Below are 57,671 nucleotides of genomic sequence, written 5' to 3'. Positions count from 1 at the left end.
ACCTTATGTAAATTATTGGATGCATACAGGTATGGTGCAGGTCAATCAGGAAAAGATGTCTAAGTCGTTAAACAACTTCTTCACCATACGCGAAGTTTTGCAAGCCTACCCTGCCGAAACTGTGCGTTATTTTTTACTGTCAGGCCACTACCGAAGCCAGTTAAATTATTCGCAAGAAAACCTACAACAAGCACAAGCTTCATTAGAACGTTTATACACAGCTATCCGAGGTGTCAAAGCAGAGCGAACAACCTTAGATAAAGCTAATCCTTTTGTGAATAAATTCTGTGCGGCAATGGATGATGATTTTAATACCCCAGTCGCACTGTCTGTGTTATTTGATTTGGCACGAGAAATTAATGCAGCCAAACAATCTGACACCGCACAGGCTAGCCAACTAACCAGTATATTATTAGGTTTAGCTGATTTATTGGGCATTTTGCAATCACCAGCAGATGAATTTTTACAGGGCGGTCAGAACTCAGATGAAGTCGCACAAATTGAAGCTTTGATTAAACAAAGAAACGATGCACGCGCAGCCAAAGACTGGGCCACCGCCGACGCCGCCCGGGATGCATTAACTGCAATGGGCATTGTATTAGAAGACGGCGCTGGCGGCACTCAGTGGCGTAAAAAGTAAGCAATCAAATCAACTTTGTTGATTTTTTAAGCGGTGTCATATCCGGATCAGATAAATACTCTGGTCTGGGTTTAATACCGCCAAACGGCTCTTGTACTTTGTTTTTTACACTATTATAAACAAACATGGCAATTGAACGTGGCCAAGGTGATAAATTATCCGGTGAACCATGTAAAATATTGCATTCATGCAAAACTAGCGTGCCCGGCGGGCCATAGATCCCTTGAATGCCTTTATCGTCTAACATAGCTTCCAGGCTCTCTGGCTTAGGTACTCCAGCTTTTTGTTGCCGTAATGAAGTTTTATGATTATCCTGCGCGGTTGTGCCTTCGCAAGAGACGAATTTTTTGTGTGAGCCAGGCACAACATACAAGGGACCATTGTAGGGGGTATTTTCAGTTAACATGATCCAAGCCGTAACGGCCCGCATTCTCGGCATCCCGTCTTCAACATGCCAAGTCTCAAAATCTGAATGCCAAGCAAAGGATTTACCTTTAAAAGCCGGTTTAATGTTTAGCCGTGATTGCATGACATAAGCCTGCGAAGCCAATATTTGTTCAACAGGGGTTAAAATACGCGCATCTCGACTAACGTCAGCTAAAAATTCACTGTGTCTGTGCAACGCAAACAAACTGCGTAATTCACCACTATCGGGCTCTAAAACACGCTCATCACGACCAGCCAATTTCTTTTTTAAAACTTGAGCTTCATTTTTGATAGAGTCGACCAAAGACGGTAAATAATTTGGTAAAACCAGAAATCCGTCTTCATCAAATTGTTTTAGCTGGGATGGACTTAGGGACCAAGGGCTTTCTGATTGCTGATCGCCATATACTACGGGATCTTTGCGATTAATAATTTTTTCTTGCTGCCCAACTCTGGATGGATATAGATCCTGAGCCGTGTGCATATAAACCTCCTATCAGTTTGTCTGTTTCGTACTAATTTCCACCTTGATTAATCTTTGTTTAGCACATCTAAAATGATCTGCTCTCTTTGTATGTGACGTGAGCATTTTTAGTTCACTTTTGTGACGGAGAAATTTTATCGATTTGCTCACTAATTTCAACTCGCTCAATAGATTTGAAGCGTTCACTGATTTTTCCTGCTGATGTATGGATTTTTTGCACATCGGTCGCGGCTTGATTAATGTGTTTAGCCAACTGGTCAAATCGCCCTTGAAAACGAACAAAATCTTCACCAAGCGCTAATAAATGCTTTTGAATCAGATGCATCTGACCTCGGGTTGCTTCATCTTTTAAGACTGCACGGGCTGTGGTCAATACCGCCATTAACGTACTTGGGCTCGTGATCCAGACTTTTTGCTGCCAAGCATATTCGACTAAATCACTATGATAGGCATGTATTTCGGCAAAAATAGCTTCGGCTGGTAAAAACATAATGGCACTGTCCGCAGTTTCAGGTGGCTGTATATACCGCTGTGCAATATCATTTATGTGTTTTTTAATATCTATTTTGAACTGGCGTTGATAGACACGTTTGTATTGCTCATTGTTTTCATTCTGAGTCATTTTGCGAAAACTTTCTAACGGAAACTTAGCATCGATCGCTATGTGCCCAGTCGGTTTTGGTAAATATAAAATACAGTCTGCGATGCGACCATTTTTAAGTGTTTTTTGTAGTGCATATTGATCGGGCGCCAATACGTTATCAATTAATGCATTCAGTTGCACTTCGCCAAAAGCGCCTCGACTACGCTTGTCGGTCAGCACATTTTGCAAACTTACAACATTACCAGACAATTCGCTGATTTTTTTCTGCGCCTCGTCGATCAACGCCAGACGCTGTAAAATATCTGAAAAAGTTTTTACTGTATTTTCAAACCCTTCACTCAGTTTTTCATTCATTCGCTGCGACATTTTATCAAGCCGTTGTTCGGTTATATTTGCCAGCCTTTGTAGCTGTTCATTCATCTGTTGGCTTTGTTTATCAACCGCTTTAACCAATTCATTTCGATGCTCTGAATGTTGTCGGTTAAGAGTTTCTACTAAATGTAAGCGGGCTTCAGATGCGTTATGTTCATTCTGCTGAAGCTGATTAATCAACTGGTTGGCCATTTGGTTTTGCCTATGTTCAAGCGCCGCAAAAGACTCATGCTGCTGATTCATAATCGAAATCCGCAAATCATTCAGCGCCTCGTTTACATCAAGATTACGTTCATTGTGAACTATTAGGTGTTTATTTATCTGTGCTATCTGACGCACTAAAAATAACAGGGATGCGAATACAATCAACAAACCACTGCATACTATCATTTGAAACTCTGTCATAGTATTTTGTAGAACACTGTAAAAATTTACAGGTAAGCTAACATAGAAGCGGGGGCTGAGGCAATGCGCCGCCGGCTGGCAGCGCAAAAAAGTGTTTAATCGGTAAGCTTTTGATCAAGCTCTTCTATCTTGGCTCGCCAAATGGCAGGACCTGTTTTGTGCACATTGTTCCCGCTTGAGTCAACCGCTACAGTGACTGGCATGTCTTCCACTTCAAATTCGTAAATAGCTTCCATACCGAGATCTTCAAAAGCCACCACTTTTGATTTTTTAATTGCTTTTGCAACCAAATAAGCTGCACCGCCCACTGCCATTAAATAAACCGCCTTATGCTGTTTAATAGATTCAACGGCTGCTGGCCCCCGTTCGGCTTTACCTATCATACCCATCAAACCACATTCAGATAACATCATATCGGTAAATTTATCCATCCTTGTCGCTGTCGTCGGACCGGCCGGCCCCACCACTTCATCACCAACCGCATCAACTGGGCCGACGTAATAAATAAAACGATTTTTAAAATCAACACCATTAGGCAATGCTTCACCACGAGCTAGATAATCTTGAATACGTTTATGTGCCGCATCACGGCCGGTCAATATTTTACCGGACAATAAAACAGTATCACCGGCTTGCCAGCTTTCAACGTCTTTTTGAGTCACTTGGTTCACATTGACTCGACGTACATTGTCACCAAGTTCCCAGGTCACTTGGGGCCATTCTTCTAATTTGGGTGGATTAAATTCGGCCGGCCCGCTACCGTCTAAATAAAAATGTGCATGGCGAGTTGCAGCGCAATTTGGGATCATTGCAATTGGTTTTGAAGCTGCGTGAGTGGGTACGGATTTTATTTTTATATCAACAACGGTTGTTAAACCGCCTAATCCCTGCGCCCCTATACCTAACTGGTTAACTTTTTCATACAGCTCAATACGTAGTTTTTCTTCGGTAGTTTCTGGTCCACGTTCGATTAATTCCTGAATATCAACTGGATCCATCAGACTTTCTTTTGCCAACACAGCGGCTTTTTCGGCTGTGCCTCCTATCCCTATACCTAACATGCCAGGCGGGCACCAACCTGCGCCCATAGTCGGCAGAGTTTTTAGTACCCAATCAACAATAGAGTCACTGGGGTTGAGCATAACCACTTTAGATTTATTCTCAGATCCACCCCCTTTTGCCGCTATCATGACTTCAACTTTGTCACCGGCGACCATATCAATGTGGACCACTGATGGAGTGTTGTCTTTGGTATTTTTTCGACTGCCAGCCGGATCAGCGACTATCGAGGCACGTAGTGGATTGTCTGGGTTTAAATAGGCTCTACGGGTCCCTTCATCAACCATTTGTTGAACGGTTAAATCATGTTTATCCCATTGTACTTGCATGCCGATTTTAACAAAGCAGGTGACTATACCTGTGTCTTGACAAACAGGGCGATGACCTTCAGCTGCCATACGAGAGTTAATCAAAATCTGCGCCATAGCGTCTTTTGCAGCTGGATTAATCTCTTTGTGGTAAGCTTGCTCAACAGCTTTAATATAATCAAGTGGATGATAATAGGATATAAACTGTAACGCATCAGCGATACTGTCGATAAAATCTTGTTGGCGGATGGTGCTCATATTTTTTCCTCTGTGGTGTCACTTGTCTTTTTATTTTCAATCTAGGTTATGATACTCTTCATTCCCACTTCAGGCCAATTGTGCGACCTAATTTACGAATGTCATACGATACAAAAGCAAACCCATTTATAACAGAACTTAATCTGGCTGCCGAGCTCGATGCCGCGGCGGTATTTGAACCCGTTGCAAATGATAAAGGTGCCATTTTTTTAGATTCCGCGAATGCTGATCACGAAAACAGCCGTTACGATATTCTTTTGTGCGAACCTTTAGCACAAATTAAATACCATCAAGGAACGACTCAAACCCGTTTATTAAACGGCGCTTACATTAGTGAGTCGCAAGACGATCCTTTTAAAATTGCACGCCGTTTACATCGTGATCTCATGCCTGAAACGCTCATCGATAGTGAGTTGCCATTTATTGGCGGCACCGTCGGTTATTTTGCTTATGATTTAGGCCGCAGTATAGAGTCAATTGAATCTATTGCACAATGCGACTTAACCGCAGATGATCTTCATTTAGGCATCTACGATTGGGCTATCATCAAAGATAATAAACAACACCGTTGGTACGCGCTTGATTATCAACCCGAGTTAGAACGTATTGATAAATGGTTAACTAAGTATCGCCAAAACACATCAAACAACTCAAATTCATTTGCTTTATTGAGCGAATGGCGATCCAATATGACTGAAACGGAATACCAGCAAAAATTTAACCAGGTATTCGAGTATTTAAAAGCAGGTGATTGTTATCAAGTTAACCTAGCCCAGCGTTTTTGTGCACAGTACAGCGGCGACCCTTGGGTGGCTTATAAGAAGTTACGCAAAGCAAACAAAGCGCCCTTTTCTGCCTATTTAAAAACTCAGACGAACAGTATTTTATCTATCTCACCAGAGCGTTTTTTACAACTGGATTCAGGTCGGGTAGAAAGCAAACCCATCAAAGGTACGTTGCCGCGTGGCCAATCACTTAAACTTGATAGTGTGCAAAAACAAAAGCTACAAAAATCGCCAAAAGACAGAGCCGAAAACCTAATGATAGTTGACTTACTGCGAAATGATATCAGCCGCGTTTGTCAGCCAGGCACAGTGCGAGTGCCGAAACTATTCGAAGTTGAGAGCTTTCCGTCGGTTCACCATTTAGTGAGCACTATAACAGGCGAAATTAACGAAGATAAAAATGCTTTTGATCTGTTAAAAGCCTGTTTTCCTGGCGGCAGCATCACAGGCGCACCTAAAGTTCGCGCCATGCAGATCATCGAAGAGCTAGAACCGCACCGACGTCATATTTATTGCGGCGCTATCGGTTATATCGACTGGCGCGACAAAATGGATATGAATATCGCCATTCGCACGCTCATCACAGAAAACGACAACATATACTGTTGGGCCGGCGGTGGTTTAGTCTACGACTCTAAATGTGCCAGCGAATATCGCGAAACCTATGATAAACTCAATCACATATTGCCCATTTTAAGCCGAGGTTAATCAGTTGTCTGATTGTTTGGGCGCTAAAATCTCTCGCTTGGTATTGCAAAATTGCTCACATGAGCGTTTACAACCGCCTTATGCTGCCAACATGGCCGCTGTAATGCTTGTTTTATTTAAACAGTCAGAGCACATTCTCTTATGTAAACGCCAACCTTGGTTGCGTCGCCATCCAGGGCAAATATGTTTGCCCGGTGGCATGCATGAACCCAAAGACAGCGACCTGCTCTCAACCGCCATTCGCGAAACACAAGAAGAAACTTGTTTAGCGCTGGATCGCAAACAAATCATCGCAGATCTGCCGGTATCAGCTACACTAAAACAAACATACATTCAGCCGTTTATCGCAGTGGTGGATAAACCAAAGGGGTTAATCGCAATGGAAGATGAAGTCGCTGAACTGGTTTATTTACCTTTGTCTGTGTGCTTAGATGAACAGCGTTGGCAGTTCAGCTTGATTAATGTGTCAGGAAGATCAGTAAAACTGCCTTTTTTGATCTGGCAACGGCACTGCATCTGGGGGGCAACAGCAAGAATTCTTTTTCAGCTGTGTGAACGACTGAATAAAACCTAAAAAATAATTCTCTCTCAATAACCCAAAAGGCTAACCTGTATGTGCCATTCGACACCACAGATCCCCAAAAAATCAGATTCGATAACCTAATTCGCTATTTAACGGGTAAAGTTAAACTTTTAAACATTTGATCAACTTCGTCAGCGCTTTTTAGTGAAATTGCTTTATCCACCACGTCTCGAGTTAGATGAGGTGCAAACCTTTCTATAAAATCATACATATAATGACGCAAAAAACTGCCTTTTCGAAAACCTATCTTAGTGGTACTTGGGCGAAATAGATGAGAAGCATCAATCGCAACTAAATCTGTATCATTTTGTTTATCCACCGCCATAGTCGCCATTACTCCGACCCCAACGCCCATACGGACGTAGGTTTTAATTACATCTGCGTCGGTTGCGGTAAAAACAATTTTGGGTTCCAGCCCAGCTTTGCTAAAAGCATGATCTAATTCAGAACGTCCGGTAAAACCAAACACATAAGTCACAATCGGGTGTTCTGCTACATCCTCTAAGGTTATATGCTTTTTTGCTGCGAGCGGGTGATCACGCCCAACCACAACGCTGCGGTTCCAATGGTAACAAGGTAACATAACCAGATCGTTATATAGATGTAGTGCTTCGGTCGCGATGGCAAAATCCGCGTCACCTTTAGCGGCTGCGTCACTAATTTGCGACGGTGTCCCTTGATGCATGTGCAAAGACACTTTTGGGTATCTTTGCATGAACCCCTTAATAACGTCTGGCAGCGCATAACGCGCTTGCGTGTGTGTGGTCGCAATATTCAGTTTGCCTTGATCAGGCTGAGTGTGTTCACGCGAGACAGATTTAATACTTTCAACTTTAGATAAAATTTCGCGCGAAATATGCACAATTTCACGCCCAGCAGAGGTCACATGGGTTAGGTGTTTACCACTACGGCCAAAAATCTGCACACCCAGCTCATCTTCCAACATTCGAACCTGTTTGCTAATACCGGGTTGAGAGGTATATAAACTTTCAGCGGTTGCTGAAACATTCAAATCATGGTTAACAACCTCAACGATATAGCGTAACTGCTGGAGCTTCATACCTTATTGTTCCGTTTTGATATTCAATTAAAGAATATACTATCAAATTTTTATTCTATCGCTTAAATTTATTGCAGAAAAGTTTTCGATTGAGGACTGAGTTAAAAAATGGAGTCATTAATGTTTGACGAACCGCTTAAAATTGCCAATGAATTAAACTTTGCAGATGTGCTGGCACTTTCTATTCATGATATAAAAAATTCTCTAAGCTTTATGCAAGAGTCAATTATGCAGCTTGAAAGCATCAAAACCAAGCTCCCCACCGAACAACAAACTGCGTTAAATCAACTGCACTATGAAAGCAACAGAGTTAATACAAACTTATTGCAACTTCTTACCGTGTATAAAGCACAAAAGGCACAATTGGCCGTGAATTTTAATGTCCACTTTTTAGCTGACCTGTTTGCCGATTTAGTGGCTAGTCAGCAAGCATATTTTCAGCAAAAAAACCTAACAGTACAAGTCAAGGTTGAAGAAACGCTCAATTGGGCGTTTGATGAACAGCTGATCGCCAGCTTATTAAACGATATATTGGCCAATGCAAGCCGCTATGCCAACTCCTGCATAAGCTTATCTGCATGGCAAGAAAGAGATTATTTGTATATACAAATTGCTGATGATGGTGATGGTTACCCGAATAGTTTGTTAGCTGATATTGATAACCAAAAGACTTTTGATTTGAGCACGGGCCGTACTGGGCTCGGCCTTTATTTTGCTCGCTTAATTGCAAGCGTGCACAATAAGGAGCACCGATCAGCCGAGATAAAGTTACAAAACTGTAAAAACGGGCAAGGTGGTTTGTTTTTACTGAAACTGCCGTAAAATTTACAGTCGACTCGCTTATAATTATTCGGTAGTATCTCTAGAGGGCAGAAAAAATAATAAACAAAGTCGATAGACTTAACTGGATTGATGCATGATTTTTACCATTGTAATTGCGCTAGTTGTCACTTTAATCATTGTGGCTGTTGTCATGAACGCAATACAACAGCATAAAGAAAAAGTAGAATCCGAGCGGCGTAACGAAATAGCCAAACAAAAAACCATCATTGAAGAAACTGAAAATTTATTATTAAATTTGGGCACTATTCCTGCGAGCCCAAATTTAGTACTGGTATTGCAGCAGCGCATTTTATCTGCCGTGCAAACATTACACTCTTTAGTGCCTGATTCGTTAGAGTACAAACAAAGAGTTGCTGACGCGCAAGCGCGCATTCAAACTTTAGATGCTCAACCAGAAACCTTAAACAATGATGACTTTACGCTTCCTGATGATGAAAGAGCTATCATAACGTTGCTGCAAAACATTAAAAAATTACGTGCAGCCATTCGTGCTGAACACAGTAAAGGCAAAGTAGATACGCACTTATTTGTTAGCGAAGATAAACGGCTAGATCAGTTACAACTTAAAATTAATATTGAAAGCATGATGCGCCGCGGCCAGACTGCCCGTCACAGCAAAATGTTAGGGTCAGCGAGACAGTTGTATGAAAAAGCATTAAGCACTTTGCAAAATCAATTAGTGAATAGTGACTACGTCAGCAGGAAGCGACAAGAAATTGAATCTATTTTAGAACAAATTAATCAAGAACTGAAAAACTCTAACGATCAAGACAGGCTTAAACGCGCTGAAAAAGAAAAAGACGACTTAGATGTATTATTTCAACCCAAAAAGAAATGGTAAGTTTACCCAAACGACTCGCCCGAGCGGGCGAGGTTTTAAATTAATACATTAATCGCTTTTATTCAATTTCGTTCAAAGGCCACTTAACGATATAATCTTCAAAAAAATCAAGATCGACTTGATCATCGGGCAATACTTTGCCACGCACTGACATACCTGCCGCGTGCATTGCTGATTTTTTACCCTTGTTTAGCAGTGGATGCCATGACGGCAAAGGTTTACCTTCATATAAACGTCGGTAACTGCATGACGGCGGCATATAGAATATTTGCGCGAGGTTTTCTGGTCGCAACTCAACACAATCAGGGACAAGTTGCCTGCGTTTAGCATACACAGTGCACTCGCACTTTTTATCATTTAAGTATCGGCAAACCACATTAGTAAATTCCAACGACTCACCATCGTTTATCACTTCAGTGCTTTGCATCTCGTCGACCTCATCATCTGCAATAAATTTATGCAAACAGCATTTACCACAGCCGTCACAAATTTGCTCCCATTCGCTGCGCGTCATTTCTTGTAGACTTTTGCGCTGCCAAAAAGGGTTTTGAACTTCTTTCATGGATACCTCAAGCGCAGCACACTTAGCACTGCGATCATCTTATTATTTATCGAATGGGCGGATAGCTAATACGGTCAGCTAAATAGCCGACGGTCGTGACAAAATAATACGAGCGGTTCCAGTGCATCAGCACTTTATAGTTATCATATGCTAGGTAAACTCGGCCCTTAGGTCCGTCAGGTATCAACATTGCGGCCTTGATATCAACAGACGGTAAATCACGACCATCCATACGACGCACACCCAAAGCTTGCCAATCAGCTAAACTACGTTCAGTTTCGCGCCATTTTTTTAACCAGGCTGAACGACCATTGGTTTTTTGCGGCACCGCATTCGAAAAGTCAAAATCAGCAGGCACTTTAACTTGACGCCCCCAAGTTAAATTGTCATTCCAGCCTTCTTGTTTTAGATAATTGGCTGCACTGGCAAATACATCGGCCTGATTTTGCCAAATGTCTTTGATGCCATCGCCATCGTAATCTACCGCATATGCGTTAAAAGAGCTTGGAATAAATTGCGCCTGCCCCATAGCACCAGCCCAGCTTCCTTTCAGCTTTTCTAACGGTGCTTCACCGTTTTTAACAATATCTAATGCATACCAGAGCTGCTTTTTAAAAAACGCACCTCGACGTCCGTCATAACTTAAGGTGACGAGCGAAGGCACTAACGGTAAATTCCCCTGGATACGACCAAAATTACTTTCTAAGCCCCATAAAGCAACAATGAACCTTGCCTGTACACCGTATTCAGCGGCAATCTTTTCTAATAACTCTTTATGTTCTTTATATTTGGCTCGTGCTTGTTGAACTTTCCATTCTGGCACCCTTTTGGGCAAATAGGTTTCTAATGTTTCCACAAATTCAGGTTGATTGCGGTCGGCTTCAACCACTTTTTCTTTAAATTCTATCCCAGTAAAAGCTTGTTCGATTAATGCCTGATCATAACCACGGTCAAGTGCTTCTTGTTTTAAATCTTGAACATAGGATTCAAATTTTTGTTTTTCGGTTTGCGCCCAACTGACAATGGGCAAAGCCAGAACGACCCCAACCAACAAACTTTTTTTAACGATAGAAATCATTTTTTCCCCTTTTGCGTTGTCAATTCATTTAACATGCTTTCGGTTGGCGGCGGTAACTGCAAATAATATCCTTGCGCCAGTAAATCAGCACGCACTTTTTCAATATCAGCAATGCCTAACGAAGACCTTTTGTCTAGATTAAACATTAAAACAAAAATAGGTTGACCAAAACTGTTCATTAAAGGTTCAGGGACTTGACTAAAATCATCTCTTTTTAACACATAAAGATAGGTATCTTCTTTTTTTGGACTTTTATAAACGGCGGCTAACACAGTACTCTCATCCTATAATTTATTAATCTTGTGATCTTGCCCTAAAACTGGCTTAGGTTAAAGTGATAAATACTTGCGTTCAACATAGCCAGACTATACCATGAAGCGAATTTTATCAGCTTACATTTAGCCTGCCAGAAGACTGGCAGATATTTATATAAAAAATATGTCTGACTCACCGATCGAATTTAAAGGTAGCGCATTCACGCTCTCCGTACTTTATATGAAGTCCTCTGATCTAGAGGCCGTTAAGCAACAGCTTGCGATTAAAATAAAACAGGCGCCACAGTTTTTTAATATGGCGCCATTAGTTATCAATGTCGCCAGACTGAACGACCCTGCATTTGATTTTGCCGCCTTAAAAGCAATGTTAACCTCCCTACAGCTAATTCCTGTTGGTATTAGTGGGGCCAGTGACGAGCAGAAAGGTCCGGCAAAAGCTGCTGGTTTTGCTTGTTTAAGTGAATCTAAAACGGCAAATACAGTGCCCGAGCAGGAACATACTCAAATAAGATACGAACGAGTTGAAGTGCCAGTCGAAGTTGAAGTACCAGTGCAAAAGCCAAGTCAGGTCTTACGACAAAACCTGCGTTCTGGGCAACAGTTTTATGCCCGTGATTCAGATTTAGTCATCATTGGTACTGTCAGTAACGGCGCTGAAGTCATTGCCGATGGCAGTATTCATATTTATGGCAGTTTACGTGGCCGCGCTATTGCTGGCGCAAAAGGTGACGATAGTGCAAAAATATTTGCGCAAAAAATCGAAGCTGAATTAGTCAGTATTAACGGCCACTATTGGACCAGTGAGCAAATTGATAAATCATTTTACAAAAGTCCCGGCTGTATAGCGCTTGACGGGGATAAATTAACGCTTACAAAATTGGAAGTTTAAACGGGAGTCTTTTAAATGGCACGAATTATAGTGGTAACCTCAGGTAAAGGTGGCGTAGGAAAAACAACCAGTAGTGCTGCTATTGGTACTGGCTTAGCATTAAAAGGTCATAAAACCGTGATCGTAGACTTTGATGTAGGTTTACGAAACTTAGATCTCATTATGGGTGTTGAGCGCCGAGTGGTATATGATTTTGTCAATGTCATCAATGGTGAATCAAATCTAAACCAGACGCTGATAAAAGACAAACGTGTTGAAGGCTTATACATTTTACCTGCATCACAAACCCGAGATAAAGAAGCGCTGACAAAAGAAGGCGTTCAGAAGGTACTTGATGAGCTTTCTGAGACTTTTGATTATATTATTTGTGATTCGCCAGCAGGGATAGAACAAGGCGCTTTAATGGCGTTGTATTTCGCTGACGAAGCCATAGTTGTGACCAACCCAGAAGTCTCATCCGTACGAGACTCTGACCGTATTTTAGGCATTTTAGCTTCACGCTCTAAGCGTGCCGAAGAAGGTTTAGAGCCCGTTAAAGAGCATCTTTTATTAACCCGCTATAACCCTGAACGTGTTGAACGCGGTGACATGTTAAGTGTTGAAGATGTGTGCGAAATATTGGCAATCAAGATGATTGGTGTGATCCCTGAATCTCAGGCTGTATTAAGAGCGTCAAATGTTGGTGAACCCGTCATTCTGGATGAAAACAGTGATGCAGGCCAAGCCTATTTAGATACGATTGAGCGCTTAATGGGTAACGAAGTTGAATATAGGTTTTTGTCAGGAGAGAAAAAAGGCCTCTTTAAACGTTTATTTGGAGGATAGGCTATGTCTTTAATGGATTATTTTAAACCCAAAAAAACTAATGCAGCGTCGCAAGCCAAAGAACGCTTACAAATTATAGTTGCACAACGTAGACGTGCCGATAGCCAAAGTGAAAACCTAAGTGCGCTTGAAAAAGACATTTTAGAGGTTATCCGTAAGTATTATATGAATGTAGAAGAATCTGCGATTCAATTGCACTTAGAACAGAAAGAAGAAGATATCTCAGTGCTTGAGTTAAATGTGACTCTACCCGATGATAAAGAATCAAAATAACAGCCAATAAATGGCCGCAATCCTCTCTGCGGCCATTTTTCCAGGTTATTGCTTAATTTGGAGCCAAATCAAAGATGCTAAGCCCTGAAGCGCAAAAAGTTAAACAAGCTTTGCTCGCTGAAAAGCTAGAAACCCCGATGCTAGATAACTCGCTAGCCGCTACTGAAAAAAAAGACAAAATTGCCAAAGCGATGCAAGATATTATGCAAGTGTTGGGGTTAAATCTAAGCGACGATAGTTTAGCCGAAACACCCGCTCGTATCGCTAAGATGTATGTTGATGAAATTTTTTCTGGACTGGATTACCATAACTTTCCAAAAATCACCTGCATTCAAAATAGTATGGCGATGGATGAGATGATCACGGTAGATAAAATCTCTTTTACCAGCACCTGCGAACATCATTTTGTCACCATTGATGGGTTAGCTAAAATTGCCTATATTCCGGCTGATAAAGTCATAGGTTTATCAAAAATTAATCGCATTATGCGCTTTTTTGCCCGCCGTCCTCAAGTGCAAGAAAGGCTCACTCAGCAAGTACTGATTGCATTGCAAACCTTGTTAGAAACACAAGATGTTGCTGTGAGCATCAAAGCGACTCATTATTGTGTAAAAGCGCGTGGGGTTATGGACTTATCATCTGAAACCAAAACCACGGCGTTAGGCGGTGTTTTTAAGTCTAGTTTAAATACTCGGCAAGAGTTTTTAGCCACCTGACGACACTCGCCAACGTTAAAACTTATCGTGCAGCGGGCAATGCTGAATTAACACGGCTTCCTTTTTGGCATAACTGAGTTCCGCTCGACTATCCATAACAACAGGGTCATTTGGTGATAACTTAAGTGCTTGTATCAACATTTTTTCGGCCTGATCAAAACAATAAGCTTTAGCTAACGCATGGGCATAATTGTTTAAATACGCAACTTCTTGCTGTCCGGCACGAAACCCTTTTTCGTACCAGGTTAATGCTTTATCCGGCTCTGTTTTTAAATAATCATTGGCCAATAAAAAATAACCTAACCAAGCATCTGGCCAAGTTTGGGTTGCGCTTTGCAAAGCTTGTCGACCAGCCCCCTGCTGACCGGTGGCAATTAAATCTTGCGCGGCACTGACAAACTTGAAAGGATCGAGCATTTTATCGCTCTGCTCAGGCGGCAGAGCCACCAACATCCAATAATCTGCTCTCTGCCATGTTCTCTCGAATGTGGCGATGGATAAACGGTAATTTTGTTCTTCACCACTGTGTAAAATGATCTCCCCCGTTTTTAAGTCGTAACCTATCACCAGTGCATAATGCCAGTTTGGGAAGTTTTCCAAACCATTATTTTGCAGCACAATAACAGGTTTGTCTTGGTTCACCAGCTTGATTAAACGTTTTAACGTACCACGCTCATTGTATGCCAACATGCCTAACTGGCGCACAGTTGCATTCATCTCGGTTTGCAAACTGCCGGCTAGCTCGGGCACAAACGTATTTTGCGCTAATTGGCTCGGTGATACTGAATGACCATAAAAATTGGCAACCTCAGCTAAAGTAGTCGGGCCGCAATAATAAGCCTCTTGTTTGAAAAATGGTACGCCATCGATTTGATAACGAGTTGCCACTGATGGATTGTTTTGCTGCAATAATTGCTGAGTTTGCGGTGGTGTTTGACATGCCACCAGGCCAACTAGCGTAAACGCCAGCCAACCTGATCTGAACCATTTTAATATTTTCAAAGCTAAACTCTAATATTAATTACAGTGGTCGGATAAAAGGATATACATCGGTAATACCCATGACATCTAAAACAGCGACAACAACCATCACAGTAAATATGGTGCCAATAATACCGCTACCGGCGGGCATTTCGTGAATATGTTGGTTTAATTGATGAAGCTCAGCCTCCGTCATGGCACCAATACGTGCTTGGGCAACTTGCGGGTCAACGCCCAGCTCAATCAGTTTTTGTTTAACTTCAGCCTGACCAAGATAGGATAAAACCTGAGACTTTTGAACCTGCTGCGCATGATTTTGCAACACCACCGAAGATTCGTACACACCAGCCGTTGCTTGACTTGCTCCAAATACAAACAAACAACTGGCCACCCCTGCTTTAATGATATTTTTCATACAACCACCCTTTTTTTGAGTTATTAAAAAGTACCTGTTTTTATAGGCTATCTTGTTGCACTATAAAGATCCAGACAAATAATTTAACAATTTTTTATACTTGTTTAAGCTGAGCCACGATCACTGCCGGGACCCCTGTGCTGATTTACGTGTGTGCTTAATCATAAATTTTGATTAAAGCGTTGGATGCTACTTTGTTTAACTAGCGCATATAAAACTGGCAATAAAATCAAGGTTAATACCAGAGCGCTTACCATACCGCCAACCATAGGCGCTGCAATCCGGCTAATCACTTCTGAGCCAGTACCTGAGGTAAATAACAAAGGCAAGAGTCCAGCAATAATAGTAGCAACTGTCATCATCACTGGCCTTACCCTCAAAGAGGCGCCAGCCACGATGACGTGTAAATATTGTCTATCCGTTATCGGCTGTTTTTTTGCATATGCATTCAATTTTAGTTCATCCAGTGCTTGGTTAAGATACACAAGCACTAAAACGCCGATCTCTACGGCCACCCCTGCCAGAGCAATAAACCCCACGGCAACCGCCACCGAAAAGTTAAAATCAGCTATATAAACTAACCATAATCCACCGATAGTTGCCACCGGCAGAGTCATTAAAATCAATAGCACTTCGATAAACGTTTTAAAATTTAAATAGAGCAAAATTACAATAACAGCCAGGGTAAGCGGCAATACATACATGAGTTTATCCGCTGCCCTGGCCATGTATTCATATTGTCCGGCCCAAGTTAACGAATAGCCGGCAGGAAGCTTAAGGTGCTCAGCCAAATATTGCTGTGCGTCGGCGACGTAACTGCCAATGTCTACTTGCTTAATATCAATAAATACGACACCATTCAAACGTGCATTTTCGCTTTTAATACCAGCAGGCCCAGATGTCACCTGGAGCTCTGTGATATCACCCAAGCTAATATGGGCTCCGGTTGGCGTAATAATAGGCAGCCGAGCGAGGGTCTCAGGCGAGTTCCGGAAGTCTTGCAGATAGCGTATATTGACCGCATAACGCGCCTGCCCTTCAACCGTCTCGGTAATATTTTGCCCCCCTATAGCCGTGCGAACAAGCTGCTGAACATCGTCAACATTCATTCCATATCGGCTTGCTTTATCACGTAAAATGTCAATCGTAAGATAACGACCACCAGCCACCCGTTCAGCATACACACTGGTAGTGCCGGGTACATTCGATAAGAGTGTTTCTATCTTTAAACCTATTTTTTCAATTTCTGATAACTCGGGACCAGAAATTTTTATACCAATAGGGCTTTTAATGCCAGTTGCCAACATATCAATTCGGGTTTTAATCGGCATGACCCATGCGTTGCTCACGCCAGGAAACTGAACCAACTGCTCAAAGGTTTGTTGTAGGCGTTCACTCGTCATCCCCTCACGCCACAGCGATTTAGGTTTTAGCTGAATAAAGGTTTCTATCATGGTCAGCGGCGCAGGGTCCGTTGCTGATTCGGCACGTCCAACTTTACCAAACACGTTTTGAACTTCCGGTACAGTTCGAATCAATTTATCTGTTTGCTGTAGTAATTCTCGCGCTTTACCTATAGAAATACTCGGATAGGTCGTTGGCATATACATAAGATCGCCTTCATCCAATGGTGGCATAAACTCACTTCCTATTTTATCCAGCGGCCAAAATCCTAACAGGGAAACCAGTAAACAGGCAGATATGCTTGTTTTAGGAAACTCGAGTACCTTCTTTAAAACAGGTTTGTACAAGGCGATTAAAATTAGGTTTAACCGATTTTTGTCCGCGGCGGGGATTGGGCCACGAATACAATATCCCATTAATACCGGCACCAATGTAATGGCAAGTGCAGCAGTCGCTGCCATAGCATAAGTTTTGGTATAAGCAAGTGGGGTAAATAAGCGCCCTTCTTGCGCTTCTAAAATAAATACAGGTAAAAAAGAGACTGTCATAATCAACAAACTAAAAAAGAGTGCTGGACCCACTTCACTGGCGGCTTTTGCCACGATTTTCCAGCGTACATTAGGCGCGATTTTAAAATCTTCTGACGGGTTATTTTGAGCATACTTATGCAAATGTTTATGCACATTTTCTATCATGACAATCGCACCGTCTGTCATTGCCCCGATGGCAATCGCCAACCCACCTAAAGACATAATATTGGCATTTAGGTTTTGCCAATACATAATGATAAAAGCAATTAAAATACCCATTGGCAAACTGATCACTGCAACCAAAGAAGAGCGCAGGTGAAACAAAAAAACAAAACAGACTAAAGCGACAATGGCCAGCTCTGCGAACAATTTTTGCCAAAGGTTATCGAGCGATTCTTTAATGAGTTTAGATCTATCATAAACAGGAATGATCTCCACACCTGCAGGCAAAGATAAAGCCAATGAATTAATTTTTTGTTTAATGCGCTGAATTGTGGCTTGCGCGTTTTCGCCAAATCGCATGACCACTATGCCACCGACCGTTTCGCCTTGACCATTGAGCTCGGCAATCCCCCGACGCATTTGTGGCCCCAAAGTTACATGAGCAATATCTGCAATTGTCAGCGCACTACCCTGCTCATTTACACCGAGCGGAATATTATTAATATCTTGCAACGATTGAATATAGCCATTTGAAGTCACCATATATTCCGCTTCGGCCATCTCAATGACAGAAGCGCCCAAACTCTGGTTGCCCCGCTTGAGAGCTTCTGTCACATGGTTAAGTGGCATATTAAATGCTCGAAGTTTGTGTGGATCAACTTGAACTTGATATTGTTTTTTTAAGCCACCCACAGTGGCTATTTCTGAAACACCCGGCACAGTTTGCAGTTCGTATTTTAAAAACCAATCTTGGATACTGGTCAACTGGCTTAAATCATGTTGCCCGCTTTTATCTTGCAACGCATAGATAAATACCCAGCCAACCCCAGTCGCATCTGGCCCAAGCTGAGGTTTAGCTTGTGGGGGTAAACTGGCAGAGGCTTGGTTGAGATATTCGATAACCCGACTCCTAGCCCAATACAGGTCAGTATCATCATCAAATATGACATAAACATATGAATCACCAAAAAATGAATACCCTCGAACGGTTTGCGCGCCAGGTACAGACATCATGGCCGAAGTTAACGGAAAGGTCACCTGATCCTGTACCACCTGAGGGGCTTGACCTGGATAACTGGTTTTAATAATCACCTGTACATCCGATAAATCAGGAATTGCATCAACCGGTGTGTTTTTTACAGCATAAATCCCGACCAACAAACTGATTAACGTTAATAACAAAACCAAAATTCGATTGGCAACAGACCAGTGAATAATTTTGCCAATCATTTTGTTTCTCCTTGGCGTTGCATCTGAGTTATAACTAAGTCATCTTTCACGATAAAAGTAAAACGTACCTCATCGCCCACCTGAAACTCATCAATCGCGATTTGATCAGCGGCGATAAAATCCATTGTTGCCGCTGCCCTGTGCCATTTTTTTATCGCCTCTCGGCTAATATTAAAGACTCGCGTTTTTTTATCGACTTGATTAATGCGGCCCAAAACAGTCGCGCTTGGATAGTTTGATGTTTGTTCGGTCTGAAGCCGGCTGTCATGAACTGAATGAGCCAAATTAGAGTCTACTGATATACGTTGAAACGCTAAGTCTTTACTGGACTCAGAATCCAATAAAAATTGCGCTGAAGTGACCACAAGGTCATTCACCGCAAGACCAGATAAAATTTCAGTATACGTTGGATTAATCTGCCCTAGCGTAACAGCAACCGATTTAAACTGACCGTTTCCAAGCGCCAATACCACTCTATCCTGCATCCCAGTTCTGATCACTGCTTCAGTTGGCACTAATAATTTTTTTTCGTTCGCTTGTGTTTTAATGCGAACGCGTGCAAACATATTAGGTTTTAACTGCAGGTTTTTATTAGCAAACTTGGCTCTAATCCTAAGAGTGCGATTTTTTAAGTTTAAATCAGGGTATATGTAATCGATTTTTCCTAACCACTTTTGATTTGGAAAATAGTCTAACTTCATCTCAATAGGCAAACCTGTTTGAATGAGTGCAGCATCGCGGGCAAAAACTTCAGCCTCTAACCAAACCTGTTCAAGGTTGGCAATACTAAGCAAAGTATTACCGGGCTCTACGTAAAAACCTTCTCGAATATTTAATTGATTAACCACCCCGGCTTGCGGGGCATAAAAAGTGATCTCCTGTTTTATCTGTTTGCTCTTTTTTAAGTTTTGAATCACAGAGTCGGGTAATTTTAAAGCAGTCAATCTGTTTTCAGCCGCTTGGATTAACGCAGAATTTTCACGTTTTAGCGCTATCAAAAGCTCTTCTTGCGCGTTCACTAATTGCGGAGAATACAAGGTATAGACGGCTTGCCCTTTTTTAACCGGATCGCCAACAGCCTGTACATATAGCTTTTCGATCCAGCCACTGACTCTAGGATGCATATGAACTAAATTATCTTGATCACTTTGTAAAAAACCTATTGTATTTATCTCGCTATCCATAAGCGCCCATTTAACCGAGGCGGTTCGAACACCTAGGTTATTCACAACATGCGGCGCAATATTAATAATACCCTGCTCTGCTTTATTGTGTTCAGGCTCGTTTTTGTACACTGGGATCAAATCCATGCCCATAGGTGATTTGCCGGGTTTATCGCGACGGTAATTGTCATCCATAGGCGCCACCCAATATAATGGCTCTTGTGTTTTATGATTTTCTACGACTGATTTTTCGGACGACTTTTCAGTTACAAATGAACCAACTAAACCAGCGCCAATGAGACCACCTAAGGTGACCCACAAGAGTATCGCTATTTTATTTGGCATGGTTTAATCTCCTTGCTTGTGACCATTCCCGCTCAGCTTTAGCGCTGGCTTGAGTTGACAAATAATTAATGCGGGTGATTGTTTTTAGCTTTTCTACATTGATTTTAAGCGCGCTGATACGGGCGTCTAACAAGCTAATTCTGGCCTTTACGACTTGACTAAAATCACCATCATCATGGGTATATGACGCCAAAGATGCCTCAACTTGCTGCTTTGTTTGGGGCAATAATTGCTCTGAATATAAAAAACGCCTTGCCGTCAACTGTGCCAGCCGGCTTAATTCCACTTTCAGTTGGCTAAACATTTGTTTAAGTGTTAACAGTTTTTGGCTTTTTACCACTTCAGCTTCAGCGACTGCGGCTATCACTTGTTGATCTTGTTTGTGCTCAGTAAATAACGGAAGGTCAAAAGTGACCGCTACCGAAAACAAATCCGATCGGCGTCCACCTTCGGGTCTGTCTGCTCGATAACCATAACTGGCACTAACACCCCATTGAGGTTTATAACTTTGTCTGGCTAACTTGATACCTTGCCGCCGAGTTTGATAATGGATATCAATTGCCATCACCGCAGGATGTTTAAGCAGCATTGGCATTATTTGCTGAGCTGATACCGCCTGTTTTGAAATACCAGCGCTGGTTAAACTTATTTCCGGTAACTGCGCCAAGTTAAGCTCATACTGCTGACCACTTACCTTAGTATCGTTTATCGACTCGGAAGAAACATCCAACCATTGGTGTAATGCCGATATCCCTTCATTGAGGTTCTGCTTGTGGGTAAGCAAACGATCTTCCAGTTGCAAAATTTCAAGCTGAGCATGAATAACATCTTGCTGCTGAGTTTGCCCAAGCGCATGACTGTAACTAGCAGATGCAACTTCGGCCAACTGTTCAAATAACGTCCTGTCTTGCTCAATTAAATAAATGCTTTGTCGAGATAAATACGCATCCAACCAAAGCAGCGTCAGTGCTTTTTTGAGTTCTGCGATACGATCTTCTCGCAATAACTGATATTGTTTTGCCGCTGTTTTTAATTGAGCTTGTTTAATTGCCAAGCTATCACCGCGGGCAAATTGCTGCGAAACCGAAAGTTTGACCTGTGTCATATCTTGTTGATTTACATGCCAGCTATCTAGCGGCAAATTGGCATAACCGAGTGCCAACTTAGGATCTGCTTGGCTTCCGGACGCAATACTTTTTGCTCGCATCGCCCGTTCGGTGAACTGGTTGGCCGTTAACCATGGATCCTCTTGCTGCGCACGTTCGATCGCGTCAGCTAAAGATAAAAGCTCACTTGCCTTTGCGCTAAACGCAACGAATAGTAAAATTGTAAAAATATATAAATGGCCACGCACTAAACTAGCGCCAACCATTAAAGGTGTTTTTAATTGATATATCATTTTTGCCCCCAGCCATTGCTGGATATGAGCTTCAGAGCGCATTCACTGAAGCGGTTTATTAAAACACTAAAGTTAAGTGCACAAAATTTAAATACACTGATCCTAGGTTAGGCAAAAATGGGTGGGCGATAGAGACCGTCGGCGATCGTGTTTGGCTGCGCTGTCGTTGAGCGAACCTTTGCTAAAACATATCCTCGTTGATTAACTGGCGAGAACTGACTATCTATTATGAGTTTTACCGAGTTGGCATTTGCAGAGCAAAAACAATCCAGGTCACAGCAGTCTTGCGACATATGGTTGTCATGCGAGCGAACAGCTGACCGCTCATTAAGCGAACTACGGCTAAAAATAGATTGATGGGTATTTACTTTATTGGCCGCCGGCTCGTGATGCATTTTATGATCCATCATCGGCTGATGCATTGCCGTGTTTTGAGCGCTCGTCATCATTTCACAAGGCAATTGAGTATCTGCCCAAGTTTGCCCAACAAACGTCAGCAAAACCAAGCTTACAAAAATGTCTTTAAAAAATGATTTAACCATACAATCCGCTCAATTAAGTTCGGGAAAATAATAATATAATGTGGGGTGTAAGTAAAATGCGCTGACGGAATCAGATTACATTAAGCAAGCACGTCTTTGAGAAATATTAAAAACCACTATCCACTATATAATAGCAATAGACCCAGTGCTATTTACAAACAAGGGGACTAGAATCGGGATAAACTCAATATAACCCCTCAGAAAAAAGGCTAAAACTGTAAAAATGGACGCATCTCAATTTAATATTATTCATTTAGGACTCCCTAAAACAGGCTCAACGTCTTTACAAAATTATTGGTAACTTACCAAATTCAAATCAATCGGTTTCAGATAAAGAAGCTATTATTTTCTAAAATACTTACAAGCTTCGAAAACCATTCGCAAATTGGTACATTAACGATCAAAAATATTAAACACGACTTATTAAGAGTATTAAGATCTGAACTGCAGCACAAAGGAAAGGTTTCGAATTTCGTTAACCGATTAGAACTGCAACAAGATTTGCACTTATCTTTGGATAAAGATATGCAAATGGCCATTAAAAACAATTTTTACGATTTTTTAGCGAGCAAACAAATTTCGCTAGAAGAGTTATAAAAAACCTGCACATGATTTTAAGGCGCATTCGATAATAATCTTATTGAACTAAAAAGTCCGCAATTACGCGGACTTAGATATGATTTAGTGCCTGTTAATGCCAGACCTTTTTTTAAAGGAGGATTATTCCCACTCAATCGTCGCTGGTGGTTTGCCAGATATATCGTAAACCACGCGTGAGATGCCATCAATTTCGTTGATAATACGATTTGAGACATGACCCAAAAAGTCATAGGGTAAATGTGCCCAAATGGCGGTCATGAAATCAATGGTTTCAACGGCGCGCAGCGATACAACCCAATCGTATTTACGGGCATCCCCCATTACACCAACCGAGCGTACTGGTAAAAATACAGTAAAAGCTTGGCTTACTTTATTGTACAAGTCAGCATTGCGTAACTCTTCAATAAAAATAGCATCCGCGCGGCGTAATAAATCACAATATTCTTTTTTGATTTCACCGAGCACTCGCACTCCTAAACCAGGTCCTGGGAATGGGTGGCGATACAGCATATCGTATGGTAAACCTAACTCAAGGCCCACTTTGCGTACTTCATCTTTAAAGAGTTCACGCAGTGGCTCAACCAGTTGCAGCTCCATGTCATCTGGTAAACCACCCACATTGTGGTGCGATTTAATCACATGGGCTTTACCGGTTTTAGAACCGGCCGATTCAATCACATCTGGGTAAATAGTGCCTTGCGCAAGCCATTTTGCTGTGGTGAGTTTTTTTGATTCTTCATCAAAAATTTCAACAAAAACACGGCCAATGATTTTGCGTTTTTTTTCTGGATCGGCTTCATCCGCTAACGCATCTAAAAAGCGATCTTCAGCATCAATATGAATAATGTTCAAACCAAAATGGTCACCAAACATTTCTAAGACTTGCTGGCCTTCGTTTAAACGCAATAAACCATTATCGACAAAAACACAGGTCAGTTTGTCGCCAATCGCACGGTGTAAAAGCATCGCTGTCACTGATGAGTCAACCCCACCCGACAGACCTAAAATCACTTCGTCATCACCCACTTGCTGTTTAATACGAGCCACTGCATCTTCAATAATAGACGCAGGTGTCCATAATTTTTCACAACCACAAATATCAACTACAAAACGTTCTAATAAACGCTGACCTTGTTTGGTATGAGTTACTTCTGGGTGAAATTGAACACCATAAAATTGTTTTTCTGGGTTAGCCATGGCCGCGTGCGGACAACTTTTTGTGGTCGCAACCGTTTCAAAACCGCTTGGCAAAGCCACAACTTTATCGCCATGACTCATCCAAACGTCTAATTGTGCTAAACCGTTTTCAGCCACCTGGTCTTCAATATTGGCTAATAATTGACCCGGTTTAACCAGCTCAACTTGAGCATAACCAAATTCACGGTGATCAGACCCCTGTACCTGACCACCCAGCTGTTGAGCCATGGTTTGCATGCCGTAACAAATACCAAATACAGGCACCCCAGCATTAAAAACATATTCAGGTGCACGCGGTGTATCAGCCGCGGTGACTGTTTCTGGACCACCCGATAATATGATGCCAGTTGGGTTAAATTCACGAATTTGACTTTCGCTTACGTCCCATGCCCAAAGTTCACAATAAACACCAATTTCACGAACACGTCGTGCAATTAGCTGAGTGTACTGCGAGCCAAAGTCTAAAATTAAAATTCGGCTCTGATGAATATTTTTTGTCATGAATAAACTTTTCCTAACGCTTTTTAGCCTAAGCGGTAATTAGGCGCTTCTTTAGTAATTTGCACGTCATGGACGTGAGATTCACCCATACCGGCTGAGGTAATGCGAACAAATTCGGCTTTGGTATTTAATGTTTTAATATCACCACAGCCAGTTAATCCCATAGCTGAGCGTAAACCACCCATTTGCTGGTGAATAATAGTCGCTAATGGACCTTTATAAGCGATTCTGCCTTCAATACCTTCTGGTACTAATTTGTCTGCTTCGTTTGATTTTTGAAAATAACGGTCACTTGAACCTTCTTTTTGGCTCATCGCACCCAAAGAACCCATACCGCGGTATGATTTATAATAACGACCTTGGAATAACTCAACTTCGCCCGGAGATTCTTCGGTACCGGCGAACATTGAACCAACCATGACACAGGAAGCACCCGCGACTAAAGCTTTTGCGATGTCACCAGAAAAACGAATACCACCATCCGCGATGACAGGTATGCCTCGTTCCGCCATGGCTTCAGCAGCATCGGCAACGGCAGTAATTTGTGGTACACCACAACCTGTCACGATGCGAGTGGTACAAATAGAACCTGGACCTATGCCAACTTTAACCGCATCAACACCTGCGTCAGCCAGTGCAATAGCACCCGCCGCAGTAGCAACGTTACCAGCAATCAGTTGTACATCAGGAAAGTTATCACGTACCCATTTTACCCGATCGATAACACCTTGCGAGTGACCATGTGAGGTATCAACTAAGATAACGTCTGCACCCGCTTCAATTAATGCGGCGACACGCTCATCAGTCCCAGCACCTACACCAACCGCAGCGCCCACTCGTAAGCGACCTAGTTCATCTTTACAAGCATTGGGTTTATTTTCAGCTTTATAATAATCTTTAACCGTGATCATGCCTGCCAGTTTAAAGTTATCATCAACGACTAACACTTTTTCAATGCGGTGCTGATGCATTAGGTCACGAATAACTTCTGACTTTTCGCCTTCTTTAATAGTCACTAAGTTTTCTTTTGGGGTCATTACATCAGCAACTTTTAAGTTTAAATTGCTTTCGAACCGAATATCACGCGCAGTACAAATACCAATTAAGTTATTTTGCTCGTCGATGACTGGAAAACCAGAAAACTTCACCTGCTCTGACAAGTTAATCACATCTTGGATACTCATGTCAGCGGTGACCGTAATAGGATCAGAAACAATGCCAGATTCGTATTTTTTTACTTGACGAACTTGCGCTGCTTGCTCTTCAATGGTCATATTTTTATGGATAAAACCCATACCGCCTTCTTGCGCTAACGCAATCGCTAAACGGGCGTCAGTGACTGTATCCATAGCAGCCGAAACCATAGGAATATTTAAGGTAATTTTTTTTGTTAGTTGGGTCTTTAAATTTGCCGTGTGTGGCAAAACGTTTGAGTGTCCAGGAACTAAAAGGACATCATCATATGTTAGAGCTTCTTTTGCGATTCTTAGCATTGCAACTTCTCACCAAAGGTTAGTGGTTATCAACAGTTGCGGCAGAATTTTAACGGCTTTAAGGCGACAGGTAAACTGAATTTTTTATGAAAGCGTATTAAATTTGCTTTACGCCCTAAAATCCTCTTAATATAGGTGTTTTTCAGTGCCTAAATTTGCCGTTAAAATGCAATCAGAACAACAAATATACAGCGTCAGCCGTTTAAATGCCCAAATTAAACAGGTGTTAGAAAATCAATTTTCTTCAATTTGGTTAGAGGGTGAAGTTTCTAACCTGATGAAAGCGGCGTCAGGTCATTGGTATTTTTCGTTAAAAGACAAAAACGCACAAATAAAATGCGCCATGTTTAAAGGTGCCAATCGTCGAGTTGCGCTGGCAATAGATAATGGTATGCAGGTACTGGTTAGGGCCAACGCCAGTTTATATGCGCCACGTGGCGACTGCCAGTTAATTGTTGAAAGCATGCAAGCAGCTGGATTAGGCCAATTACAACAAGCATATGAAGCGTTAAAAGATAAACTACAGCAAGCGGGTTTATTTGCTCAGGAACGCAAAAAAGCATTGCCTGAAAATATTCAGCGAGTTGCCTTGGTTACGTCAAGCAAAGGTGCAGCAATACAAGATATTTTAAGTATTTTAAAAAGACGGGCACAACATATTCAAATTGATGTGTATCCCAGCTTGGTGCAAGGGTCTGAGGCAACAGCAGATTTGGTCAATAAATTACAGCTAGCAGACCAAAACCCCGCAGTTGACGTGATTATTTTAGGCCGCGGAGGCGGCTCATTAGAAGATCTTTGGTGTTTTAACGAAGAAGCTTTAGCCCTGCAAATAGCTCAGTGTCAACATCCGGTTATTAGCGCTGTCGGTCATGAAAGTGATATTACTATCAGCGATTTAGTCGCTGATATCAGGGCTGCCACGCCATCAGCTGGTGCCGAAATCGTCAGCCAAAATTCACTTAACTGGCGTGCGGTACTCCCTTATCTAGGTGATCGTTTAAACCAGGCCATTCAATTTAGACAACAACACTATGCCAGCCAGTTAAAAGAAATCAATTATCGTCTAACCAGCCAAAGCCCGCTGCAAAAAGTTCGTCAGCAAGCACAAAGGGTGGACGAGATACATTTTTTACTGCAGCAAAAAATGCAGCAAAAAATAACTCGCATAACAGCGAAGCAGCACGCTTTAAATAACCGTATTTTAAATCAAAATCCTCAAGTCAAAATTGAAAAAACACGTGCTCGCATTATGATGTTCGAAGATATTTTAACTCATAACATTCAAGAACGTATTGCTCAGCAACAGCATCAACTAAAACTGCACGCCAGTAACTTGCATGCGTATTCGCCACTTAATACGTTAAGCCGGGGTTATTCGTTAACTTTTGACGAGGCAGGCAAAGTCGTTCAGCAAGCCGATGAGTTAAAACCAGGTCAAGAGATCACCACTCGATTTGCCAATAGCCAAGTCGTTAGTGAAGTAAAAAATGTTAGCGTCAACTCAAGTCGCTCAAGTGACGCTTGAGCTTAACTGAACGAGCACATAAAATGCTGCCCGATTATCTATTTTTATAAGGTTTAGTTTTCTTTTGATTAAAGCCCCGCAATTTAGATTTGCCTTTTTTCACCCAAAGTACTGGTTTACTTGGCTTGGCATTATTATTTTATATCTGATTAGTTGGTTACCCTATCGATTGCAATTGGGGTTAGGACGCCTGATAGGAAGGCTCTTATACCTGATAGCAAAACGACGTCGGCAGATAGCTAAACGCAATCTAGAATTATGTTTTCCCAAGATGCCAGATGACGAGCAAAAACAACTGTTAATAAAAAACTTTGAATCTACTGGCATTGCTTTATTTGAATCTAGCATGGGTTGGTGGTGGCCAAGTTGGCGATTAAAGAAGTTTTGTCATTACGAAGGCTTAGAACACATAGAAGCGGCCAAAGCTAAAGGACAGGGGGTCTTAATGGTGACTATACATATGATGTGTTTGGAGGTTGGTTGCCGAGTATTTGCACAAAAATACCCAAGTGTGGCGTTTTATCGACCGCACAATAATGACTTGATGGAATATTTTCAGTATCATGGCCGAGCTAGGGACAATAAGTACCTGATTGGCGCCAAAAATGTAAAAGGTTTGTTTTCAGCGTTAGCTGATAATGAGCTTTGTTTTTATTTACCGGATCAGGATTATGGCCGTCGCCGCAGCGTGTTTGTGCCCTTTTTTGCACAACCCGAAGCCTGTACAACAACTGGAACTACGTTATTTGCAGGTCAGTCTAATTGCAGTGTTTTGTTAGTTGTACCGCAACGCTTGGCTAAAGGCCGCGGTTATAAAATTACAGTCTCCCCTATTTTAGAAGATTACCCAAGTGGAGATGATAAAGCAGATGCAGCGCGCTTAAACCGGCTGATAGAAGAAGCCGTAATACAAGCGCCAGAGCAATATTTATGGTTACACAGGCGCTTTAAAACTCGGCCTGATCGAAAAGCACCATCTTTATACGATTAGCCGAAAAAATTCGTTTATCCTTATCGCTTAACGAGGTTAATGCAATGTTGTTTTGGATAAAAAATCTGTCTGCGCTGGCTCTCGTGGTTGGCGCATCGGCTGCATTGTTGTATCACTATCATGGTGTGGTTGAATCCAGAGCAGATCAAGGCTTGCCTGTTTCTGATAAATTTTCGGGCCTAAGCCAGTATTATCAAAAATATCGTTTTAGCCATAACCAGTATGCAGATACAGATGCAAAAAAATACATCTTGGATAACCCTTTACCTGATGTCACATTGACCGATTATCTGCGTTCTCAGGATTTAGGTAAAAGAACTGTCAGTGGGGCTTGGGTAGGGCCAGTGCAAAATCATAGATTTGTTGAAGGCGATCACCTTAAAATAAGAATGCAGGAAATCGCCGCTAGTCACAATATGAAGTTAGTCTGGTGGTTAAAAAAAGATTATATCGTTAAGGAATCTTTTCGAATTAATAATACGTCGGTCGGTGCACTTTATGAAATCGCAACGGCAATCGACGGCGATTTTCAGCGCGAAGTAAAAACATTCTTTTGCCCAATGCACCGCAGCTTAGTGATCACAGATAAAGTTGAGCATTATTTGAGAGACCATTGCGCGCAAGGCCGTAATTATCAAAAAATATTAAACTAACCCGGGGTAAATGCGAAATGTTTTTTGTCTGTCACAGACAATGTACCACCAGCTAACTCTTCTTTCGTAGTATAGTTCAATTCACCAAGATAAAAATGCACGTTGTTATATAATGCTTTACGCACTTTTACATAACACCCCTCACCCGCATGATCTATTTTTTCTCTTAACGCTTCAGCTGCCCTGCGAGCTGTTTTTAAGTCTTTGTCATGTTTTTTATAACACGCTATGGTTTTTTTGATTAACGTTGAGCGTTCTTGAGATTCTGGCAGCGTTTTTAAATGTTTCCACGTGGCTTCAACTTCGCCCAAGATAGCCCTTTTTTGCTTTTTGAGCTCCACCAGTTTTTCTAAATCAGCTTGATAATTTTCAATTTGTTTTGCAAGCCGAATGTGAATCGACTTTGCCGCTGGTGCGCCTATAGTAGAACACGCAACAAACCCATCCACTTCAAATAGTCCACCAATAATTTTTCCAAGCGGCATTTTTGCGTCACCGCCTTGAATGGATCTGGCGTATACCCGAGCATGAGATAAGTGGGCTGCAAAGTTTACTTGGCCACCCGCTGTAATACTGGCATATTGCACATATTTTGCCGAAACGTTTCCCTGCACAACCAGATTACAATTAAATTTAGCATCACGGTTAATTTGTTCACTTTCAGTTTTACGACCGACAATGCCTTGCATCACAACCAGATCGCCCGCTACGTGCACGTCTGCATTGTCAATGAAACCAGTCACTGTAACATTCCCTTTGGCAATCAATCTCATGCCTTCGGTAACATCACCGTGCACGATAACACCACCATTAAATTCAACGTGGCCGGTAGACACGTCAACCGATCCTATTTCCATTACATCATCAACACGAGCGCCTTTTTTTAATAAAAAAGGCATTCCATCACGTGCTGCAATTAATAAATTCTGATCGGTTTCTGATAACACTGTGCCTTTGCCAGTTTCAAATTCAATTAACTTTCCTGGAACAGCCGCAACGGCTTCACCAATCACATTAAAACCCGCTCGGCCTTTTTTCGGTGGATGACGGCGAACTAAAGGATCTCCGCTAGAAACAGATATCTGTTTACCTAAATCCCGCATGTCAACTTTACCTTGTTCATTTTCTTGCGGTTGCAGAGCGCGTTCATCAGCCGTTGGAAATAAACATTCAAACCAAGCATCTCTGCCATTCATGGCTGCCTGCCCTTTAGCAACTTCAGCTTTGAACAATTCACCTGGTTCAGCATCTTTTGCATCCGCCAACAAATTTTCTATCGCCGCTTTATCAACCCCCATCATGATCTGTTTTGACTGCAAAAACTTTATCACAGCATTAACAGCTGGCAGGTTTCCACCATAAGGGGCGGTTAGTTCGAGCACTGCAGACATTTTACTGTCAGATAGATGTACAGATAAATTTGCATCTCGTCGCTCGGCAATAGGGTGCTCCACCGGTTTATCAAAAGTTCGCTGGGCAATTTTTTCATTCACCAGATCAGCAAACAAGCTCACCTGATCATCGAGCAAATAAAGGTTTGCATAATCTGAGTTTTGCACATGCGTTTTGATTTGACTGGCCTTAATCGGCAGACTCGTTGCGATCGGCTGATATTTAGCTATCAGCTTAGTTCCTTTTTCATAAAGGCTTATTTCCAATTGAGCCATGTTAGTTACCACTTTTCTACTATAACAGAGGCTTGATTGACATTAACTATAACTGATAGACGCTCATTCGCAATTTTTTTTAACATTTTTGTTCGCCTCAAACTGTATTTGTTTAAGTAGTTTAACAAATTCATCTGCCGGCCTGTCTAAACCTGAATCTGGCAGTAAAAAATGATAACCACTTACCTTACATAAAGCGTCCATCCGATGTGCAAACATAGCTCTAAGTCCTTTAATTTGTTTTCCTTGCTGCGTTGTATAGGGCGCTGTATTTAAGCTGATTTCACTAAGTGACTCACAGTCAGGGCATTCATCTCGTAGATATTTATGTAAAATCGCTCGTTGCTCTAACATTAAATGGGAAATTAGCCGTAAACTAATTTTAGTCAACAAAACCTCTTTGTCGACTAATCGAAACCCAATATATGAAAGCTCGGTATGATCAAACCCCTGACGGATTGTAGGAATACCAATACGCTGAACATTTTGCCAATCTATATATAAAAATCCCCGTAAATGCTGGTAATACAGGCCATCATTATTAAGCATAAAGCTATATTCGGGCTCTTGTAATTTAAACACCCCGAGTATTAACATAATAAAAGCACAAGCCATTAAAAAAATGAGTGGTAAACGCGCCTGTTGCGCTAGTTCCATATATAAAATAATGGCTGTCACTAGCGCCAAGCCACCGGCGAGGCTTAATGTATAACCATGCTTTTGGGTATCTGAACGAATATAGATGGCTTGTTCGACTGGCATGCTAAACTCCAGGCAAATAAATATAGAGAACGTAATATAACATGACGGCAAACCAAATAATGATCAGCCGCCATTTTCGACAGCGCTGACAATCGGGCCATAACCATGTCAACCATTTTGAACGTTTCATGAAAAATACAACTTATAGGGGTAATTAAAAGGTTCAGATCAGAATTGCTTTAAATGATATTAGGCTTTAAATTTAACACAATTCAAACAATGTTGAAATCGCTTATAGACGAGCTTGCCCGAAGTTTTAAAAGGTTCAAAATAAAGCGCGCTGAGTTTTAACGCTTGTTTGTTTTCTTTATGATTTAAGCCAAAAGCAAATCGGCCTGGTTTATTTTTTGCTGCGATTGATAGCGTCCCCGATAACCAATCCCATACCGCTAAACAGGTCCCTAAATTAACGGGTTGGGGTGTTCGGTTGCGCTGATGGTGAAGCTGATGTTGAGCTGGACATATGACTATATACTGCAGCCAGGTTGGCCAGCGCAGCCAGACATGAGAGTGGCGCAAATTACTGGCAGCTAGGTTAAAAGCAAAAATAAATGCATTTACGCCCATGATATCGATAAGCGAAATATTTGTCCCCCACAAGGCCATACTTAAACCTAAAGCAATGCCTTGCACCAAGGTCATCCGGCTGGCGTACAATAAGGTTTCTATCGGGTGGCTACGAAAAATTGTCATAGGAGTTAATACAGTTGCACTGTGGTGTACTTTATGAAAGCACCAGAGCAGTGGCATTTTGTGCAAGCAAAAGTGTAATAAAAAACGGCTTAAATCATCTAAAATAAAAAATATCAACGTAAAACCTAACGCACTATGGCTTGCATACCCCCCCATTTGTGCTGGGCCATTAAAACCTTTGATAACATCATAAATAAATATCGCGATAGGAACACTAGAAAATAACAAGGGGGCAATAACCGCAAAGCGAATAAACCGATTAATGATAAAAAGCCAATAATCACAGCGTGCGCTGGCATGCCACCAAATCCGTCTATGAAACAAATAGCTAATTGAGCCTGAAATGATTAGAGCGGCCAGTCCGGCGGCCAGCAAGTACGCCCAAAAAAGGCGATTGCTGGCTTCTAAAAGCTGCGCAGATATTTGCAGAATATCTGCTTGCAACCAATTAAAAATAAGCTCAAACACAAGTTAATACCGGTATTTATAGCCCACTACCCATTGTCTGGGTTTGCCTGGCCGAGCACCATTGGGACGTCGGCTGACTATCTCTCTTTCGGCTGTGACATTATCGAGCTTTAAATACAAGCTCTGCTGACTATTTAATTCATAACTGCCCGATAAATCCAATTGCCAAGACGCCGCAATAGTTTGTCCTGACAGAGTTTCACCAGTACCTGCCGTTTCGTTCATTTCGCTGATATAACGGCTTTGCATAGCCACTTGCCAGTGGTTAGCTCGTAAACCTAAATTAATGGTAAGGCTGTGTTCAGGCTGATATGGCATACGATCACCTGCGCTGACTTGTCCCCACTGCGGATAGTCAGACACAAAACTTTGTTTAAATTCTGAGCGAACATAGCTATAACTCACTGACCAAGGCAGGTCCAAACCTCCGGTTAAAGGATGCAAGCCTGAAAATTGACTTTCTAACCCATAAATATCAACATTTCCGCCGTTAAAGTCTGCATCAAGCGGACAATTTGATGACTGCGAAAAAGAACAGCTCTCTTTTAAGTTTTGATAGTCGTTATAAAACAGCACCAATTCTGCATTCATAGGTTGGCCAAATCGACGATACCCTAACTCATAATTCAGGCTTTTTTCTGCATCAATCGCCGCATCATTTTGCTGTGGGCTGCTAGGTACATAACCTTGATGAACACCGGCAAAAATACCTTGTTTGGATGAAAGTTGATAAAACAGGTTCATACTTGGCAACCAGATTTCAGTCTCTTTTTTCAACCAATCATTGTCATTTTTTCGGTTTTGATACAAAGAGTCGATTTGCTCACGGCGGATCCCCGCAGTGACTGTTAACTGATCAAATTTAACTGAGTCTTGTATATAGAAAGACCAAGCATCTGCTTGCTCACGGTTGACTGCGGCATCCACAGGATCTGATAAGCCATCTAAACGACCACCGGCTGTCATAGTTGCCATTTGGGTATAATGATCGCGCTCAATATAATCTTCATGGTAGCGTAAACCAAACGAAATTTGATGGGCCAGATCAGCAAGATTCAAGTGTATTTTTGCATCTGTTTGCAGGCCACGCGACTGATAGCTTCGATCATTCGTTCCTAGCTCTATTTCGCCTTCTGCTTGCCCTGTCAGTAACTGATAATACGCTTGCATTTGCGGATCATCTGGATTGCTTAATACGCTTAACAAATCTGGACTATTGTTACCCAGTCCACTTACTTTGCGCCAAGCGCGGGCAAAGTCATGCTGATAAAGACGGGTGATCACATTAAAAGACGCGTATTCAATATAATGGTTAATTTGATAACTTTGGTGGTCCCAGTCCATTCGATCTAATTGAGTAGCGGCATAACGGCGATCAGGATCCTCTATAAAATCCGCATCTGTTAAGCCTAAATAGGTTTCATGTGAAGTTTCATCAGCATAGGCTAATTTTAACTCTATAAAATGCGCAAGCGCCGAGCCCACCAATTGATAGCTGAGTTTGCCCATCAGATCGGTTTTATCAAACCCTGTCTCTGCGTTGCTATTATCAATCGATTTAAAACCATCTGCGCCTGTATACAAACCTTCAAGTAAATAGCCAAATTTATCGACTTGTTGGCCGTGGTATAAATGGGCTTTTTGATAACCATCGCCACCATAAGCTAGATCAAGCCCAAGATCATAAGCGGTTGGGATCGGTCGTGTAACTAAGTTTAATGCGCCAGCAACTGTATTGGGACCATATTTGATTGCCGACGGACCTTTAAATACCTCAACCGAAGTCATTCGACTGACCATAGGAAAGTAGTAAGCGGACGGGGCTGAATAAGGCGCGGGGGCAATTAATACACCATCTTCCAATAACGATATTTTACGGCTACGTTCAGGCGTCGCACCTCGAAATCCAATATTGGGCCGCAAACCATAACCATCTTCTTCGCGAATGTTAACGCCAGGCACAGTTGCTAATACACGGCTAATATCATCAAACTCGAACAATTCTAAACTCTGTTCAGAAATGAACGCTGTTGCGCCACCCGCGGTTCGTAAAACATCTTGATTGCCGAGAATTTGCATATGTTCCATGTATTGCTCATTGGCTAATACCAAGCTTGGCAATAACGCAAAAAACACACTGCGGCGGATGAATGTTAGTTTAATCATTTATGTTCACCCCACTCTAATCATTATCGCCAGCCGATGTATCCGGTAAATCGACGGATAAGCTGGTAATAAAGTGCGTTTTTAACTGATCGGTGAGGGTTTTAATCGCGTTATGAACAGATTGTAGCTCTGTAAACGCGCTACCTTGCTGATTTAAAACCTCAGCCATATCTTGTTCAATTTTTGTCAAAGATTCACTCGCGTTTGACAATGCGAGTAACATGGTACTTGCCGTTTGTTTATCTCCGACCGCTTGTAAATAATCATCAAAGCCGGGTGCTTTATGTTCTTCGGTGTCATCACCGCCGGTAAAAAATAATTCAAGCCCTTGCAAATTGGCTTGCATATTTTTAATAGCCAGCTTGGCATTAGGCGATTCAACCTCAGCTGGGCAAGGCGCGTTTCCACACTGATTTGAAAAATAACCTAATGGCACACCCAGTTTATTGTCTTTTAAAAACTCAGCATAAAATAAAGCTTGTCCCAACTGGTTTATGGCTTCACGCGGGTCACCCTCGACCAGCGTTTGACGATAATTATTGTCACCTTGGTACCAGCGTTCCTTAAATGTTTGAAAGCTATTTTTTAAATCGTCTAAAACCACTTGGGCAAATTCGCAACGAGTCGTGTCTTGTTCAGCTTGTGACAGCTGTCTCCATTGCGTCAGAACCGTGTTATCGATCGCGCAAATTGAGCCTATTTTTTCATTAAATAATAAGGTTTCCAACGCATCTAAACCGCGCCGGCTATTGGCTCTATTTGCCAACTCATAGGGTTGCCCGTTCACCATTCCTTGGGTGAAAAAAGCTAAGTCCAATTCCACTCCACAAGCCGAAACAGAGTCCGGCCACGAATATATTTGATTTCGCAACTCAGCGTCATTTGCTAATAAAGGTTGCATTTGCATCGCTTCGAGGTTTTGCCAACTAAACATTAACGTTTGATACGCGCTTTTGACATTCGCGAAAGCGGCATCGTCACTACGGGTCTCTGTTATAGTCTCGCAATAAGGAGCTAAATGAGTTTGCATTAGCTGAATATTGTCATCAACACTTTGATGCGTTGGTCTAAGCACCTTGTCGACTAAGTGCTGAATAAGCTCTTGTTCGGTAAAGTCTGCTGTTAAACCAAATTCTGGACCTGCTTGGCTTTGGGTAGATTCACCGCAGGCCGAAAGGCCTGCCAGTGCACCCATCAGTATAAAGGGACTGATGATTTTTAGTTTCATAAAATTTCCGCTGCGTAAATTACCAGTTTGCAACTACTTCACTATCAAAACCGTAAGCGGCTTGTAAAATATCGCGTGCTGAAATTAACGCCTCAAGATAAGCTGTTTGCTCAACCTGTACTGTAACTGGCTGGTTGCCCACTAAAGTATTCACTTGGGCAAAATCAGTGTCTGATAATGGGCTACGAGGGTTAAATTGAAGGCCCAATAAAAAGCCTTTTAATTCAGACCAGTGTTTAGCGGTATCTGCCAAGCTAAACTCAGCAGTGCCGATTTTACTCACATCAGCATGAGTGTCGTTAATATAATGAATCACAGTCGCAGCTATGGCTTTTTCCCAAGCTAATACCGCTTGGTCACGATAACCTTGCAACGCTTCTAATTGTGCGCTCGTTAACTCTGTGCCAGCATATTGGTTAATCAAAGCACGGCCTTTTATAAAAGCGGTCATTGCTTCAGCAGTGAAGTCAGTTTCACCATTGCTGCCCACATCTCTTTTAGCTGCATTAACAGACTGCCCAAAGTTATATTCGCTGGTTAAATCAATTAGGTTATCTTGGTTAGCATCTTGAGCAGCACTGCTGGCAAGTGTTGCATCGTCATAAGCTAAATAATCGCGGGCAGCACCAAAATACCCAAAACCTTCATCCCACTGGTGTTCAAGCGAAGTATAAGCTGCGTCACCTTGCACATTAGACGATAACAGGCCTTTGCCTTCTGTATCGTCATCTAAATAATCATCTGTTCCTTGCGAATAAGCGACAGACATCAATAAAAACTTTTGAATCAACTGCTTAAGATCGATACCTGTCGGGGTAACATAAGGAGTATCAACCGAGCTATTGGTATAAAACTCGACCATTGCGTTGCTGGCTAATTTTTTAAATAAAGCTAAAACCAGACCTTCTGGTGTATTATCAAAGCCTGTCATAAAGGTGGCATCAAAACCAACAAAAGCAATGCCTTCGTTCCAGTTTTTATGCTGACCGGTTGCATCATTTCCGGCAATTTTATCTTGTAAATTTTTGCCGCTTGAAATCGCGTTAATATCTGCTTGCTCGGGGTTATCAATAAAGCTGATGTCGGCATCTAACACAGCGGCCACATCGACACCTGTTGGCGCATTGTCCGGATTGTAATAATAGGCATGTAACTTAGCCAGAATTTCAGCTTCGTTAGTCACAACTTGGTTATTGAGATCTTGCGCCAGTTGCGAATCAATATAGTTGTTTAATTCAGCAATTAATACATGGCGAGCAATCTGCCCGGTGTAACTCACACTTGACTCGCTGCTATCAAACTTACTCGCAAAAGCATACACTTCTAACTCGTCTGTCACTTGAACTGTAACTGTCTCAGTGGTTTGAGCCGTGCCATCTGACACAGTAATTGGTAGACTAATACTCGTTTCACTCTCAAAGTCTAACTGAATATCTTGTTTTAATGACAGTTGATTGCCATCAATTTTGAATCTGTCATCAGCACCGGCAGCCAAAACAAAAGTCAGACTATCACCGTCGGCATCGGTCGCTGATAATTGGCCGATATCAACACCCGCTTGATTTTCGCTAACAGCTGACGCGGATAACTGAATGCTGTGTGGCGCGCTATTTTCTATTTCTGCATTGTCATCTGATGATGAACCACCACACGCGGCCAATGAAAGTGCCACAGCACTGAATAATAGAGTATGTTTTGCGTTCATGTCCTATCCTGATCGTTGTTCTTTAATTAAATTGTATTCAGATTTAAAGTTAGCTGAATAATCAGACCAAGATGATAGACCTAACGCGAATCATTATCAATTGCAAAATTAGTTTTTTTTAATTTAGTAATAAGAAAAATTTAACGCTTCACACTGAGCTTGGTAAAAGTTTGTTGTGTGTTTGCATATAGTTGTGCTGCTAGTTCATGTTTATCTTTTGATTTTAATTTAACCAAATGAGCAAATATTTCTGTTAAATAAGCAGGTTGGTTTAACTGACCCTGGCGGCCACAAATCGGCATATCAGGTGCGTCTGTTTCCAATAGCAAGTGCTCGCTATCAATTTTTGCTATGACTTCTCGCGTTTTTTGCGCGCGCGTATAAGTGATAGTCCCACCAACGCCTAACTTAAAACCAAGTTCTACCAGTTGCTCTGCTTGCTGCAAACTGCCGGCAAATGCATGTAACACCCCGCCATACTGAAAATCTATTTGTTTTATATATTTACACAAAACATCTATGCTTTTTCTATGGTGCAAGATAACTGGCAACTGATAAGTTTTAGCGAGTTTTAATTGCGATACAAACAAATCAAGCTGTCGATTTTTACTAGTTAAACAGGGCGCACACTGAGGGGAAAAATCTAACCCTATTTCGCCAACGGCGATAATGTTTGGGTTACGAATTAACTCTGATTCGAGTTCACTTAAGTCACTTGGCGCATGTTCGCTGAGAAAATATGGGTGCAAACCAAAAGCAAGTTCAACTTGTTGAGGATATAATTTTTTCAAATTTTTTAGCTGAAAAAAACTTTTTCTGGTGGTTGCTGGTACGATAAATCTATCCACACCAGCTTGCTTAGCTTGCGCTAGAACGCTCACTAGGTCAGTTTTTTTCGCTAATAAATCTAAATGACAGTGAGAATCAAAAAATTTCATTTAAACCCTTGAAAGCTTTTTAAGGTGGCCATAAATACGTGATAGACGCCGAGAACGGGTCTAACCAAGTACCAGCCCGCAAGGGTGGTACGAATAAACTTTAACATATTGCTTAATAGCGAGGATATGCTTATGAAAACTTTCGATTTTACCCCTTTATATCGTTCATTTATCGGTTTTGATCATCTTGCTGATTTAATGGATAGTGCCGCCCGCACCGACAAATCAGCTGGGTATCCACCCTATAATATAGAAACAACCGGTGATGACAAATATCGCATCACGCTTGCCGTGGCAGGTTTTGGTGAAGATGAACTAGAAATAAAACTGGAAAATAATACGCTTGTCGTGACTGGCCAAAAAGCGGATCAAACTGTAGACGAAAATACAGCAGATGCCTCAAAAAGATTTTTGTACAAAGGTATCTCTGAGCGCAATTTTGAACGCAAATTCCAGTTAAGCGATCATATAAAAGTATCAGGCGCAAATATGGATAAAGGTCTTTTATATATAGATCTATACCGACAAGTACCAGAAGCATTAAAACCCAAAAACATTCCGATTAATGCTGCGGCTGGGCAAAACGAATTGCTGGAAAATAAATAACAAAATAAAAGGCTGCTTTTTAAGCAGCCTTTTTTATTGCCAAAGGATCTTTTTTATACTGATTACGTAAAAGTAAAAAACTCATAAAAACGACACTCAAATGGACATTTTTTTATCTTGTTTTAGCACTTTTATCGTTTTAATTACACTATTACCTTTTTCTCGCCATTCCCATTGGCTGGTGAGAGGCTGGGACTTTCCGCGTGCTCAAATCTCTGTATTAGCGAGTCTGTTATTAGTCCTTCAATTATACTTTTATTCATTTACAAAAATAACTGACTGGATTGCCTTTTTATCTGTGCTGGTAGCGCTGGGCTGGCAGATCAGTTGGATCTTACCCTATACGCCACTGTGGAAAACTCAGGTAAAAAGTGCCTTACCCGATAATAAGGGTACATCCATTAAAATTCTAACGAGCAATGTATTAAAACCCAATTCTAACACACACTTATTAGAGGCTCACATCGAAGCCGAAGACCCAGATATTATTGTTACCTTAGAGTCAGATGATATTTGGCAAAAAAGTTTAGAAAAATTTGCGAATAAATATCCATATGCTGTCAAATGTCCGCTGGACAATCTTTATGGCATGCACGTTTATTCTAAGTTAGAGTTCTCTGAAGAGCAGTTGTGTTATCTGGTCGAAGATGGAGTGCCTTCGGTTCATGCTATGGTCAAACTAGGCTCAGGGGATTTGATACGAGCTTATTTTATTCACCCTGCCCCGCCAAGTCCGAGTGAAAATACGTATTCAAAAGAACGTGATGCTGAATTAATTATAGTTGCCAAAGATATTGCCAAAAAATACCAGCCGACGATTGTTGCAGGTGATCTAAACGATGTTTCTTGGTCACCAACAACCCGATTATTTAGAAAAATAAGTGGCCTCGCTGACCCGAGGATCGGCCGCGGTATGTTCAATACCTTTCATGCAAAATATTGGTTTTTGCGCTGGCCATTAGATCATTTATTTCACAGTAAAGAGTTTAAGCTCAAACAGATGCGCAGATTAGCTTCAATCGGTTCAGATCATTTTCCAGTTTTGACTGAGCTGGTTTATTTACCAGACGGCAAAAACAAACAAAAAGACTTAACACCAGATGAAAATGATAAAAAATTTGCTAAAGACATAGGTCGCAGTGAAGATGTATCGGATAAGGATGTGCCAGATTTTGAAATAAAAACAAAATAAAACCCAAGCAGCAGGAAGGCTGCTTGGATTTGATAAAAACTATTTAAAGGCTACGCTTACGAAAACGCTCAATTAGCGCATTGGTTGATGCGTCACCATCCAGCTCAATTGAAGTATCTTCTAATTTAGCTAACACATCATTCCCCAACACTTTACCTAACTCAACACCCCATTGGTCAAATGAGTTAATGCCCCAGATAATACCTTGCACAAACACTTTATGTTCGTATAACGCAATTAGCTGACCTAAAGTTTCGGGCGTTAACTTGTCCATCAATAAGGTATTACTTGGTTTGTTACCAGCAAATACTTTTTGCGGAACCACTTTTTCTATCGCTTCATCAGATAAACCTTTATCTGCTAATTCGGCTTTAACTTGCTCAGCCGTTTTACCCTGCATTAATGCTTGCGTTTGACCAAAACAGTTTGAAGCTAACATAGCATGGTGATTAGACATTTCATGCTGTGAGGTTAATGGCAAAATAAAGTCAGCAGGAATTAATACCTGGCCTTGGTGAATCAACTGGTGGAAAGCATGCTGACCATTAGTACCTTCACCACCCCAGATCACAGGACCTGTAGCATAATCTAGATAATCACCTTGAGGTGTTGCTGACTTACCGTTTGATTCCATATCCAGTTGCTGAACATAAGCAGGGAAACCTCGTAAGTAGTGATCGTATGGCAATAATACATGGCTTTGTGCACCAAAGAAGTTAATATACCAAACTCCTAAAGTGGCCATTAACACTGGCAAGTTGTCTTCTAATGGTGCCGATTTAAAGTGCTCATCCATCGCATAAGCACCTTTTAATAAAGCTTCAAAGTTGTCAAAACCAAGTGACAAAGCGATAGGTAAACCAATAGCAGACCATAATGAATAACGACCACCGACCCAGTCCCACATAGGGAAAATATTATTTTCGTCCATGCCGAACTCAACAGCCGCTTTAATATTTGAAGACACACACATGAAGTGTTTTGCAATATCTTCAAAACGACCGCCGTTATTTAAAAACCACTCTTTTGCTGTGAGTGTATTTTTTAACGTCTCTTGAGTGCCAAAAGATTTAGACGACATTAAAATTAATGTGCTTTCTACTGGTAAGGTCGCTAAAACATCATGAATGTGTGCACCATCAACATTGGCAACAAAGTGTACTTTTAGGCCATCAACCTGATAAGGTTTAAGTGCTTCGGTCATAATCTTAGGACCTAAAAACGAACCACCAATACCAATAGCCAATACGTCAGTAAATGGTTTGCCAGTATAGCCAGTGCGAGTGCCATTATGAACTTCTTCAACGAAGGTTTTCATTTTTGCCAAAGTTTCACGTACTTCTGGCATGACATCCTGACCGTCTACAATCACTTCATTGTCAGCCTGGTTACGCAATGCGGTGTGCAATACGGCACGATCTTCTGAAGTATTAATACGGGCACCAGCAAACATGCCGTCGCGTTTTTCTTCAACGTTTGCTTCTCGCGCTAAGTCTAACAATAACTTTTTGGTTTTTTCGGTGATGCGGTTTTTAGAATAATCTAATTCAAGGCCGCAAGCCGTTGCTGAAAATTTGCTAAATCTCTCAGGATCTTGCGCAAATAAATCACGCATATGGAGGTCTTTAACATCATCAAAATGCGCTTTAAGTGCGCTTACACTTTTAAGTTCGGTAAATAGAGCCATGGTTTTATCTCTGTCACAAAAGGAAGGTAAAAAAAATAAGGCGGTCTGATGCCGCCTTATTTTATATCAATGCCGGCTTATAACTTTGCGCGCAGCATGTCTTCTAATTTGTTTTGGTCTTTAGCGAAGTTACGGATACCTTCAGCCAATTTTTCAACTGCCATTGCATCTTCGTTAAACTCCCAACGGAACTCATCTTCGGTCAAGCGTGCTGGACGCTCTTTGATTTCACCATTGAAAGATAATTTGGCTTCTAATTCGCCTTCTGAGTTTTCTAACTCTTCCAACAATGCAGGGCCAATTGTTAAACGATCGCAGCCAGCTAATTCGATAATTTCATCTGTGTTACGGAAACTTGCGCCCATAACAACAGTGTCATAACCGTGTTCTTTATAATAATTGTAGATGCTAGTAACAGAAACAACACCTGGATCTTCAGCAGGTGCATAGCTGTCTTTACCTTCGGCTTTTTTGTACCAATCAAGAATACGGCCAACAAATGGCGAAATTAAATAAACACCGGCTTCGGCGCACGCACGTGCCTGGGCAAAGCTAAATAAAAGAGTTAGATTACAGTTAATGCCTTCTTGCTCTAAAATTTCGGCTGCTTGAATGCCTTCCCAAGTCGAGGCTAATTTAATTAATACACGGTCGTTAGAGATGCCAGCTTCGTTATATAACTTAATCAATTTACGAGCTTTAGCTAGTGAACCTTCTTTATCAAAAGATAAACGTGCATCAACCTCAGTAGAAATACGACCAGGAACACTTTTTAAAATCTCAAGCCCAATATTGACTGCTAATTTGTCGCCTGCATCGATAATTTGCTGATCTACATCACTTGACTGCTCTTTAGCCCATGCGATCGCATCGTCAATATAAGGGCCGTATTCCGGAATTTGAGCTGCTTTTAATAACAGACTTGGATTCGTGGTTGCATCTTGTGGTTTATATTTTTTAATGGCTTCAATTTCGCCAGTATCAGCTACAACGGTCGTTAATTTGCGTAAGCTTTCCAACTTAGTAGTCATGTATTGCTATCCTATTAATTTGAGTTACAAATAATTCATTCAATATTGCGCGCTATTATAGCGCGGAACGGGCAAAGGTGCATGCCCGAGAAGTTTACAGATTTCAATCAGAAAATGAGGGTATAATCTTAAAATTCAAGCTTATGCGACGTATTTTAACAGCATACTCGCTCGCTTTAAATGAATCTTAAATTAATTTGCCAAAGATAAAACGTTTACCCTAACTAAAAATCAGCTCATTAAATGACGCCCGCCATCTAGATTGAGCTCTCGCCCAGTCATGTAGCGACTATTTAGAACATAGGCCATTGCATTCACCATCTCAATTTCACCAGGTTCGTTGCCCAACAAGGATTTTTTTAGTGTGCGATCCTTATACAACTGACTATCTTGCGGATTGAATAATATCAATGATGGTGCGATTGAGTTTACTTTGATTTTAGGCGCAAAACGTTTAGAAAAAGATAAACTCAAATTAGCTAAAGCGGCTTTACTGGCACAATAAGCAATATGTTTATCGCTACCACGATTCACCGTGTAATCGGTAATATGAATGATATCGGAAAACCCTGTTTCTGATTCATCCGCCCCTGCTTTTAATAAAGCTTCGCAGCAATAATTAATTTGATAGGGAGCCGCCACATGGACCTGATGCATGGCAGTTAATAAATCGTCGCTAAAACCATAAGTATGTTCACTTTGCCAAATACTTGCGTTATGTATTAACGCACGCAAACTCGACACATTGTCCTGTATCCAAGTACAAAACGCTCGAATGCCTTGTGCTGTTGAAAAATCAGCTTTCACACAAACAATACCGTCGGCTTGTAACTGTTGAATCATTGGCCTGTGCGTACGATAACTGATGATTACCAGATGGCCTAATTTTTTAAAGTGCCGCGCCGCAGCTAAACCAATTCGCTGCGCCGCACCCGTGATTAAAATGGCATTTTTATACACTGAATAAACTCTCAATTAAGCATTTAAAAGATTTATTTTTTTAGCTTTTTTTGACGTTTAACCTGCTGTTTTTTACGAACGAGTTTACGCGTTTTATTTTTAGGCTTTTTGAGTGGAATTTTAGCTTCTTTGTTTTTTGGTGCGAGCCCTTCAACTACTCGGCGAGGCAGTTTTTCTCCAACAAAGCGCTCAATTTTAGCTGTCACTAACATATCATGGGCTTCAACTAAACTGATGGCTGTACCTTTTTTGCCAGCACGCCCTGTGCGGCCAATTCTGTGTAAATACACATCTGCAGTGCGAGGCATATCAAAATTTATAACATGGCTTACATCAGCAACATCTAAACCACGCGCGGCGACATCGGTCGCTACTAATACTTTTTTATATCCACTGATAAAAGCTTTAATGGCTTTTTGCCGTTTGTCTTGCGGCATTTCACCTTGTAACCAACAGCACTCAATGCCTAAGCTGGTGAGTTGGCCACTGAGCTCATTAACACGCTCACGTGTTTTAACAAATACCACAGTTTTAGTGACATCGTCTTGATTTAACCAATGCATCAATAAAGACATCTTATGTGATTTATCATCGGCAAGATGGATCCACTGATGTATTTTTGCTTTTTCACGTCGAGGCGATTGGGCGTTTAACTCCACTGGATCTTTTAATACGGTGCGCGCAAAACGCGTCACACCAGCACTGGCTAAAGTCGCGGAAAATAATAACGTTTGTTTACGGTTAAAAGCTTCATCGCTGATGCGCTCCATCATAGCGCCAAACCCCATGTCTAACATACGGTCAGCTTCATCTAATACTAACCACTCAATGTCTCGACAATCAAAGGTTTCGTTATCAATATATTCTAATAATCGGCCGGGCGTTGCCACTAAGATGTCAACTGAGCCATTTGATATTTCTTTATGTTTACCATAGTTGATACCGCCAGTGATAATGGCTGTGCTCAATTCAGTAAATTCAGCAATTTTTTTCACAACTTTGTAAGTTTGCTCAGCCAGTTCTCGGGTCGGAGATAACACAAGAATACGCACCCCATTGCTGGCTTTATGACGAGGGAAATCTAACAGGTGTTGCACCGCAGGCAATACAAACGCCGCTGTTTTACCTGTGCCCGTTGCGGCGCTCGCTAAAATATCTTTCCCCTCCAACGCTGGCGGGATTGCTAACGACTGAATAACGGTTGGTTTTTCGTAACCCAGTGCATCAACCGCTTCTAAAATAACCTGATCCAACTCTAACTCTGCAAAATTCACTGCACTTTCCGCTACTGTTTAATTTGGCGTTCATTTTAACCCTATATTGAGTGAAGTAAACTTTGCTAAAAATTAATTTTTATAAAATTTGCCTCTCGCGCAACAATTTTGCCAATAGTTTGGTAGACTGGCCGATGCGCAAAATTCACAAATAACAGGCGATCGTTTTTAATGAGTGTACAAGACGCAGAACTGGCAGAACAGTTTGGAGAAAATACCTATCAAAAAGGACTGGACCTTTACCTTGCTGATCAGGTGAAAAAATTAAAATCTATTGATTCATTAGATACAGTCACAGCGGTAGTAGAAGCACGCAATCAACAATATCGGGTAGCGATCGACAAGAGCGATTTTTCTAGCTTATGTACCTGCACCAATAGCGGCAAATGTGAACATGCAGTGGCGACTTTGATAGCGGCAGAAGCAAAAAATCTAATTGATAGAACCCCTGTCTCGGCGTTTGCGCAATGGCAAAAATCAGCCGATGATCTCACTCAAAAGCTGAGCCAAAAGTCTAATCAACTTGCCGTGTCGACAGCCAGCTCAATGCGTTTTGTACTGCAACCTGTCGTTGAGCCGGTGAGTGGTTTTACTCAAATGCAAATCCAGTTAATTGCTGATCCCGGTGCTTCCGGTATGCAAAAAACCTTGAGCCGCACAATTCAACAGCGGCTGAATGCACAAACTCAGCTCCCGAGCCGTAGCCAACGTTTGTTAACCAGACAACTCGATTCAAAAGTCCTGTCAGACTTAGCCAATAGCGGTTTATGCTTTTGGCATGCTGAAAACAAAAAAGCACTCTCACTCGGTGAAAGTGTAACCCTTAACATTGATTGGCAGGCGCAGAAAGAGCGCTTCAAACTGCAACTTTCGTTGAAGTCGCTTCGACGCTGGTTTTTAATTGCCACTGAACATCCATGGTATATTGATAGCGAAACCCTTACTATGGGGCCTATTGCAAGCGAACTAAGTGGCCGTGATATTTGCCAGCTACTACATTTACCCGCCTTAGATCAAAAAGATCTGCTCGAATTTGCTAGCTGGCAACAAACTCATTTAAGCGAATTGACGCTGGATTTACCATTAGAAAAATCAATTGTTCGTATCCAAGACAAATTAACACCCGTGCTGCGTATAGGTTTGAATACCCAAGGTTATGTGGCTCGCCTTAGGCTTAAATATCAAAACCACGAAATTCCAATGAGTTTGGTCAATGAGCCTTTTGTGCAACTGGAAAAATCCGATCACATAGTGCAGATTCAAAGAGATCCTGCAGCCGAGCGCAAAGCCTTTTATTTATTAGACTCTTATGGGTTTGCACATACTAAAAGCGGCCAATTAAGTAAAGACTTTGAATTTTTTTACAATACCGAAATTGGCGTTCGTTATGATCAATTTTGGGTCAATATATTTGATGAAATTTTACCATTATTAAACTCTATGGGCTGGCAAGTAGAGTTTGAACAGGGGGTGAAACCTATTCAGGTGGTTAACGATCCTGAATTTGATATTAAAATTGATGAAACACAAGATTGGTTCAAAATTTCAGTGTCATTAACCATAGACAACGAAGAAATCGACCTGATCCCAATTTTAGTAAATTGGCTTAAACAAACCGAAAACTGGCGCTCGTTAAAAGGGCGTGTAAAGCTTGCGTTAAGCCGTCATCAATATATACGTGTTAAACTCGAAAAACTCTTCCCTATCCTCAATTTATTAGAAGAATCCGGTAACCGTCAGGCTCGCTTTAGCACCCGCCAAGCTCATGTGTTAAACCAAATACCAGATATTAACGAGTGTATTGGTGGCCAGCATGTTAAACGTTTGGCAACCCTATTAAAAAACTTTGATGGCATTGAAGAAATTGAATTACCTAACTCACTGAATGCAAAGCTGCGCCCTTACCAGCAGCAAGGCGTCAACTGGCTAAATTTTTTGGTTTGTTACAAATTCGGTGGCATTCTGGCCGACGATATGGGGCTAGGGAAAACCCTGCAAGCCCTGTCTTTATTAGACTTCTTACGCGCCAATGGCCAACTGCATAAAACCGCTTTGATTATTTGTCCAACCAGTTTAGTTGGTAATTGGATAAGTGAAGCTCAAAAATTTGCACCCGCTCTCAAAATAGCGCCCGCACAGGGCACCCAGCGGCAAGATATTTTAGATACCATGGCCGAATATGATGTGATTGTCAGCACCTACCCTTTGGTCAATCGGGATTTTGCTTTTTTATACGAGCAAGACTTTAGTTTAATTATTTTAGACGAAGCCCAAAACATTAAAAACCCGCGGGCTCAAATGACGCAAAATATCAAGCAGCTAACGGCCGATCATAAAATTTGTCTGTCTGGTACCCCGATTGAAAACCATTTGGGGGAGTTGTGGTCTTTATTTGATTTTTTAATGCCAGGTTTTTTAGGCAATCAGCATAAATTCAGTCGCGAATACCGCAAACCAATAGAAAACCAGCAAGACAAAGAAGCACAGACCCGTTTGCTGCATAAGATAACACCATTTGTTTTGCGTCGTCGTAAAGAAGAAGTCGCCAAAGAGTTACCCCAAAAGACCGAAATCATTAAACGCATCGAATTAGATGAAACCCAGCGTACCTTGTACGAAGCCATTCGTTCGAGTATGGAAGACAAAGTACGCAGCATTTTGCAATTAAAAGGATTAGCTAAAAGCCAACTTGAGTGTTTAGACGCTTTATTAAAGCTACGGCAAATCTGCTGTGCACCTGAGTTGCTTAACTTTACAGTCTCTGAAGAAGCAAAACACTCAGCTAAACTCGAATACCTCATGGATATAGTGCCTGAAATGATTGAAGAAGGCCGACGAATTCTGATCTTTTCACAATTTTCTAAAATGCTGGGGGTTATCGAAAGACGATTTAAAAAAATCAATCTGCCCTATGCCAAACTGACTGGGGAAACCCGTGATCGGCAAAGTCAAATAGACAGTTTTCAAAACTGTGAAGTCCCTGTATTTTTAATCTCACTTAAAGCCGGTGGCACAGGTTTAAATTTAACGGCCGCTGATACGGTTATTCATTACGACCCATGGTGGAACCCAGCTGCAGAGGCGCAAGCAAGTGACCGCGCTTACCGTATTGGCCAAACCAAACCCGTATTTGTCTATAAACTGATTTGCCAAAATACCATCGAAGAAAAAGTACTGCATATGCAACAAAATAAAAAGGACTTAAACGAAAACTTATTTAATAAAGACAAACAAGACGGTTTAAGTGATATGTCTGCCGACGATTTATTAGAATTGTTTAAAACGGCTTAATAACTCAAGGCTCAGCGGTTGCTTGTGTTTAATATAAGCAGCCGCTAAACGCCGACTGAAGGAAGTGAAACAATACTTTATCACTCATTTGATAATATTCTCTAACGGCTCTGATAGCTTAGAATTTTTAAAATGTCTGGCAGCCGATAAACTGCCACTGATATTTAAATGGCCCACGTCGTAGGTGTAAGGTAAATTCTCATCATTGTAATCCTTATGTTCACGACCGCCATAAAGGATGTCACGGCTAATATAATACACATTTTTATATTGCCGCATTAAATACTCTTGGTAAATAAGCTGGTTAACGGCCTGCGCCTTATCATCATCTCGTATTGCATCTCGCGTTAACGCAGGGAGTACTTTCTGCTTAAAAAAGTGTTTAACCACATTCTCTTTATAATGAATAGGCTGTTCAAAAAGATAAACAGCTTCGGCATTTTTTGCTGCAAAATCTAATGCTTCAAATAAGGAGGTTAAACCATCGTCTTTGTATTCACTCACTAAGTGATCCCAGCGACCCGCTAAAAAAACAACTGGGTACTGCTTTTGTGCAACCTCAAGCATATTTATTTCTCTGATCTTTTTACAGTATTCAGGGTTAGGCCCAAGCATTTTATCTAACTTTAACGAGGGGGTGCAGTGCGAGGTCGTTCGTGATACCGCCGAGTGATCGCCAATAATATGCTCAATAAAGGGGTCTAAAGCGCCTGCATAAGAGTCACCCCATAACAAAGCGATAGGTTTTTGATCTTTGTTACCTAATTTACAATTTAAGTACTCATCAGCTTTATGCATATTGGCTAAGTCCATGTGGCAATATTTGGGATAGGCTAATTTATCGTAGTAATTTGCCACCTCCTTGTTATCGTTCATACCCTCCATATAAAAGACAAAATAGGCACAGCCGGCTACAAGCACAGAAAAGTATAAAAGTTTAGATTTAAGGTATTGTTTTGATGTTGAAAAATCATTATTAAATCGAATTGATTCAATGTATCGGTAGCTTAAATAACCAAGTAAAACAGAAGCCGCTGTAGTAATAAAAAGATATTTAATGTCTGCAAAAAAATAGTAGTTCGCAACTACCACTGGCCAGTGCCATAAATAAATAGAATAAGACCATCGACCTAACGCTTGTGAAATTGCATTATTAGTCACAATGCTATCATTTTGCTGTGCTTGCAATAACAAAAACGCACCGAGTGTCGGAATTAACGCTAAATACCCCGGCCAAGCGACCCCTTCTGAGATAAACAAATACGCGGCTATGATTACCGCTAAACCTATGCAATGGTAAAGTTTTTTTTGCCTTTGGCTTAGGTTAAACGGGTAGAGAAATGCTAAGCCGCCTAACGTCATCTCCCAAGCCCGGGTTGGCAACAGATAATAAGAAGCATTGAGCCAATAATGGCTAAGCAAAGCGCTCAATGCAAATCCCAATACGGTAAAAGCAAATAAGACTCTTTTGAGCGTTTTCAGCGAACTAAATTGATTCAGCGCGACCAAGAGCAATGGGTATAGGAGGTAAAACTGCCACTCAACCGATAACGACCAAGTATGTAATAGCCATTTTTCGTGCGAGGTAGCGTCAAAATAACCCGACTCCCCCCAATAAGTCATATTAGAAAAAAAACCTAAGCTGCTGTAGACATGTTTGCCAAGCGTTTTGTAGTCTATTGGGATTAGAAAAAACCAGCCTAATACAACCAACACCAAACATAAAAATGCCAACGCGGGAATGATCCTATTTGCCCTAGCAAAATAAAACTTGAGAATCGAAAAGCGACCTTTTTCAAGCCCTTTTATAATGATCCCCGTCATTAAAAAACCAGAAATCACAAAAAACACATCTACGCCAGCAAAGCCACCAGGCATCCAACTAATATCCAAGTGAAACAGTACAACTGCAACAACGGCGATCGCTCTTAATCCAGTTATATCCTTTATATACTGCATAAGCCACACCAATGTTTAAATTATTTGACTCATACAGGGTAGAAGATATTTGCCAGAATGCAACGCAAAAAAACGACTGTTAAGGTGGCCTAATAGGTCTTTATCAGTCTTGGATAAGCTGATTAAACAAGTCGCCGCGAGCTTGATAGTTTTTAAATTGATCAAAACTGGGGGCAGCCGGTGACAATAATACACACTCACCCGCTTTTACTTGCGTTTTTAAATACTGCATAGCATTGCTTAAGTTTTGTCGATAGCACCAATTAAAATTGACTGGCATTTTAGCGAGCTGCTCGCTGATCCGCTGACCTGTAGTGCCGATTAACGACAACGACTGAATATTAAACTCGGCTAATTGGGTGAGCAATAAATGATAATCTAAACCGCGTTCATCGCCGCCTAAAATGAGATGAATCTTTTTATCTTGATAACTTTGCAGGGCACAATAACAGGAGTCTGGTGTTGTTGATATGCTATCGTTTACATAAAGAACGCCATTATCGGCTAATCGCTCCTGCATTCTGTGTGGTAATGCGGCAAAATCCTGCATCTGATTTAACAAGGGTCGCCAATCAACTTTTAGTTCAACTAAAAGTGTTAAACACGCCGCTAGGTTAAGTAAGTTGTGCTCGCCTTTTAACGCAAAATTATGCCTTAATCGCTCATTTTTAAAATACAAATGACCATCTGTTACATGAAAACCCATAACCGAATTAAACTCACTGCGCTTAACCTTAAGAGGACTGGCCAACTGCTGCAAACGTTTTGAGTCTGCACGTAATATACAATGTTCAATACGCTGGTTTAATAAAGGTTGCAGTTTGTCTAAATAATATTGCTCTTCACTGCCATGCCAAGGAATATGCTCAGGATATAGATTTAATACGATAAAACAATCAACCTGAGCTTGTAAGTCCGCTAATTGATAGGAAGATAGCTCAAAAATAGTATAGTCAGGCGCTGCGGCTGTTGCCAAAATTGGTACACCTATATTACCGGCTATAGTGGATTGCAGTTGCGCTTTTGCCATTAAATAATTTAATAAACTGGCCGTGGTACTCTTTCCTTTGGTCCCTGTCACTATAATGGTTTTTGCATCTGGATTATCCGCATACCATAGGTTAATAGCAGAGCTCAGCTTGCTGCCTTTTTTTAACGCTTGTTGCAATTCTGGCCGATATAAAGAAATGCCTGGGCTCTTAACAATTAAATTAAATTCTCCGTCAGCTAAGCGAGCCAAACCTTGGTCGCCATAAAGATAGTTAAATTGAAGAGTTAACGAATCCGGCGCTTGGCAAAGCGAGCTTTGATGTTCATCCGTTAATACAAAAAATTCACTCTTAGGGTATTTTTTCTGCAAATAAGCTAAATTGCTTTGCCCTTCGACCCCATATCCCCAAATTAATATCTTATCCATTTAATGCCTCCAAGTAGGCGTCAGGAATATAATGGTCGTGTAATTGAGTTAAGTGTTTCACAGCAAGCTCTAATTGCGGCTCGCCATAATGCTCAATGACTTCAGGCAATAGCGCTTTAACCACTGAACTTTGTGCAAAGTTTGGCTTATGTCCAAGTAAATACAAACAGGCAGCAGACTCTAATTTTTCACCGACACATTCCCAGGGTTTATGTTCACTTAGTCCAACCAAACTGGTAAAAGAGTCTAGGTTGCCAATATCAGATAAGGGGTTACCGGCAAAAATAGCCTGCAGGCGTTCGCTTGAAAGCGGTTGTGCCGCAAACATTAAATAAACAAAATGACACTTAGGGCAAGACAAACACCAGCGTGTTTTGGACTTTTCATGGTACAGCTTAAATGCTCTATTACAGGAGGTAAAGACGTCATCATAATGCTGTTGGCGAATAAACTGACTGACAATATTAAATTCGCTATAGGGTCGTAACAACGAAAAATAATCTATGTCATCGCTTAAATGCGACACCGAAAACGCTTTAAAATCCTGTTCAAACTCTAACGATTTACTATATTGGTGGTTCACTGCTCTACCGTTAAAGATTAAAGTGGCTTCGTTTGCAGAAGATTCGTTTGACGTGATCACCGCAGTAAAGCCAAACAAATAAGCCACTAACATAGCAGTAAAACTAATGATCGCAGTAATAGGTACATGACCGTTTAAAGCACCGGCTTCATTTAATTTAAATAACTCTGGATCTAACTGACGGCGAACAAAAATATAAGGTAAACCGGAGGTTTTAATGCAATCGATAATAGGCTGCGCTGGGTTAACGGCAAATAAGGTTTGTTTGATGCCTGCGGCTTTTAGTTTTTCGATAGAAACGAGCGAATCTTTGCCGCCACCGATCAAAACCAATGCATTTTGTTCATTTTGACTGCTGGCATCCTGTAGCGATCGGGTTTTAGCATTTTCCGACACGCCTTGCCCCACCGGAAATTGGCAAGCTTGCGTTAAGTCGAGCTGGTTACGATAAGCAAATTCGGCTAAACCATTGACATAAAGTTTATTAAAAAACTCACTTTCGGCACGCTCTAAATCTTTAATTGGCGTTTTAATTTGACTGAAGGGCGCTAATTTAAAATAACTGACCCCAGCGGCCAAACTTAAATAAGTTAATCGCTTATGCCCTTCGTCATTTGACAGAGCGGCTGCAACGTCAGTCGCTCTGCCTTCAATTTGGTAATGCTCTTTAAATAGGGTTTCGCCTAATTGGTAATTTAATGTAAACCCCTGTGCGCTAAGGTCTGCCGGTAAAAAACTAAATGTTTGCTGATGACTCAAGCTAAATACTCCATGCAACGAATAGCACTATTGTAACAAGAGTTGTGAAAAAATTTATGGTCAAATATCGCAAACTGATGGTTTTTTCCTGTCGCTAAATCGCGACTACACTAATCTGCCCGATTTGGCAAAGATAACGCTCTTTTGTACCATCTTCCGACCAACGAATATCAGACAGTTTGTAAGCAACCTGCTTTCCTTGCTGACGAAATGCACGGATTTGCTCGTTAAATTGACGATGAAAATGAGTAAAGCTTTTGTTTTGTGCTGACGGTAATTTAAACGAACAAACCTTGGCGGCTCGTTTAGCCAATTTAGACTGCTCACCGACCAGCTTAAATTGATTAATGCGGCCATTGCGCACTGAAAAAGTCGCAATTAATTGATCAAGTTGAAAAGATTCAACCGCAGCTAAATCTAAACCAACAATGGATTTGCCAACCGCTTTACGATAGTCGTAATATGCGTGCAAGCAGCGGTTTTGCCGTGTTTGGCTGGCATTTTCAGGCACCCGGCAGGCACCAACACACCTTTGGGCTTGCGCCACCGCTTGCTGCTCAGGAAAACATTCCATTAGCCGTTCACGCGGGGTATTGGCCACCCTATCTTTGGCATAACTCAAAACGTTAAAGTTTAAAACAATCAATAAACTTAACAGAATCCACTTTCCCCTTAACAGCATACTCCCTCCGACATATTAACATCCGTTTTTGTTTAAAAAATTATTCACCCCTGATTTAGTATATTTTTTGACCACCAAAAGTCTAGTTAAATTTATTTAACTAACACTGTGATCAAAAAAGGAGATCAAAAAAAGGGACCTTGAGGTCCCTTTTTAAAACTAATTAAACAAGCTAAGCTTATGGGCTGACTAGAGCTAACAGAATACCAGCGGCAACCGCTGAACCTAGTACACCGGCTACGTTAGGCCCCATAGCATGCATTAATAAGAAGTTATGAGGATTTGCCTCTAAACCAACCTTATTCACCACTCGGGCGGCCATTGGCACTGCAGAAACACCAGCTGCGCCAATCAGTGGGTTAATTTTACCACCGCTCAGTTTACACATAAGTTTGGCCATTAATACACCACAGGCAGTACCAATACCAAAGGCAACAGCACCTAATGCTAAGATACCTAAAGTTTCAACGGTTAAAAACGCTTCTGCAGAGAGTTTAGAACCCACCGCTAGACCAAGCGCAATTGTCACTATGTTGATCAGCTCGTTTTGAGCCGTTTTGCTCAAACGGTCTACCACGCCACATTCGCGCATTAAGTTACCTAAACAAAACATACCAACAAGCGGTGTTGCTTCAGGTAACAATAATAAGCTAATAACCAGCACCATCAGCGGGAAGATAATTTTTTCTCGTTGACTAACAGGTCTTAACTGTTCCATCACGATTTTACGTTCTTCTTTATTGGTCAGCGCTTTCATAATTGGCGGCTGGATAATTGGAACCAGAGCCATATATGAATAAGCTGCGACCGCAATTGCACCTAATAAGTCTGGCGCCAAGCGCGAAGCTAAAAATATAGCGGTAGGGCCATCAGCGCCACCGATAATCGCAATAGCTGACGCATCGGCTAAAGTAAACTCAAATCCAGGGATCAAGTTTAATAAAATTGCACCAAATAAAGTGGCAAAAATACCGGTTTGCGCCGCTGCCCCTAATAACAACATTTTGGGGTTCGCAATCAGCGCACCAAAATCTGTCATCGCACCAACACCCATAAAGATTAATAGTGGGAATACGCCGGTATCAATGCCGATATGGTAAACATAATATAAAAGCCCACCCGGATCGCTAAAACCGGCTACCGGGATGTTGGTTAAGACCGCACCAAACCCTATGGGTAATAACAATAATGGCTCAAACTTTTTTGCAATAGCTAAGTACAATAGGCCAAAACCGACCGCAATCATTATCAGTTGTTGATAGTGAAAATTTGCGATACCTGTGGAGGCCCAGAGTGTCATTAATCCTTCCATAACGCTCCCTTAAGCCAGGCTGATCATAGGATCGCCAGATTGCACTGAGTCACCTGTTTTAACGTGAACACTCACCACTTCGCCGTCTTTCGCTGCGCGAATTTCAGTTTCCATTTTCATGGCTTCCATGATGATAACAACATCACCTGCGGCCACTTGGTCACCTGGGTTTACGTTAATTTTAAAAATATTACCCGATAAAGGCGCATTTAGAGTTTCTGCACCTGATACCGACGTTGATTGTGGTACAGTTTCATCGCTGCCACCTGTCATACCTTTGATATCGGTAATTTCGCCACTCGGTGCCACTTCAACCTGATAAACTTTGCCATCCACTCGTACACTGTAAGCAGCAGGGCCGGCTTGCGTCACGCTGGCGGCTGGCTGAGCTTTATTATCTGCTTGTGCGTCTTCTGCTTTTGGTGCAGGTTCAAACGCATCTGGGTTATTGCGGTTTTCTAAAAACTTAAGACCAATTTGTGGGAATAATGCGTAAGTTAACACGTCATCAATTTTTTCATCGGCTAGTTTGATAGATTTTTCGCTTGCCGCTGTGTCTAACTCGGCGGTTAATTTTTCTAATTCAGCTTCGATATTATCCGCTGGACGGCAGGTAATTGGCTGACCACCTTCTAATACACGATCTTGCAAGTCTTTATTCACTGGCGCTGCAGTTTGACCATATTCGCCTTTTAACACACCTGCGGTTTCTTTGGTGATCGACTTATATCGTTCGCCGGTCAAAACATTGAGGACCGCCTGAGTACCAACAATTTGTGAAGTTGGTGTAACTAAAGGGATATACCCTAAATCCTCACGCACACGCGGGATTTCTTTTAGCACTTCATCTAAACGGTCGGCTGCACCTTGCTCTTTTAATTGGTTTTCCATGTTGGTTAACATGCCACCAGGTACCTGAGCGGTTAAAATACGAGCATCCACACCTTTTAAAGCCCCTTCAAACTTCGCGTATTTTTTGCGGACGTCGCGGAAATAAGAAGCTACTTCTTCCATTTCATCGAGTTTGATGCCAGTATCTCGCTCGGTGCCTTCTACAATAGAAACTAAAGTTTCAGTCGCTGAGTGACCATAAGTCATACTCATAGACGAGACCGCGCTATCTAACATGTCAATGCCGGCATCAATGGCTTTCATATAGGTTGCTGTACTTAAACCTGTTGTTGCGTGACATTGCATGGCAATTGGTACATCAACCGCTTCTTTTAATTTAGTCACCAGCTCTTCAACTACGTAAGGTTTTAATAAACCCGCCATGTCTTTAATGCAAATTGAGTGAACACCCATGTCTTCAAGCTTACGAGCCATCTCGATCCACATATCCATGGTATGCACAGGGCTCACTGTGTAAGATAAAGTACCTTGTGCATGAGCACCAACTTGGATCGCTGCTTTAACCGCTGTTTGTAAATTGCGAACATCATTCATTGCATCAAAAATACGGAATACATCAACCCCGTTTTTATGAGCACGTTCAACAAATTTTTCAACTACATCGTCCGCATAGTGGCGATATCCCAACAAGTTTTGACCACGCAATAACATTTGTTGACGGGTATTTGGCATAGCCTTTTTTAATTCGCGGATACGATCCCATGGATCTTCCCCAAGGTAACGGATACAAGAATCAAACGTTGCACCACCCCAGCTTTCAACTGACCAGTAGCCAAGTTGATCTAGTTTTTCTGCAATCGGCAACATATCGTCTAAACGAAAACGAGTTGCTAACAATGATTGATGGGCGTCTCTTAATACCAACTCCGTTATCGCAAGTGGTTTAGCCATATGATATCTCCTGAGTATTATTTATTATCTTGACGATACTGGTGAACCGCAGCGCTAATTGCCGCTACGACTTTTTTATCTTGAGCAGATTTTCCAGTATTTCTGTTGATGTTCGGGGTCGCGACAGGTGCGGCTGGCGTTGGCGCATTTTTACCAACCAGACTAGACATCAATTTGATTAAAAAGATGAGGATAGTCAAAAATATAAATACCACACCCATGCCAATGAGTAACAGATTGGCTGCTTCGAATAATAAAGCACCTAAGTTGTTTTCCATATACCGTCTCTTTTATTACTAATGGCTGATTTCAGCCAAGGGTTCTAAATAAACTGTCTATTGGTTTCAGATCCGTCTGATG

General features: G+C 41.5%; 48 protein-coding genes (1 of these 48 only partly in view). 15 read left to right on the top strand and 33 right to left on the bottom strand.

Annotation, left to right across the window (positions count from 1 at the left end):
- Positions 1-640 carry the end of a cysteine--tRNA ligase gene (cysS, locus tag C727_RS0107630; RefSeq protein WP_017445034.1) on the top strand. 743 nt of this gene lie to the left of the window's left edge, so 640 of the gene's 1,383 nt are visible here — the last part of the coding sequence; its start codon lies off the left edge, out of view; the stop codon is at positions 638-640.
- Positions 641-644: 4 nt separating this feature from the next.
- Here the strand turns inward: cysS and C727_RS0107625 are convergent, their stop codons facing one another.
- From C727_RS0107625 to C727_RS0107615, 3 genes are all read right to left on the bottom strand, one after another.
- Positions 645-1,550 carry a phytanoyl-CoA dioxygenase family protein gene (locus C727_RS0107625; protein ID WP_017445033.1) on the bottom strand — a complete coding sequence of 302 codons (906 nt, stop codon included), beginning with the start codon at positions 1,548-1,550 and terminating at the stop codon, positions 645-647.
- Between the two features lie 112 nt (positions 1,551-1,662).
- The gene (locus C727_RS0107620; protein WP_051008728.1) at positions 1,663-2,931 is read right to left on the bottom strand and encodes a DNA recombination protein RmuC; all 1,269 of its coding nucleotides are present in this window, start codon (positions 2,929-2,931) and stop codon (positions 1,663-1,665) included.
- A 95-nt stretch (positions 2,932-3,026) separates the two neighbouring features.
- Complete coding sequence (locus tag C727_RS0107615; RefSeq protein ID WP_017445031.1) at positions 3,027-4,556, bottom strand: fumarate hydratase; 1,530 nt, start codon at positions 4,554-4,556, stop codon at positions 3,027-3,029.
- A gap of 98 nt (positions 4,557-4,654) precedes the next feature.
- On the opposite strand from C727_RS0107615, the gene pabB reads away from it, so the two are divergent.
- Positions 4,655-6,049, top strand: coding sequence for an aminodeoxychorismate synthase component I (gene pabB / locus C727_RS0107610; RefSeq protein ID WP_017445030.1), 1,395 nt, complete (start codon positions 4,655-4,657; stop codon positions 6,047-6,049).
- A 4-nt stretch (positions 6,050-6,053) separates the two neighbouring features.
- Positions 6,054-6,623, top strand: coding sequence for an NUDIX hydrolase (locus C727_RS0107605; protein WP_017445029.1), 570 nt, complete (start codon positions 6,054-6,056; stop codon positions 6,621-6,623).
- 94 nt (positions 6,624-6,717) lie between these two features.
- Here the strand turns inward: C727_RS0107605 and cysB are convergent, their stop codons facing one another.
- On the bottom strand, positions 6,718-7,692 hold the full coding sequence (cysB, locus tag C727_RS0107600; RefSeq protein WP_017445028.1) for an HTH-type transcriptional regulator CysB: 975 nt from the start codon (positions 7,690-7,692) through the stop codon (positions 6,718-6,720).
- Between the two features lie 120 nt (positions 7,693-7,812).
- Between cysB and C727_RS0107595 the strand changes: the two genes are divergently transcribed.
- Both C727_RS0107595 and C727_RS0107590 read left to right on the top strand, forming a co-directional pair.
- Positions 7,813-8,514, top strand: coding sequence for a sensor histidine kinase (locus C727_RS0107595; RefSeq protein ID WP_017445027.1), 702 nt, complete (start codon positions 7,813-7,815; stop codon positions 8,512-8,514).
- Between the two features lie 94 nt (positions 8,515-8,608).
- The gene (locus C727_RS0107590) at positions 8,609-9,376 is read left to right on the top strand and encodes a hypothetical protein (protein WP_017445026.1); all 768 of its coding nucleotides are present in this window, start codon (positions 8,609-8,611) and stop codon (positions 9,374-9,376) included.
- Between the two features lie 58 nt (positions 9,377-9,434).
- Here C727_RS0107590 and C727_RS0107585 read toward each other — a convergent pair whose 3' ends face one another.
- From C727_RS0107585 to C727_RS0107575, 3 genes are read right to left on the bottom strand one after another with little or no spacing between them, the layout of a single operon-like run.
- Positions 9,435-9,938: a YcgN family cysteine cluster protein gene (locus tag C727_RS0107585; RefSeq protein ID WP_017445025.1), complete on the bottom strand. Its 504-nt coding sequence runs from the start codon at positions 9,936-9,938 to the stop codon at positions 9,435-9,437.
- Positions 9,939-9,984: 46 nt separating this feature from the next.
- Complete coding sequence (locus C727_RS0107580; protein WP_026052611.1) at positions 9,985-11,007, bottom strand: lytic murein transglycosylase; 1,023 nt, start codon at positions 11,005-11,007, stop codon at positions 9,985-9,987.
- 5 nt (positions 11,008-11,012) lie between these two features.
- Complete coding sequence (locus C727_RS0107575) at positions 11,013-11,288, bottom strand: YcgL domain-containing protein (protein ID WP_017445023.1); 276 nt, start codon at positions 11,286-11,288, stop codon at positions 11,013-11,015.
- 166 nt (positions 11,289-11,454) lie between these two features.
- Here C727_RS0107575 and minC point away from each other — a divergent pair, with 166 nt between their 5' ends.
- The 4 genes from minC (at position 11,455) to folE (ending at position 13,994) form a co-directional block, all read left to right on the top strand.
- Positions 11,455-12,180, top strand: coding sequence for a septum site-determining protein MinC (gene minC, locus C727_RS0107570; RefSeq protein WP_026052610.1), 726 nt, complete (start codon positions 11,455-11,457; stop codon positions 12,178-12,180).
- Positions 12,181-12,195: 15 nt separating this feature from the next.
- Positions 12,196-13,005, top strand: a complete 810-nt coding sequence (minD, locus tag C727_RS0107565) for a septum site-determining protein MinD (RefSeq protein ID WP_017445021.1) — start codon at positions 12,196-12,198, stop codon at positions 13,003-13,005.
- A gap of 3 nt (positions 13,006-13,008) precedes the next feature.
- Positions 13,009-13,278 (top strand): cell division topological specificity factor MinE, encoded by a 270-nt coding sequence (minE, locus tag C727_RS0107560; RefSeq protein WP_017445020.1) that lies wholly within the window; start codon positions 13,009-13,011, stop codon positions 13,276-13,278.
- A 74-nt stretch (positions 13,279-13,352) separates the two neighbouring features.
- Positions 13,353-13,994 carry a GTP cyclohydrolase I FolE gene (gene folE, locus C727_RS0107555; protein WP_017445019.1) on the top strand — a complete coding sequence of 214 codons (642 nt, stop codon included), beginning with the start codon at positions 13,353-13,355 and terminating at the stop codon, positions 13,992-13,994.
- Positions 13,995-14,009: 15 nt separating this feature from the next.
- Here the strand turns inward: folE and C727_RS0107550 are convergent, their stop codons facing one another.
- The 8 genes from C727_RS0107550 to guaB all read right to left on the bottom strand — a co-directional run bounded on the left by C727_RS0107550 (position 14,010) and on the right by guaB (position 25,956).
- Complete coding sequence (locus C727_RS0107550; RefSeq protein ID WP_017445018.1) at positions 14,010-14,996, bottom strand: PA2778 family cysteine peptidase; 987 nt, start codon at positions 14,994-14,996, stop codon at positions 14,010-14,012.
- A 19-nt stretch (positions 14,997-15,015) separates the two neighbouring features.
- Complete coding sequence (locus C727_RS0107545) at positions 15,016-15,390, bottom strand: PA2779 family protein (protein ID WP_017445017.1); 375 nt, start codon at positions 15,388-15,390, stop codon at positions 15,016-15,018.
- A gap of 161 nt (positions 15,391-15,551) precedes the next feature.
- A complete protein-coding gene (locus tag C727_RS0107540; RefSeq protein ID WP_017445016.1) occupies positions 15,552-18,716 on the bottom strand; it encodes an efflux RND transporter permease subunit in 3,165 nt (1,054 codons plus the stop codon).
- A complete protein-coding gene (locus C727_RS0107535) occupies positions 18,713-20,224 on the bottom strand; it encodes an efflux RND transporter periplasmic adaptor subunit (protein ID WP_017445015.1) in 1,512 nt (503 codons plus the stop codon). The genes C727_RS0107540 and C727_RS0107535 overlap by 4 nt, the downstream gene beginning before the upstream one ends.
- Positions 20,214-21,623 carry a TolC family protein gene (locus C727_RS0107530; protein WP_237742325.1) on the bottom strand — a complete coding sequence of 470 codons (1,410 nt, stop codon included), beginning with the start codon at positions 21,621-21,623 and terminating at the stop codon, positions 20,214-20,216. Before C727_RS0107530 ends, C727_RS0107535 begins: the two co-directional genes overlap by 11 nt.
- A 107-nt stretch (positions 21,624-21,730) precedes the next feature.
- Complete coding sequence (locus C727_RS0107525; protein ID WP_017445013.1) at positions 21,731-22,165, bottom strand: hypothetical protein; 435 nt, start codon at positions 22,163-22,165, stop codon at positions 21,731-21,733.
- A 720-nt stretch (positions 22,166-22,885) separates the two neighbouring features.
- Complete coding sequence (gene guaA / locus C727_RS0107515) at positions 22,886-24,463, bottom strand: glutamine-hydrolyzing GMP synthase (protein WP_017445011.1); 1,578 nt, start codon at positions 24,461-24,463, stop codon at positions 22,886-22,888.
- A gap of 23 nt (positions 24,464-24,486) precedes the next feature.
- A complete protein-coding gene (guaB, locus tag C727_RS0107510) occupies positions 24,487-25,956 on the bottom strand; it encodes an IMP dehydrogenase (protein ID WP_017445010.1) in 1,470 nt (489 codons plus the stop codon).
- Between the two features lie 145 nt (positions 25,957-26,101).
- Here guaB and xseA point away from each other — a divergent pair, with 145 nt between their 5' ends.
- The 3 genes from xseA (at position 26,102) to C727_RS0107495 (ending at position 29,128) form a co-directional block, all read left to right on the top strand.
- Entirely contained in the window at positions 26,102-27,484 is a 1,383-nt protein-coding gene (gene xseA, locus C727_RS0107505; protein ID WP_017445009.1) for an exodeoxyribonuclease VII large subunit, read from the top strand.
- Positions 27,485-27,548: 64 nt separating this feature from the next.
- The gene (gene lpxL / locus C727_RS0107500; RefSeq protein WP_017445008.1) at positions 27,549-28,475 is read left to right on the top strand and encodes an LpxL/LpxP family Kdo(2)-lipid IV(A) lauroyl/palmitoleoyl acyltransferase; all 927 of its coding nucleotides are present in this window, start codon (positions 27,549-27,551) and stop codon (positions 28,473-28,475) included.
- A 44-nt stretch (positions 28,476-28,519) separates the two neighbouring features.
- Complete coding sequence (locus C727_RS0107495) at positions 28,520-29,128, top strand: TcpQ domain-containing protein (protein WP_017445007.1); 609 nt, start codon at positions 28,520-28,522, stop codon at positions 29,126-29,128.
- On the opposite strand, the gene C727_RS19010 is transcribed toward C727_RS0107495, so the two are convergent.
- The 7 genes from C727_RS19010 to C727_RS0107460 all read right to left on the bottom strand — a co-directional run bounded on the left by C727_RS19010 (position 29,125) and on the right by C727_RS0107460 (position 38,755).
- Positions 29,125-30,795: a DUF342 domain-containing protein gene (locus C727_RS19010; protein ID WP_017445006.1), complete on the bottom strand. Its 1,671-nt coding sequence runs from the start codon at positions 30,793-30,795 to the stop codon at positions 29,125-29,127. The two genes, C727_RS0107495 and C727_RS19010, sit on opposite strands and share 4 nt — an antisense overlap.
- A 63-nt stretch (positions 30,796-30,858) precedes the next feature.
- A complete protein-coding gene (locus C727_RS0107485) occupies positions 30,859-31,557 on the bottom strand; it encodes a DUF2982 domain-containing protein (RefSeq protein WP_017445005.1) in 699 nt (232 codons plus the stop codon).
- Between the two features lie 189 nt (positions 31,558-31,746).
- Complete coding sequence (locus C727_RS18190) at positions 31,747-32,718, bottom strand: sterol desaturase family protein (protein ID WP_017445004.1); 972 nt, start codon at positions 32,716-32,718, stop codon at positions 31,747-31,749.
- 3 nt (positions 32,719-32,721) lie between these two features.
- A complete protein-coding gene (locus tag C727_RS0107475; protein ID WP_017445003.1) occupies positions 32,722-34,884 on the bottom strand; it encodes a TonB-dependent receptor family protein in 2,163 nt (720 codons plus the stop codon).
- A 16-nt stretch (positions 34,885-34,900) separates the two neighbouring features.
- Complete coding sequence (locus tag C727_RS0107470; RefSeq protein WP_017445002.1) at positions 34,901-36,112, bottom strand: imelysin family protein; 1,212 nt, start codon at positions 36,110-36,112, stop codon at positions 34,901-34,903.
- A 19-nt stretch (positions 36,113-36,131) separates the two neighbouring features.
- Positions 36,132-37,817: a DUF4856 domain-containing protein gene (locus C727_RS0107465; RefSeq protein WP_017445001.1), complete on the bottom strand. Its 1,686-nt coding sequence runs from the start codon at positions 37,815-37,817 to the stop codon at positions 36,132-36,134.
- Positions 37,818-37,957: 140 nt separating this feature from the next.
- Positions 37,958-38,755 carry a TatD family hydrolase gene (locus C727_RS0107460; RefSeq protein WP_017445000.1) on the bottom strand — a complete coding sequence of 266 codons (798 nt, stop codon included), beginning with the start codon at positions 38,753-38,755 and terminating at the stop codon, positions 37,958-37,960.
- A 132-nt stretch (positions 38,756-38,887) separates the two neighbouring features.
- On the opposite strand from C727_RS0107460, the gene C727_RS0107455 reads away from it, so the two are divergent.
- The gene (locus C727_RS0107455; protein WP_017444999.1) at positions 38,888-39,361 is read left to right on the top strand and encodes an Hsp20 family protein; all 474 of its coding nucleotides are present in this window, start codon (positions 38,888-38,890) and stop codon (positions 39,359-39,361) included.
- Between the two features lie 100 nt (positions 39,362-39,461).
- Positions 39,462-40,553, top strand: a complete 1,092-nt coding sequence (locus C727_RS0107450; RefSeq protein WP_017444998.1) for an endonuclease/exonuclease/phosphatase family protein — start codon at positions 39,462-39,464, stop codon at positions 40,551-40,553.
- 43 nt (positions 40,554-40,596) lie between these two features.
- Here the strand turns inward: C727_RS0107450 and pgi are convergent, their stop codons facing one another.
- From pgi to srmB, 4 genes are all read right to left on the bottom strand, one after another.
- Positions 40,597-42,240: a glucose-6-phosphate isomerase gene (pgi, locus tag C727_RS0107445; RefSeq protein ID WP_017444997.1), complete on the bottom strand. Its 1,644-nt coding sequence runs from the start codon at positions 42,238-42,240 to the stop codon at positions 40,597-40,599.
- 77 nt (positions 42,241-42,317) lie between these two features.
- Positions 42,318-43,271, bottom strand: coding sequence for a transaldolase (gene tal / locus C727_RS0107440; RefSeq protein ID WP_017444996.1), 954 nt, complete (start codon positions 43,269-43,271; stop codon positions 42,318-42,320).
- Between the two features lie 231 nt (positions 43,272-43,502).
- Positions 43,503-44,231, bottom strand: coding sequence for a dihydromonapterin reductase (gene folM / locus C727_RS0107435; RefSeq protein WP_017444995.1), 729 nt, complete (start codon positions 44,229-44,231; stop codon positions 43,503-43,505).
- A 32-nt stretch (positions 44,232-44,263) separates the two neighbouring features.
- A complete protein-coding gene (gene srmB, locus C727_RS0107430; protein WP_017444994.1) occupies positions 44,264-45,505 on the bottom strand; it encodes an ATP-dependent RNA helicase SrmB in 1,242 nt (413 codons plus the stop codon).
- Between the two features lie 171 nt (positions 45,506-45,676).
- On the opposite strand from srmB, the gene C727_RS0107425 reads away from it, so the two are divergent.
- A complete protein-coding gene (locus C727_RS0107425) occupies positions 45,677-48,796 on the top strand; it encodes a DEAD/DEAH box helicase (RefSeq protein WP_017444993.1) in 3,120 nt (1,039 codons plus the stop codon).
- Positions 48,797-48,880: 84 nt separating this feature from the next.
- Here the strand turns inward: C727_RS0107425 and C727_RS18185 are convergent, their stop codons facing one another.
- The 7 genes from C727_RS18185 to C727_RS0107390 all read right to left on the bottom strand — a co-directional run bounded on the left by C727_RS18185 (position 48,881) and on the right by C727_RS0107390 (position 57,589).
- Positions 48,881-50,755 carry an acyltransferase family protein gene (locus tag C727_RS18185; protein WP_017444992.1) on the bottom strand — a complete coding sequence of 625 codons (1,875 nt, stop codon included), beginning with the start codon at positions 50,753-50,755 and terminating at the stop codon, positions 48,881-48,883.
- 103 nt (positions 50,756-50,858) lie between these two features.
- Positions 50,859-52,172 (bottom strand): UDP-N-acetylmuramoyl-L-alanine--D-glutamate ligase, encoded by a 1,314-nt coding sequence (gene murD, locus C727_RS0107415; RefSeq protein WP_017444991.1) that lies wholly within the window; start codon positions 52,170-52,172, stop codon positions 50,859-50,861.
- Positions 52,165-53,514, bottom strand: coding sequence for a MurL-like N-terminal domain-containing (locus tag C727_RS18180; protein ID WP_017444990.1), 1,350 nt, complete (start codon positions 53,512-53,514; stop codon positions 52,165-52,167). The genes murD and C727_RS18180 overlap by 8 nt, the downstream gene beginning before the upstream one ends.
- Before the next feature lie 94 nt (positions 53,515-53,608).
- On the bottom strand, positions 53,609-54,196 hold the full coding sequence (locus tag C727_RS0107405; RefSeq protein WP_017444989.1) for a hypothetical protein: 588 nt from the start codon (positions 54,194-54,196) through the stop codon (positions 53,609-53,611).
- A 178-nt stretch (positions 54,197-54,374) separates the two neighbouring features.
- Complete coding sequence (locus C727_RS0107400) at positions 54,375-55,508, bottom strand: sodium ion-translocating decarboxylase subunit beta (RefSeq protein ID WP_017444988.1); 1,134 nt, start codon at positions 55,506-55,508, stop codon at positions 54,375-54,377.
- 9 nt (positions 55,509-55,517) lie between these two features.
- Positions 55,518-57,311 carry a sodium-extruding oxaloacetate decarboxylase subunit alpha gene (gene oadA, locus C727_RS0107395; protein ID WP_017444987.1) on the bottom strand — a complete coding sequence of 598 codons (1,794 nt, stop codon included), beginning with the start codon at positions 57,309-57,311 and terminating at the stop codon, positions 55,518-55,520.
- A gap of 17 nt (positions 57,312-57,328) precedes the next feature.
- Positions 57,329-57,589, bottom strand: coding sequence for an oxaloacetate decarboxylase subunit gamma (locus C727_RS0107390; protein ID WP_017444986.1), 261 nt, complete (start codon positions 57,587-57,589; stop codon positions 57,329-57,331).
- Positions 57,590-57,671 lie beyond the last annotated feature (82 nt).

It is taken from the genome of Gayadomonas joobiniege G7, assembly GCF_000300815.1.
GTDB lineage: Bacteria > Pseudomonadota > Gammaproteobacteria > Enterobacterales > Alteromonadaceae > Catenovulum > Catenovulum joobiniege.
The sequence above is the reverse complement of the archived record's forward strand: the minus strand, read 5'-3'. Positions and strand labels throughout refer to the sequence as shown.

Bases quoted from the DNA above. Each gene is read 5' to 3' on its own strand.
- C727_RS0107625 (WP_017445033.1), bottom strand. From the start codon at position 1,550: ATGCACACGGCTCAGGATCTATATCCATCCAGAGTTGGGCAGCAAGAA.
- C727_RS0107620 (WP_051008728.1), bottom strand. From the start codon at position 2,931: ATGACAGAGTTTCAAATGATAGTATGCAGTGGTTTGTTGATTGTATTC.
- C727_RS0107615 (WP_017445031.1), bottom strand. From the start codon at position 4,556: ATGAGCACCATCCGCCAACAAGATTTTATCGACAGTATCGCTGATGCG.
- pabB (WP_017445030.1), top strand. From the start codon at position 4,655: ATGTCATACGATACAAAAGCAAACCCATTTATAACAGAACTTAATCTG.
- cysB (WP_017445028.1), bottom strand. From the start codon at position 7,692: ATGAAGCTCCAGCAGTTACGCTATATCGTTGAGGTTGTTAACCATGAT.
- C727_RS0107595 (WP_017445027.1), top strand. From the start codon at position 7,813: ATGTTTGACGAACCGCTTAAAATTGCCAATGAATTAAACTTTGCAGAT.
- C727_RS0107590 (WP_017445026.1), top strand. From the start codon at position 8,609: ATGATTTTTACCATTGTAATTGCGCTAGTTGTCACTTTAATCATTGTG.
- C727_RS0107585 (WP_017445025.1), bottom strand. From the start codon at position 9,938: ATGAAAGAAGTTCAAAACCCTTTTTGGCAGCGCAAAAGTCTACAAGAA.
- minC (WP_026052610.1), top strand. From the start codon at position 11,455: ATGTCTGACTCACCGATCGAATTTAAAGGTAGCGCATTCACGCTCTCC.
- minD (WP_017445021.1), top strand. From the start codon at position 12,196: ATGGCACGAATTATAGTGGTAACCTCAGGTAAAGGTGGCGTAGGAAAA.
- minE (WP_017445020.1), top strand. From the start codon at position 13,009: ATGTCTTTAATGGATTATTTTAAACCCAAAAAAACTAATGCAGCGTCG.
- folE (WP_017445019.1), top strand. From the start codon at position 13,353: ATGCTAAGCCCTGAAGCGCAAAAAGTTAAACAAGCTTTGCTCGCTGAA.
- C727_RS0107545 (WP_017445017.1), bottom strand. From the start codon at position 15,390: ATGAAAAATATCATTAAAGCAGGGGTGGCCAGTTGTTTGTTTGTATTT.
- C727_RS0107540 (WP_017445016.1), bottom strand. From the start codon at position 18,716: ATGATTGGCAAAATTATTCACTGGTCTGTTGCCAATCGAATTTTGGTT.
- C727_RS0107535 (WP_017445015.1), bottom strand. From the start codon at position 20,224: ATGCCAAATAAAATAGCGATACTCTTGTGGGTCACCTTAGGTGGTCTC.
- C727_RS0107530 (WP_237742325.1), bottom strand. From the start codon at position 21,623: ATGATATATCAATTAAAAACACCTTTAATGGTTGGCGCTAGTTTAGTG.
- C727_RS0107525 (WP_017445013.1), bottom strand. From the start codon at position 22,165: ATGGTTAAATCATTTTTTAAAGACATTTTTGTAAGCTTGGTTTTGCTG.
- guaA (WP_017445011.1), bottom strand. From the start codon at position 24,463: ATGACAAAAAATATTCATCAGAGCCGAATTTTAATTTTAGACTTTGGC.
- guaB (WP_017445010.1), bottom strand. From the start codon at position 25,956: ATGCTAAGAATCGCAAAAGAAGCTCTAACATATGATGATGTCCTTTTA.
- C727_RS0107495 (WP_017445007.1), top strand. From the start codon at position 28,520: ATGTTGTTTTGGATAAAAAATCTGTCTGCGCTGGCTCTCGTGGTTGGC.
- C727_RS19010 (WP_017445006.1), bottom strand. From the start codon at position 30,795: ATGGCTCAATTGGAAATAAGCCTTTATGAAAAAGGAACTAAGCTGATA.
- C727_RS0107485 (WP_017445005.1), bottom strand. From the start codon at position 31,557: ATGCCAGTCGAACAAGCCATCTATATTCGTTCAGATACCCAAAAGCAT.
- C727_RS0107475 (WP_017445003.1), bottom strand. From the start codon at position 34,884: ATGATTAAACTAACATTCATCCGCCGCAGTGTGTTTTTTGCGTTATTG.
- C727_RS0107470 (WP_017445002.1), bottom strand. From the start codon at position 36,112: ATGAAACTAAAAATCATCAGTCCCTTTATACTGATGGGTGCACTGGCA.
- C727_RS0107465 (WP_017445001.1), bottom strand. From the start codon at position 37,817: ATGAACGCAAAACATACTCTATTATTCAGTGCTGTGGCACTTTCATTG.
- C727_RS0107460 (WP_017445000.1), bottom strand. From the start codon at position 38,755: ATGAAATTTTTTGATTCTCACTGTCATTTAGATTTATTAGCGAAAAAA.
- C727_RS0107455 (WP_017444999.1), top strand. From the start codon at position 38,888: ATGAAAACTTTCGATTTTACCCCTTTATATCGTTCATTTATCGGTTTT.
- C727_RS0107450 (WP_017444998.1), top strand. From the start codon at position 39,462: ATGGACATTTTTTTATCTTGTTTTAGCACTTTTATCGTTTTAATTACA.
- pgi (WP_017444997.1), bottom strand. From the start codon at position 42,240: ATGGCTCTATTTACCGAACTTAAAAGTGTAAGCGCACTTAAAGCGCAT.
- tal (WP_017444996.1), bottom strand. From the start codon at position 43,271: ATGACTACTAAGTTGGAAAGCTTACGCAAATTAACGACCGTTGTAGCT.
- C727_RS0107425 (WP_017444993.1), top strand. From the start codon at position 45,677: ATGAGTGTACAAGACGCAGAACTGGCAGAACAGTTTGGAGAAAATACC.
- C727_RS18185 (WP_017444992.1), bottom strand. From the start codon at position 50,755: ATGCAGTATATAAAGGATATAACTGGATTAAGAGCGATCGCCGTTGTT.
- murD (WP_017444991.1), bottom strand. From the start codon at position 52,172: ATGGATAAGATATTAATTTGGGGATATGGGGTCGAAGGGCAAAGCAAT.
- C727_RS0107405 (WP_017444989.1), bottom strand. From the start codon at position 54,196: ATGCTGTTAAGGGGAAAGTGGATTCTGTTAAGTTTATTGATTGTTTTA.
- C727_RS0107400 (WP_017444988.1), bottom strand. From the start codon at position 55,508: ATGGAAGGATTAATGACACTCTGGGCCTCCACAGGTATCGCAAATTTT.
- oadA (WP_017444987.1), bottom strand. From the start codon at position 57,311: ATGGCTAAACCACTTGCGATAACGGAGTTGGTATTAAGAGACGCCCAT.
- C727_RS0107390 (WP_017444986.1), bottom strand. From the start codon at position 57,589: ATGGAAAACAACTTAGGTGCTTTATTATTCGAAGCAGCCAATCTGTTA.